At 44.8% G+C, this 57,671-nt stretch carries 40 protein-coding genes (2 of these 40 running past the window's edge); 23 read left to right on the forward strand and 17 right to left on the reverse strand.

All coding sequences use genetic code 11. From position 1 onward, the window contains the following. The 3 genes from BLS28_RS31585 to BLS28_RS15175 all read right to left on the reverse strand — a co-directional run. Positions 1 to 112 carry the 5' portion of a lipocalin family protein gene (locus BLS28_RS31585; protein WP_176844478.1) on the reverse strand. The gene continues 59 nt to the left of window position 1, outside the view, so the window shows 112 of its 171 coding nt (coding positions 1-112); the start codon lies at positions 110 to 112; its stop codon lies beyond the left edge, outside the window. Beyond that, a complete protein-coding gene (locus BLS28_RS30550) occupies positions 46 to 273 on the reverse strand; it encodes a lipocalin/fatty-acid binding family protein (RefSeq protein ID WP_143020775.1) in 228 nt (75 codons plus the stop codon). Before BLS28_RS30550 ends, BLS28_RS31585 begins: the two co-directional genes overlap by 67 nt. 89 nt (positions 274 to 362) lie before the next feature. Beyond that, positions 363 to 722, reverse strand: coding sequence for a response regulator (locus BLS28_RS15175; RefSeq protein WP_176844479.1), 360 nt, complete (start codon positions 720 to 722; stop codon positions 363 to 365). Between the two features lie 374 nt (positions 723 to 1,096). Here BLS28_RS15175 and BLS28_RS15180 point away from each other — a divergent pair, with 374 nt between their 5' ends. The 4 genes from BLS28_RS15180 (at position 1,097) to BLS28_RS15195 (ending at position 6,911) form a co-directional block, all read left to right on the forward strand. Further along, positions 1,097 to 1,681 carry a hypothetical protein gene (locus BLS28_RS15180; protein ID WP_143020776.1) on the forward strand — a complete coding sequence of 195 codons (585 nt, stop codon included), beginning with the start codon at positions 1,097 to 1,099 and terminating at the stop codon, positions 1,679 to 1,681. A 437-nt stretch (positions 1,682 to 2,118) separates the two neighbouring features. After that, entirely contained in the window at positions 2,119 to 3,039 is a 921-nt protein-coding gene (locus BLS28_RS15185) for a hypothetical protein (RefSeq protein ID WP_091168767.1), read from the forward strand. Between the two features lie 17 nt (positions 3,040 to 3,056). After that, a complete protein-coding gene (locus BLS28_RS15190) occupies positions 3,057 to 3,947 on the forward strand; it encodes a hypothetical protein (protein ID WP_143020777.1) in 891 nt (296 codons plus the stop codon). 42 nt (positions 3,948 to 3,989) lie between these two features. Next, positions 3,990 to 6,911, forward strand: coding sequence for an ATP-binding protein (locus tag BLS28_RS15195; protein ID WP_091168773.1), 2,922 nt, complete (start codon positions 3,990 to 3,992; stop codon positions 6,909 to 6,911). A 365-nt stretch (positions 6,912 to 7,276) separates the two neighbouring features. On the opposite strand, the gene BLS28_RS15200 is transcribed toward BLS28_RS15195, so the two are convergent. The 4 genes from BLS28_RS15200 to BLS28_RS15215 all read right to left on the reverse strand — a co-directional run bounded on the left by BLS28_RS15200 (position 7,277) and on the right by BLS28_RS15215 (position 13,852). Beyond that, positions 7,277 to 7,828: a dihydrofolate reductase family protein gene (locus BLS28_RS15200; RefSeq protein ID WP_091168775.1), complete on the reverse strand. Its 552-nt coding sequence runs from the start codon at positions 7,826 to 7,828 to the stop codon at positions 7,277 to 7,279. A gap of 74 nt (positions 7,829 to 7,902) precedes the next feature. After that, the gene (locus tag BLS28_RS15205) at positions 7,903 to 8,772 is read right to left on the reverse strand and encodes a helix-turn-helix transcriptional regulator (RefSeq protein WP_218134430.1); all 870 of its coding nucleotides are present in this window, start codon (positions 8,770 to 8,772) and stop codon (positions 7,903 to 7,905) included. An 87-nt stretch (positions 8,773 to 8,859) separates the two neighbouring features. Next, positions 8,860 to 9,126 carry an NHL repeat-containing protein gene (locus BLS28_RS15210; protein ID WP_091168778.1) on the reverse strand — a complete coding sequence of 89 codons (267 nt, stop codon included), beginning with the start codon at positions 9,124 to 9,126 and terminating at the stop codon, positions 8,860 to 8,862. 490 nt (positions 9,127 to 9,616) lie between these two features. Further along, complete coding sequence (locus BLS28_RS15215) at positions 9,617 to 13,852, reverse strand: hybrid sensor histidine kinase/response regulator (RefSeq protein WP_091168781.1); 4,236 nt, start codon at positions 13,850 to 13,852, stop codon at positions 9,617 to 9,619. 1,056 nt (positions 13,853 to 14,908) lie between these two features. Here BLS28_RS15215 and BLS28_RS15220 point away from each other — a divergent pair. From BLS28_RS15220 to BLS28_RS15230, 3 genes are all read left to right on the forward strand, one after another. Next, the gene (locus BLS28_RS15220) at positions 14,909 to 18,775 is read left to right on the forward strand and encodes an MBG domain-containing protein (RefSeq protein WP_091168784.1); all 3,867 of its coding nucleotides are present in this window, start codon (positions 14,909 to 14,911) and stop codon (positions 18,773 to 18,775) included. A gap of 291 nt (positions 18,776 to 19,066) precedes the next feature. Beyond that, positions 19,067 to 28,069 carry an FG-GAP-like repeat-containing protein gene (locus tag BLS28_RS15225; RefSeq protein WP_091168787.1) on the forward strand — a complete coding sequence of 3,001 codons (9,003 nt, stop codon included), beginning with the start codon at positions 19,067 to 19,069 and terminating at the stop codon, positions 28,067 to 28,069. Further along, positions 28,066 to 28,755: a hypothetical protein gene (locus BLS28_RS15230; protein WP_091168791.1), complete on the forward strand. Its 690-nt coding sequence runs from the start codon at positions 28,066 to 28,068 to the stop codon at positions 28,753 to 28,755. The genes BLS28_RS15225 and BLS28_RS15230 overlap by 4 nt, the downstream gene beginning before the upstream one ends. A gap of 172 nt (positions 28,756 to 28,927) precedes the next feature. Here the strand turns inward: BLS28_RS15230 and BLS28_RS15235 are convergent, their stop codons facing one another. The 8 genes from BLS28_RS15235 to BLS28_RS15275 form a co-directional block, all read right to left on the reverse strand. Continuing rightward, on the reverse strand, positions 28,928 to 30,922 hold the full coding sequence (locus BLS28_RS15235; protein ID WP_256337448.1) for a glucosidase family protein: 1,995 nt from the start codon (positions 30,920 to 30,922) through the stop codon (positions 28,928 to 28,930). An 88-nt stretch (positions 30,923 to 31,010) separates the two neighbouring features. Further along, the gene (locus BLS28_RS15240; protein ID WP_143020778.1) at positions 31,011 to 32,408 is read right to left on the reverse strand and encodes a glucosidase family protein; all 1,398 of its coding nucleotides are present in this window, start codon (positions 32,406 to 32,408) and stop codon (positions 31,011 to 31,013) included. Positions 32,409 to 32,525: 117 nt separating this feature from the next. After that, on the reverse strand, positions 32,526 to 34,124 hold the full coding sequence (locus BLS28_RS15245) for a solute:sodium symporter family transporter (RefSeq protein ID WP_091168801.1): 1,599 nt from the start codon (positions 34,122 to 34,124) through the stop codon (positions 32,526 to 32,528). 21 nt (positions 34,125 to 34,145) lie between these two features. Then, a complete protein-coding gene (locus BLS28_RS15250; protein WP_091168804.1) occupies positions 34,146 to 35,156 on the reverse strand; it encodes a winged helix-turn-helix domain-containing protein in 1,011 nt (336 codons plus the stop codon). 143 nt (positions 35,157 to 35,299) lie between these two features. Further along, positions 35,300 to 36,922 (reverse strand): RagB/SusD family nutrient uptake outer membrane protein, encoded by a 1,623-nt coding sequence (locus BLS28_RS15255; protein ID WP_176844480.1) that lies wholly within the window; start codon positions 36,920 to 36,922, stop codon positions 35,300 to 35,302. Positions 36,923 to 36,939: 17 nt separating this feature from the next. Next, positions 36,940 to 40,050, reverse strand: coding sequence for a SusC/RagA family TonB-linked outer membrane protein (locus BLS28_RS15260; RefSeq protein WP_091168811.1), 3,111 nt, complete (start codon positions 40,048 to 40,050; stop codon positions 36,940 to 36,942). 1,063 nt (positions 40,051 to 41,113) lie between these two features. Continuing rightward, positions 41,114 to 44,500: an ABC transporter permease gene (locus tag BLS28_RS15270; protein ID WP_091168816.1), complete on the reverse strand. Its 3,387-nt coding sequence runs from the start codon at positions 44,498 to 44,500 to the stop codon at positions 41,114 to 41,116. Between the two features lie 602 nt (positions 44,501 to 45,102). Continuing rightward, entirely contained in the window at positions 45,103 to 45,474 is a 372-nt protein-coding gene (locus tag BLS28_RS15275) for a winged helix-turn-helix transcriptional regulator (RefSeq protein WP_091168818.1), read from the reverse strand. An 88-nt stretch (positions 45,475 to 45,562) separates the two neighbouring features. On the opposite strand from BLS28_RS15275, the gene BLS28_RS15280 reads away from it, so the two are divergent. The 3 genes from BLS28_RS15280 to BLS28_RS15290 all read left to right on the forward strand — a co-directional run bounded on the left by BLS28_RS15280 (position 45,563) and on the right by BLS28_RS15290 (position 48,217). Next, the gene (locus BLS28_RS15280; RefSeq protein WP_091168822.1) at positions 45,563 to 46,528 is read left to right on the forward strand and encodes an NmrA/HSCARG family protein; all 966 of its coding nucleotides are present in this window, start codon (positions 45,563 to 45,565) and stop codon (positions 46,526 to 46,528) included. Between the two features lie 259 nt (positions 46,529 to 46,787). Continuing rightward, positions 46,788 to 47,666, forward strand: a complete 879-nt coding sequence (locus BLS28_RS15285) for a diacylglycerol/lipid kinase family protein (protein WP_091168826.1) — start codon at positions 46,788 to 46,790, stop codon at positions 47,664 to 47,666. After that, on the forward strand, positions 47,660 to 48,217 hold the full coding sequence (locus BLS28_RS15290) for a protein-tyrosine phosphatase family protein (RefSeq protein ID WP_091168828.1): 558 nt from the start codon (positions 47,660 to 47,662) through the stop codon (positions 48,215 to 48,217). The genes BLS28_RS15285 and BLS28_RS15290 overlap by 7 nt, the downstream gene beginning before the upstream one ends. On the opposite strand, the gene BLS28_RS15295 is transcribed toward BLS28_RS15290, so the two are convergent. Further along, the gene (locus BLS28_RS15295) at positions 48,218 to 48,661 is read right to left on the reverse strand and encodes a VOC family protein (RefSeq protein ID WP_091168831.1); all 444 of its coding nucleotides are present in this window, start codon (positions 48,659 to 48,661) and stop codon (positions 48,218 to 48,220) included. A 62-nt stretch (positions 48,662 to 48,723) separates the two neighbouring features. On the opposite strand from BLS28_RS15295, the gene BLS28_RS15300 reads away from it, so the two are divergent. The 10 genes from BLS28_RS15300 (at position 48,724) to BLS28_RS15350 (ending at position 52,327) form a co-directional block, all read left to right on the forward strand. Beyond that, complete coding sequence (locus BLS28_RS15300; protein ID WP_091168834.1) at positions 48,724 to 48,885, forward strand: DUF3606 domain-containing protein; 162 nt, start codon at positions 48,724 to 48,726, stop codon at positions 48,883 to 48,885. A gap of 24 nt (positions 48,886 to 48,909) precedes the next feature. After that, the gene (locus BLS28_RS15305) at positions 48,910 to 49,125 is read left to right on the forward strand and encodes a hypothetical protein (protein ID WP_143020779.1); all 216 of its coding nucleotides are present in this window, start codon (positions 48,910 to 48,912) and stop codon (positions 49,123 to 49,125) included. Next, complete coding sequence (locus tag BLS28_RS15310; RefSeq protein ID WP_091168840.1) at positions 49,088 to 49,279, forward strand: hypothetical protein; 192 nt, start codon at positions 49,088 to 49,090, stop codon at positions 49,277 to 49,279. Before BLS28_RS15305 ends, BLS28_RS15310 begins: the two co-directional genes overlap by 38 nt. After that, entirely contained in the window at positions 49,279 to 50,049 is a 771-nt protein-coding gene (xth, locus tag BLS28_RS15315; RefSeq protein ID WP_091168843.1) for an exodeoxyribonuclease III, read from the forward strand. The genes BLS28_RS15310 and xth overlap by 1 nt, the downstream gene beginning before the upstream one ends. Before the next feature lie 19 nt (positions 50,050 to 50,068). Then, entirely contained in the window at positions 50,069 to 50,503 is a 435-nt protein-coding gene (locus BLS28_RS15320) for a DUF1810 domain-containing protein (protein ID WP_091168847.1), read from the forward strand. Beyond that, positions 50,500 to 50,721, forward strand: a complete 222-nt coding sequence (locus BLS28_RS15325) for a hypothetical protein (RefSeq protein WP_091168850.1) — start codon at positions 50,500 to 50,502, stop codon at positions 50,719 to 50,721. Before BLS28_RS15320 ends, BLS28_RS15325 begins: the two co-directional genes overlap by 4 nt. Continuing rightward, positions 50,718 to 51,080 (forward strand): hypothetical protein, encoded by a 363-nt coding sequence (locus tag BLS28_RS15330; protein ID WP_091168852.1) that lies wholly within the window; start codon positions 50,718 to 50,720, stop codon positions 51,078 to 51,080. The genes BLS28_RS15325 and BLS28_RS15330 overlap by 4 nt, the downstream gene beginning before the upstream one ends. Next, positions 51,077 to 51,583 carry a hypothetical protein gene (locus BLS28_RS15335; RefSeq protein ID WP_091168855.1) on the forward strand — a complete coding sequence of 169 codons (507 nt, stop codon included), beginning with the start codon at positions 51,077 to 51,079 and terminating at the stop codon, positions 51,581 to 51,583. Before BLS28_RS15330 ends, BLS28_RS15335 begins: the two co-directional genes overlap by 4 nt. A gap of 200 nt (positions 51,584 to 51,783) precedes the next feature. Next, positions 51,784 to 52,032, forward strand: a complete 249-nt coding sequence (locus tag BLS28_RS15345) for a KTSC domain-containing protein (protein WP_091168858.1) — start codon at positions 51,784 to 51,786, stop codon at positions 52,030 to 52,032. Positions 52,033 to 52,072: 40 nt separating this feature from the next. Next, complete coding sequence (locus tag BLS28_RS15350) at positions 52,073 to 52,327, forward strand: hypothetical protein (RefSeq protein ID WP_091168861.1); 255 nt, start codon at positions 52,073 to 52,075, stop codon at positions 52,325 to 52,327. A 129-nt stretch (positions 52,328 to 52,456) separates the two neighbouring features. Here BLS28_RS15350 and BLS28_RS15355 read toward each other — a convergent pair whose 3' ends face one another. Further along, positions 52,457 to 52,882, reverse strand: coding sequence for a hypothetical protein (locus BLS28_RS15355; protein WP_091168865.1), 426 nt, complete (start codon positions 52,880 to 52,882; stop codon positions 52,457 to 52,459). A 252-nt stretch (positions 52,883 to 53,134) separates the two neighbouring features. On the opposite strand from BLS28_RS15355, the gene BLS28_RS15360 reads away from it, so the two are divergent. From BLS28_RS15360 to BLS28_RS15370, 3 genes are all read left to right on the forward strand, one after another. Continuing rightward, the gene (locus BLS28_RS15360; RefSeq protein ID WP_091168868.1) at positions 53,135 to 53,623 is read left to right on the forward strand and encodes a hypothetical protein; all 489 of its coding nucleotides are present in this window, start codon (positions 53,135 to 53,137) and stop codon (positions 53,621 to 53,623) included. 154 nt (positions 53,624 to 53,777) lie between these two features. After that, the gene (locus BLS28_RS15365) at positions 53,778 to 54,053 is read left to right on the forward strand and encodes a hypothetical protein (protein ID WP_091168872.1); all 276 of its coding nucleotides are present in this window, start codon (positions 53,778 to 53,780) and stop codon (positions 54,051 to 54,053) included. 490 nt (positions 54,054 to 54,543) lie between these two features. After that, positions 54,544 to 57,671: the 5' portion of an ABC transporter permease gene (locus tag BLS28_RS15370; RefSeq protein WP_091168875.1), read on the forward strand. 499 nt of this gene lie beyond the right edge of the window; the window shows 3,128 of its 3,627 coding nt (coding positions 1-3,128); it begins with the start codon at positions 54,544 to 54,546; the stop codon falls past the right edge of the window.

A 57,671-nucleotide genomic window follows, 5' to 3' on the forward strand; every position in this document is an offset into this window, starting at 1 on the left:
GGAAGCGCTGTTTTATTTCCTCCGGTATAGCGCTCCCGCGGGAGCTTAACCAGAGGTAACGCATGATGCTGCCCGATGCCAGCGCGTTTCGGCAATCCCCGTCAATATCCAAAACGTTGTAATCCGGCAGATAGGCGGGAAATAGGGGACCCTTGGTTCGCTACGGGTTTCCCGGCCTGTAAAGGTCATGGTGCCCGTAGCTTCAACCGTTTTGTTTTTGACCGGGTCAAAGGTGCGGGTCATTACTTTGATCGTGATCGTGTATTCTTCCACACGACCTGTAACCAGCGACGGTTTAATCCGTCGTTTTTTTCATGCAGGTGATTTGTCTATAGCGACAATTTATTCTGAACAGCTTTCATTCAGGCGGCGTATCGCCTGACCTGGTCGACCAGGTTGCCTATCTCAAAAGGTTTCGGCAAGTAATCATCCGCGCCACAGTTTTTTTCATGCCGGGTATGATAGCCGTGCGAAGCGGAGACAATGATAACCGGCAGATTTCGCGTAGCTGTCCTGCGTTTCAGTTCGCCGCAGATATCTCTGCCGTCCGAATCACCGAGCATTACGTCGAGCAGTAAAAGGTCAGGATGGATGCGCTCCACCGTTTCTACAACGTCACGCCCCTTGTCCAGCTCAAATATCTCGTAACCCTCTTCCCTTAAAATAAATGCCATAATTTCCCGGATGTCCTGATCATCATCCACAATTAGAATCCTTTTCACACTATCCATTTCACAATCCGTACTGGAACTATCTAACGTGTGCATAAATGACTTTATTACGGTGGAAAAATATTACTTCAATAATATAATAAACTGAATTGCAAGCAAATTGTTTTACTTTTTCCCATCACGAAAATACCGCGCAGCTGGATGATGCGCTCGGTTTGCTTCCGCGAGATCGAATTGTTAAAAATGTTCAGCACCGCTGCCGGTGAGTAAATAATGGCTTTCTGGTTTTCCAAGAACGGTAAAAATAACCAAAATAATTCGCGGGAAGTACCCTCGAGAGCCCGCGCTGAACGCTGTATCTTTCTTTCTGAAAAGGGTGCCGCTGACATCGCTACTTCGGCCCTGCCCGCCGGTCAGGTTCACTATTGTTCACCAAATCGACACGCCGCGCAGTAAGACCCCTCCTTCCGGTTACCCGGCGCGCAAGCCCGATTGGCACATACCGCCACCGGTCAATTTACCCGCACAACCGCAAGGCGGGGACTGGCTTTTTGCAAGGAAATAACATTGTTTTTTGCTTCGGTAACATCGGCATTCCAAACCATTTTTTATTTTTTAACCGAAAAGGGCTTGAATCCGGATTTACCGGAATAAGCTTCGACAAATATGCCTGGTCCACGAGACCGGTATTTTTGGGCCGGGAAGAATTGGCCTTCGGCGACAAAAGCCGGCACGGCAGTCATAGCTTGATTTACCTTGGCCGAGGTGTAAACGGTATCTGGACGTTCGGTATGAATTACAGTCTTGGTGCTGTCGGTGGCTGCTACGCCTTATCCGTTTACGGCAAACGATTCAAAAGCCGCGGAGATGCGCCGATTGATGCAATTGTGGAATTAAAAAACATGTTGATTAAAAAGATTGGAAGCACCGATGCCGTCAGCGATAAGGAAGCGGTGATATTGGCAACCGTGCGGGCATTGAAAAAGCACAGCTTCAGCTGGTACAATTAAGCCTGTTCTAAGGCTTTTCGTTTTTTCCAGGCTGAAAGAATGACTGTTGAGTTTTGATTGTGTCAACACAGGCACAGCCGGCGGTTTGTTAAATCGTGCTGGAAGCGTAATTATAGGACGCTGAAATAGACTATTTGTTGACCCTGGTGTATGTATAGAAGAAGGAACATAGCTGCTTTTTGCAGGACAAAATACTTGTATGGATCCAGACGCAACCTAACTGTCCGTTAAATAATATAGCTGATCTTAATGGTAGGTGGACGCTACTCAAGCGTATTGTTGTCGAAAACAGCAGTAAAAATTCGAATGCAATTGCAACAAATTCGAAAGTGTTCCTTTCGCCTTTGACGTTTATTTGTGCCGGGCATTAACTGGTGATCCTCAATGGTGATCTGATCGCCTTAGCCCATTTAACGCTATTAAAAAGACTCACTACCATGAAAAAAATTATTAAAACATTAGTTTATGCACTTGCAGGATGCACAATCCTTTCATTAAGCAATTGCCAGAAAAAAAATATCAACCCAAAGCCCGTTTCTCCGGTTGACAGTAACCACGTTCAGGTCATGTACCCGCTCAGTCAGTCGAAGAACGATGGGACTAATACTTATGTTTATAAGTATGCATATGATAAGGATAACAACCTGGTAAAATATGCGCGGACCGATAATGTGGTGACCTGCAATGTTGGCACAAGTCAGGTTGACCTAAATGTTAACGAGTATAATTCATTTAAGGAGCTGGTTCATGTAAGCACTACAAGTTTTCTTTATAATCTGGTCGGATTGCCCGATAAGCCTGTTAATATTTATAAAACCGCACCAACTCAGGTTACTTACACCTATATTGACAAGGATGTCGCGAGCGGGGTTTCGAAAACCAAGCCCGGTGGCCTATGGCAATTTGAAAACAATAAAGACGGCTTGCCGTTGAAGTCGATTACTGCGGATGGGGGGGGCTTCAACTATAATTACAGGTACGACAATAAGGGCAACCTGGCAACGGCCGAATTTGTACGCCTGTCGGGTGTCCGGGTTGGTGAAATGTACCAGCGTGTAACTTTTACGGGGTTCGACGATAAGCCTTCACCTTTTTCGGCGATCAGGTACTATTGGGTAGCGTCCTATCCCCAGGGGTATACTCCTGAATTTGCGTTGGCTTATTGTAAAAACAACCCTAAACAGATCGTTACAGAAATATATGACCAGCTTAAAAACGCCCTTGTTAAATATCAGCAGGATGATCTGACCTACGTTTATAACGATAAAGGCTATCCCACGCAGATCACGATAAATACCAGTTATTTTACCGGGTTAAATACCCATTACGTCACAACCTATAACTATTCGTATCAATAACATCGACAACTATTTGAATGATGATCACAGCAAAAGTATTAAGCGCTCCAAACGCAGACGGCGGTGCCACGCCCGGAGCTTCTGGTAGACCTCACCTAAATGCTATCCAAAAAGTAAGCTTAACTTACCTCTTTTCGGTACCTTTTTTAACCTTTCTATTAGGTTTCGGTGTAGGCCATGTAAAATGGCAATGGTATGTGCCGGCCTGGCTGATCAATATCCTGATAATGGCGCTGGCCATGCGTCAACTGCTTAGATCCCATCCTTCTGGTAGCCGGTTAGCTATTGTTACCGCGCTATTGCTCATCTGTCCCTGGATCATTTTCCCTCTTTTTGCCGGAATGGGGAGACCGCCGCAAACCATTCAGGGCTGGCTGGACCTGGAGGGAGAGCAGCATACCAGGTTTAACCTGCTGATCCTGGGCGGGATACTGGCCTACCTCGGCACCGCAGCGCTTTATCAATTACTGCAACATAAGGAAAAAATTTTTGCAGCACTGGGCCTCGCTTTAATGACATTGGCGATACCTCTTTTTTTGATCAATATGGCCTATTGGGGGAGTTTTCTTTCCGCGTCTTTTCAAAGTTTCAAAACTTCAAACCGGCCTGACTGGTATCTTGCTTTTCGCGAACTATTCTTCGTGATCAGCACAGCGGAGGTTTCGCTGATTTATCTGGCGACTGCCATGTTTGCAATGGCCTTGGGCAGGACGGGGTACCTTAAGCTTCGGGCCGTACGTGCTCATGTGATCATCAGCCTCTGTGCAGGCCTGCTCAATTTAGTACCCCCTTCCGCGCCGGATTTTTTTTCCACGATGAGCTATCTGGTTTCCATACCGGCTATCCCTTTTATCATGTTTTATTTCATGGGAATTAAACTGCTGCATACCCGTCCGGAGTGTCCCTGAGCCGCTTCTTTGGCAATTACTTCAAAAATCATAAATTTACCTATGCCCGGATTACGGTTTTATGTTCTGTTGACCTGTCTGTTCCTGCTTAATGCGGGCCATCCGCAGGGTATGAACCGGCTTCCTGTACTGCTCACCGACAGTTTAAAAGCCCATAAGGAAGGCTTTGCACTCCATACTTTTTCCTGGCGCTTCCACACGATGGATGGAAGAGACTATAGCGACCCTGCTATCCCGGACAGCACATGGGCGGTTACAACAACAGCCTTTGGCCGCACCGGGCAACCCAATGGCTGGCATGGAAGCGGCTGGTTCAGGTTATGGTTAAAAGCAGATGACAACCTGATCGATAAGGTGCTGGCATTCCGGATCAGCCAAACCGGGGCCGCAGAGATCTATCTGGATGGGAAAAAGATCGGCGAAGCCGGTAAAATCGGCAAAACAAAAAGGGAAACTCATTCTGCCCGTGCCCCTTTCAGCGTATATCCCTTTATCCTATCGGATCATCGGCAGCACCTGCTCGCGGTCAGATATGTTAATGAGCAGCCGCCGTTCCCGGAATATATCGCATTCCGGCTATGGGCAGGTACCTATGAGCAATTGGCCAGCCGGGCACTTGATAGCTTGAAGATGAACAGCTTTTTACTGGCCAGCATTGGCGCGCAACTGGCGTTCGTATTGCTGCACCTGGCGCTATTTGCCTTTTATCCAAAACAGCGGCTGAATCTTTATTACAGCCTTTTTCTATTTGCTACTTCAGCGGTGCTTTACCTTCGCTATCTAACCGTTGGTACGAGCGATCCCTACCTGCAGCGGATAACCGCCGATCTTTTTGAAACAGGGATCATTGTGGCCGCCTTCCTTGCCGGAATTCTTTTATATGGCGTGAGTGATGATCACCTGCCACGCAAGCGTATACTCATTAGTGCCGTGTTAGGTTCGTTAACCTTACTGGATTATTTCCTGCAGTATCGTAATGCTTCCGGAGCGACTATCTTTTGGCTGGAGATCTTTTACTTCCTGCTGGTAATGGCTGATGGTTTATTTGCGCTGGTGAGGGCAATACTCCGCCGAAAGCCGAGGATCTGGCTCATCGGCGCGGGCATGCTCATCTTAACCCTGTTTTATCTGGTGGTGGGCAGCGACATTTTTGGGCTGATGAATGGTAATGATGAGTTAATTGGTAAATGGATGAGCATCGGGCTGCTGGCCATCCCATTAAGCTTTTCGGTGTACCTTGCGCTTAATTTTTCCGATGTTAATCGCAGCCTGAGCGCACGGCTAAAAGAAGTACAGGAACTTTCTGAATTAAGCCTGGCGCAGGAAACGGAAAAGAACAGAATATTGGCCGGACAGGCTGATCAACTGGAAAAAACGGTAGCGGCACGTACGCTGGAGGTGCGCAGCCAGGCTCAAAAATTACGGGAAATGGATGCACTCAAATCCCGGTTCATTGTTAACCTGACCCACGAATTCCGCACGCCTTTATCATTGATCATTGGACCGGCCGGCCTGATAGCGGAAAACGCCGGCACCGACGCTGAACGAAAACAGGGTAGGCTCATCAAAGAGAATGCGCAGCAATTGTTGCTCCTGATCAACCAATTGCTTGATCTAAGCAAACTGGAAGAGGGCAAAATGGAAATCGTAAATGCCGAGGCCGATATCCTGGGAATAGCTACAGCAGTATTGCTTCCGTTTAGCAACGCCGCTATGCAGAAGCAGCTTACGCTTGCACTCAAAAGCCGGTTTAGCAAGTTAAGGGGAGTGGTTGATGAGGGGAAGTTAACCATGATACTGAGGAATGTGTTATCAAACGCTATAAAGTTCAGTTTGCCCGGCGGTGAAATCCTTGTAACGGTTGATTTGGAAAAAGCTCAGCAACCTACTGCGTTGGTCTTTACGGTCGCTGATCAGGGCATGGGTATTTCGGCAGCTAAATTACCATACGTTTTTGATCGGTTTTATCAGGCAGATGCCTCCGATACCCGCTCAAATGAAGGCAGCGGCATTGGCTTGGCGCTTGCCAGGGAATTAGTTGAGTTAATGAACGGTACGATCGCTATCGCCAGTACGGAAAATGTTGGTACGGTGGTCCGCATAAGACTGCCGGTGAACATGACACTGGCCAACATCGGCGACGGAGATTTGTCACTGCAAGCCGAAAAGGGCGCTATACAAACGGAGGAGAAAGATGATCTTACCAACGATGGCCCCTTACTGCTCATTATTGAAGATCATGATCAGCTTAGGGCATTTATAAGCGAAACGCTAAACGTAAAGTTCAGAACATTAACTGCGCGAAATGGCGAGGAAGGGATACAGCTGGCCAAAAAGTATATTCCTGATCTTGTCATCACCGACCTGATGATGCCGGGAATGGACGGCTATGAGGTTTGCGGTAAATTGAAAACGCAGGAACTAACCAGTCATATACCGGTAATGATGGTCACTGCCAAAAATGCATTGGAAAGCCGTAACAAAGGATGGAGCGCAGGTGCAGATGCCTACTTGTCAAAACCTTTTGAACCGGCGGAACTACTTGCGCTGGCAGACGGCCTCATCGGGAACAGGCTGTTGTTACAGGAGCGTTACCGGCGTGAGGAGGCCTGGAAGCCTGCTGCCAGTGCTTTGCCGCCCCAGGAACTGCGCTTCTTAGAGAAAGTACGTAACCTTATACATTCGAATTTAGCTAACGAGTTATTCGGGGTGGATCAGTTATGCGATAGCATTGGACTAAGCAAGGCACAACTGCACCGCAAACTCAAAAATACACTAGGTCATTCACCCGGAGACCTGATCCGCATGATACGCCTCCAGCAAGCACTGCAACTATTGAAATCAGGAGAACTCACCGTGGCAGAGATTGCCTATAGCGTCGGTTTTGGCAGTCCGGCCAGTTTCTCCACCAGTTTTTCCAACTATTTCGGTTATGCGCCAAGAGATGTAAAAAATGATCATTGATGTGGTATAATCAATATTCAGCAGGCAGACGCGTTGGGATCGGCCGAAACCAGCTCCTTGCCCTGGAACCGGTACAGGTTGCTGCCGCCCAAGTTATGATGACTTCCCATACCGCTTACCGAAGATTAGCGGTAAATTGAAAAAAACCATTCTGATCGCCCCCAGCCGGCCAATTTCATTTACATCCTTAACTATTTGGTTCTAATAGCTAAAAGTGGTCAAAACCAAATTGGCCGGCTGGGGTCAATATACAGTGGTTCATCCATTTAGCATCAATAGTAATGGTTCACCTATTGGTAAAGTATAGCAGCGTTTGGGCTATGCCTGCGCAGGTACTAACCGCTGATTATCAATGATTTGATAGGTCAACAAACTGCATTGTCCGCCGTTTTCCGTTTGTAATTTAGTTGAATCAAGCCTGTTTCAAATGTCTTCGATTTCACAAATTCAAGCAGCTGTTCTGGTCTTCCGTCTTTAAAGAGCCTTGTTCCTGTACCTAATAAAACAGGTATGACCGAAATTATAAACTCATCTATTAAATCGTTTTTCAATAGTTCGGTTATTACTTCTGCACCACCATCACAATAAATATTTTTACCGGTTTCTGATTTTAATTGCTGCACTAGTTTGGTTAAGTTTCCTGTGTAGAATGTTGTTTTGCCAACATTTGGTCTTTCTGTTCTTGTGATAACATACACATTTCGTTCTCCATTATCGTAGTGAGAAGCACCAATCTCCTTAACAACATAATCGTAGGTTTTTCTGCCAATAATTAACGTATCAATGGTTTCCGTAAATTCTTTATAGCCGTAATCTTCGCCCTCTTTTTCTACTAACTTCAGAAAACCAAGGTCGTCATTGGGTTTGGCAATATAGCCGTCTAAGCTTGCCGCTATGAATAGTGATATTTTTCGCATTTCTCTTAAATTTTTAAGGTTGCTGTAAAATTAATCACAGCGAGCAGTCTGCACTTTGGAAAAATACGACAAATTTAAAGTTGCAATGGCGATAGTCCGGTGTTGCGTTTGATTTCATTGGTAAGGTGCGAATGGTCATAATAGCCACATTCGAAAGCGATCTCTGAGAAGCTTTGATTTTTATTTGAATTTCTGATTAAACTCAAAGCATATTGAAAGCGGATGATATTTGAATATTCTTTCGGGGATATTCCAATTAGTTTTTTAAATATCCTCTCTAATTGTCTGACAGTCGTGCAGTTTCGTTTTGATAGTTCGTAAATGCTGAGCTGCCCGTTTATTGAATGTATATCATTGATTACTGATTGCAATTGATTGTTTTTGCCTTTTATCCTGTCGTAAAAAAAATTGTCAAGGTAATTAAATGGGCTATCAAGCATTTTGCTAATATTGAACGATTTGGATTTTTCAAATTCAACAGTCTCATTGGCCAATTCATTTTGTGAAGCATAGCTATAAAAATTGGCAAAAGTCGCAGGTTTTAGGCACACGCCTAGTAAATGTGTATCGCTGTCAATCAAGCTATCCTTGAATGAAGTCATTGCGCCTACTATATAAGTTTTACCAAATTCCATTGAAACCGAACCGTTGTCTGTCAAACAAGTATTTCCCAAATTCATTAAAATGCCGGCACAACCATCAGGAAAAACCCGTTCCCATTGTCGTTCGAGTTCATTTCCTTTTAGTTCCCAATAAAAATGAATAAAGGGTTCCAGTTCTTCGTGAGGTTTTATTTTTCTGTATTCAATCGCTTTCGGTGGAGGGGGGAAATGACCGTCAATCTGTAATTGTACACAATACATATCTTGTATTACTTCTAAATCAAGAAGTTTTGCAAAAATACAAATTAATACCTGGAAATGAATTTCATTACGCCAAATCATGCCTTTAAAGCCCAACCTTACAACATGATCGGTTAGATTTCCGATGGAGACACATAGATCACAATTTGAATAATTTGTTTCCTTCCGCTATGTTAAATTGACCCTTTTATTCTCCGGAAAATGGAATGATGACGCAGAGATGCCGTTGCCATTATTTGAAGCAAACAAACCACTTCCGGCAATTGTAGTTACCTCCCCCTTCCTGCTTATCTTACGGATCCTGTTATTGAAGCAATCACCCCCATAAAGAATACCTTGTACATCCGCGGCTAATCCAATTGGCTCGGAAAATGATGCTGTAGCCGGGGCGCCATCAGCAAAAGCCCGATCTCCGCTGCCTGCGAGCGTTGTCACTGTTCCGTTCTTGCTAATTTTACGGATCTATTATTGTTAGCAACTGCGTGGTTTTGACCGCTGGCGCACCTGGATGTGATCGAACCGGGAAGTGGGCGCTTTACTTAACTGGCTTAAAAGGTAGAATGCCCGCCAGCGTGCCAATAAACGCGCTGTTTTTTTGGGATTGGACGTTTACTCACTTTAGGCCCATTTCCTGTTCATCATCTTCCCAACGCATGCGGTCTGTGACAACTTGTCCTTTTAGACGATCTACTCTGGTGATCACTGTGGAATTCACACGAACAACATACATCCACGCACAGCATAACCATTGCCGAACCAGCCCATCGGACGCTTTTGAATTATTTGGTCAAATCAGGTAAATTCTGAGTATACCGATCTGTATCAGACATTCCTTGTACACCTTCAACCTTGTCTCTTCCAAATAACTAAACACCTCATAAGGAAACTGAAGCTGGCGGCGGCCATATCCCGATCCGGGATTGGATTATATATACATCGTATTTTTTTTGAGCGACAACCTTGCCAGCACGGTTAAGAGCACCTCTATTTTAAACGGTTTTGCTATATAGTCGTCCATGCCAGCGTTCAGACAACGCTCCCGGTCTTCTTCAAAGGCGTTCGCAGTCATCGCTACTATAAAAGGCATTTGTGCATAATTCCGGCGAATCGCACCGGCCGCTTCGATACCATCCATATGAGGCATTTGGATATCCATTAAGATTAAATCATATCTTTTCTTTTCCAACATGTTTAATACTTCAACACCGTCAGCTGCCGTATCAGGACTATAGCCCAGCTTTGATAGGATTCTAACGATTAATTTCTGATTAATGACATTATCCTCAGCGATCAGGATATCAAAGGGGTGATCCACTGCAAAAGGTTCACTCAATCGCTTTCTATCAGTTTCGCCAGACAGGATGTTCGGCGAAGACTTTGTTAGAACCCTGTCAAGCACATTAAAGAGCTGGTGCTGTTTAACAGGCTTGCTGACCATACCGGAAAAAAGAGCCATGTTTATTTTGCCAGTCTGACCACCTAAAGGGTTTAACAATATCACCGGGACCTGCGGGTAAAGTTCCCTGATCCTCGACGACAGGATTACTCCATCCATTTCCGGCATACTGTAATCGGTAATCACCACATCAAAGGCTTCGCTTTCACGGAGAATCTGCAATGCCTGCACAGGAGATTGGGTAATCGTACAAGTCAATTTCCAGGCTGTCAGTTGCTGGGCTAATGTTTCCAGCTGGGTTAGGTTGTCGTCGATGATCAAAACTTTTCGCTCCCCGTCAACCTGGAAATTTTTCAGCACTGATGCCGGGGGCAGGCCGGCAGGCACCGTATAAGATACCTCAAAACAGAAAGTAGTTCCCGTGCCTGGAATACTGTTGACATTAATAGTCCCTCCCATCAGGGTGACGAGTCGCTGGCAAATGGCCAGTCCAAGCCCTGACCCGCCGTATTTTCTGGTCGTAGACGAGTCCACCTGCGAAAATGACTTGAATAATTTGTCCACCTTTTCTTCAGCTATGCCGATGCCGGTATCCCTGACTTCGACTTTAAGGGAGTGTGTACCATCGCTTCGGCTGATAGCGCTTATACCGATATAGATTTCACCTTCCGTTGTAAACTTAAAGGCGTTTCCTATTAAATTCGTCAGGATTTGTTTGAGATGAAAACTGTCCCCAACGATACTTTCGGGCACGCTCCTATCAATCCTATAGATCAGATCGATCGGCGAATTCATGGTCTTCTGAAGAAAAAGATCAACCACTTCTTCGACACAAGTTCTTAAATTAAAAACATGGCTTTCCACTTCCATTTGGCCCGCCTCAATTTTTGAAAAATCGAGAACGTCATTGATGACGTTCAATAACGTTTCTCCACTTGCCAGGATCATAGCAGTATATTCCTTTTGCTCTTCATTAAGCGTTGTTTCGGCCAGCAAGGAAGACATACCGATCACACCATTGAGCGGCGTGCGTATTTCATGGCTCATCGTGGAAAGAAATGCAGTCTTCGCCTCGTTAGCCCGCTCAGCCTCCAGTCTTGCTGCTTCCGCTTTCTGCCGGGATTTCAATTCCTCGGCCCTTTGTTCCAGCAACTCTTCAGACTGGGCCTTTAGTTCTTCATTGATGGCCATCAGTTCTTCAGACTGGGCCTGAATTTCCCGGGACTGGGCTTGAACTTCATCCGTCCGGATTTTTACCAGCGACTCCAGTTTGTCATTCTGAAACCTTACTTCCCGCAGACGATACCGGTTAAGGCCGTATGCGCCGAGAAGAATCGCGCTAAAAACTATTAACCGAAACCACCATGTCAGGTAGAACGGAGGGACAATGACGAGTTTGAGGATTAGCGGCCTGGTATTCCATACACCATCATTATTTGCTGCCCTGACTTTGAAAAAATAGGTGCCCGGATCAAGGTTAGTATAGGTAACCTGCCGCTGATCGCCTGCATACACCCATTCCTTGTCAAAACCTTCCAGCTTATAGGCATATCGGTTCAGCGGCGCCACCGTAAAATTCAGTGCAGAATATTTGAACGTGATCACCGCTTGTGCATAAGGCAATACCAGCTCGCTGGTGGTCGATATGCTTTGTTTTAAAGGTGAATTTCGTTCACCAAAGTCTACGGACTTATTGAATATTTCAAGTCCTGTTAACACGACCGCCGGCTTATTATAATTTAGAAACACATCTTCAGGGCGGACAACCACCAAACCGTTGATGCTGCCAAAAGCAATTTCTCCCGTGGGAACCTTAATGCCCGCACCCGGATTGAATTCTTCGCTCTTCAAGCCGTTGTAACGATTAAAATTCCTGAATTTCTGATTAGCGGGATCAAACTGAGAAATGCCTTTCAAAGTACTTAGCCAGATTTTACCTGTGTGATCCTGGCTGATATAATTGACATCATTATTGGCAAGCCCGTCTGTTTCGGTATAATGTTTGAATGATTTCGAATGCCTGTCGAAAAGGTTTAACCCACCCTCCATCGTACCGATCCACATACGGCCCTGATCGTCTTCAAAAAAACAATTGATCGTATTACAGTTCAGTCCGCTATTAGCCATATTATACCTGGAAAATTTCCGGGTCTGCCTGTTGAAGATACTGATACCGCTGGAATAACCGCCAACCCAAATATCACCGGCTTTATCCTGGTAAAGGGCGCCTACCCCATTGTCTCCGAGGCTGTGTTGATCGTGGGCGTCGTTCACGAGTTTAATAAAATTTCCTGTCCCGGGGTCAAACACATTTATACCGCCGCTGGCTGTGCCTGCCCAAATCATGCCTTCGCTGTCTTCCAGCAAAGCGTAAACAGAATTATTGTTCAGGTTATACGACTTGTTTCCCTCGACAAAGCGCTTTATTTTGCCGGATTTGATATCCAAACAATTTAGCCCTGACGTATAGGTCCCTATCCAAACCTTGGTGTTTTGCCTGTTCACCAGGATAGACAAGGTGTAGTTATTGGATAAGCTGGCCACATCTTCTGTGTGATGACTGAAATGCCTGCTGTATCCGGTTTGTTTGTTCAGGTAATCTACCCCCGAATCCGTAGCCAGGTAAAGCCCCTGCTTGTTATCGGCAGCGATTCCACGGATAATATTTGCGGCAGAAGGTGTGTTGCTGCGGGCATATTTATAAGATGGAAAATAGGTCAGGTGGCTATCGTACTTATAAATGCCCAGGGAGGAAGAGGCGACCCATAGTATCCCGCTTTTATCCTCAATAATATCATTTTCTGCATCATCAGGTTCACCTGTCCCCAGTACGAATTCTTCAGCCAATGAATGAAACCTCTTTGTATCCAGGTCGAATATTTGAATTGTCGTGTTGGTGGCAACCCAAAATGCGTGCGCAGAACCCTTTCGCCTGATACTATATATCGGATTTTTGCCTGTTACTGAATTTCTGTCTGCTAACGGATAGTATCTCTCGAAAGATTTGTCTTTCTCATTGAGCCGATTTAAACCGTTATAAGTTGCTATCCATAAATTGCCACGAAAATCAGTATTGATGCGCGTTATTGTATTGTCACTGATACTGTTAGAATTATATTGATGATGCCGGTAAAACGAAAAAGAACCGGCCCTGGAATGGTACAAATTCAAGCCAAAGTCTGTACCAACCCATAAAAGACCGTCTTTACCCTGGAAAAGACAAGTGATCCAATTACTCGACAGCCCGCTTTTGCCGGAAAAACGATCGAACCGGCCTGTTCCAAAATTTAACCTGTTCAGACCATCCTCTGTCCCGACCCATATTTGCTGATCGTTATCTTCCAGAATGCAATTAACATTATCGTTGGAAAGGCTTGATGCATCACGTGGGTCGTGCCGGTAGTTTGTAAATGTATTTAATTTCCGGTCAAATTTGCTCAGGCCGCCAAGACGTGTACCAATCCAGATATTCCCTTCGTGGTCCTCTGCCAGGCAATTGATCCCATTGGCATTAATACTATGGTTATCGCCGGCCCTGTGCCTGTAAACCATAAAGGTGTATCCATCATATTTATTTAGCCCGTTTTGCGTTCCAACCCACAAAAAACCATAGCTGTCCTTTAACAGGCACTGCACACTATTTTGCGACAACCCATCGGAGCTCGTTAATATAGAAAAATTTAAAACCGGCTTTTGAGCTTTTACAGGCCGGGTAATAAACATTAATACAAGGAGGGTAAGATAACGTGCGGTTATTTTGCGCATGCCAGTAAATTGAGCGGACTGTTGTTATACGTGATGCTTTTTAACAAAGGTTCGTCATTAACAGGTTAGTCATGTTTAAGTTAAGTTTCAACTTTTTTTGAGCAAAATATGGAGTAATTTCATCCGTGTTTCCACTCCTGAAAAAACCGTTTGATGCATAAACCGGCAAACAGGCCCAGTTGTAAATATTTGCCGTCGGTGACCCGAACAATACCCTACAGACAAGCGCAGACATATTTTCAATTCCGGAATTAAATAATAAAAAAATAACAATTTAAATCAATGCTGTTTTTTTATACGCTGTTTTTTATCTTATAACGAAAATAAATAAAAAAGGTTACAGGTTCCGGTATGCTCATATGGACAATGATTTGCCTTTGGGAACCATATATACTGGCGGTATATCGCAGTCCATGGACATTAGGATTGAAAAATATAGCAGTAGCCGGCCAGGCACTTACTGTAAAGATTTGGTGCTCCGAGGCTTTTTGTATTGTCCTCTTTGCGCTAAACAATTAACTGGCAGCACATCAAAAGGACGCCATGCATATTACACCTACTACCATTGTAAATCACCTTGCAAGGTTCGATACAATGCCAATGGAATCAATATTGAAGTTGAGAAAGACTTACGTCAGCTTATGCCAAAACCTGGCATGGCCGAATTATTTAAGGAGATAATTTGTGATGTGACTATCGCGATATGCAAACAAAAGTATTAATTGTTATTTAATCTTCCCGCCACCCGGATAGCCTGTATTTAAAGTAAAACGAATTTCGGATCAAACGCGCATTTTGTTGTAGGAGGTCAAATAGTAAGCCGCATTCGGTTCTATCCCATCCCACAATTAAAACTGCCTACAAGAACAATAGATACTATAAATCGCCATTGGTTGGTTCAGCTATTGGGGATGGTAGTCCTGGGTGAAGATTATTATGAATTGTGTATGATCGATATCACTACATATTTTCGAAGTATAACCGGTGTTGATTACAAAAAACTGTAAATTTGATGTATTATCTTATTGAAATGTGTTTAAACCTACTCCCTTTTTAATGCAAAGGCTTTTATATGTTGTGCTGCTCATAACATTTTTTTTCTCCTTCCTTGTGCAAACGGCCGCGCAATCAAACCAAACAGTAACTAACGGCGATTTAACAACACCAGCTGTATTTCCGGGTATAGGGTGCTCCTACATCTGGAAAAACAACAATCCATCTATCGGGTTGTCAGCAACGGGTGCCGGCAATATACAGGCGTTTGAAGCAATAAATACAGGCAATACCCCTGTTACAGCCACTATTACCGCTACGCCGACCGCAGCGGGCATAGCTTATATTCTCAGTAATATCGGCCAGTTAACGTTAATTGACCTTGCCAGCAATCAAATAATAAGCAACTCACCAACAACCTATCATCCATTTGGCGAGGCCATAAGTCCGGATGGAAAAATTATATATATCACAGATCCAGATGATGGCAGTGTCATCAGCGTTAACGCAGCCACTTTTGACGTACTGGGTTACACACCTACGGGCCCTAATTCCTACCCACGGGCCATTGCCGTAAGTCCTGACGGGAGTAAAGTTTATGTGGCCAACGCCTATATATATAACGATTATGGCACTGTTAACATCATCGATACCAAAACTCATAACATCATAACAACCACTAATGTTGGTTCAAATCCATCGGGACTTGTTTTGAGTCCTGACGGCAGCAAACTCTACGTTGCCAATCATAACTCAACTTTCATATCAGTTTTAAATGCTATTACAGGATCAACAATTGGGCAAATTTCGATGACTGTAAGTACAGCAAACCTTGCAATAGCGCACGACGGCAGCGAATTATATGCAACTACCGATGCGTCTTTCACCAATGGCACTGCTATTACTGTTATTAACACAGCAACCAATCAGGTTACCAAAACCATAATTATAGGTTACAGCCCGGCGAGTATAGCTGTATCACCCGATGATAAAAAACTTTACGTAACTAACGAGGATATAAACACAGTATCTGTTATAGATAATCAAACAAAAACAATAGTTGCAAACATCCTACTGCCAGGGGGCTCATACCCTATTAGCATAAATTTAAGCCCCGATGGCACTAAGGCCTACGCTGTGAACCAAAATGGACTTATCAGCGTAATCAATACGGCCAATAACACGGTAATTAATTCAATTCAAACTGTTACAGGCGCACTTTCGTACGGAAAATTTATTTCCGCAGGATCCGGCTGTAGCAGTTCGCCGGTTACTTTCAACATTACTGTAAAACCAACGGCTGCTACCCCGCTTATTAATGCAGGCCCTGTCAGCGGAACAATACTGGCCTGCGCTGGGTCGGCCTCGACCTCCCCACATATACAACAATTTATAGTTAGGGGCAGCAATTTAACCGCCGCAGTTGCCGTTACCGCCCCTGCCGGTTTTGAGGTTTCACTTTCACAAGGCAGCGGGTATAGCAATACCTTAAGCATCAACCCATCAGGCGGCGGCTTAAGCAAAACTATATATGTACGCTCTGCTGAGTCAAGCAATGTTGGTGGTATATCGGGCAATGTGAAATTGAAGTCCGCAGGTACCTCAGATCAGCAGGTAGCGGTTGCAGGTATTGTAAACGCGCTACCAACGGTTAACACTGTACCAAACCAGGTTAAGGCGAACGGAACGCAGTCAGATCCGGTTACATTAACCGGTAGCGGTAATACCTTTACCTGGGTTAATGACCACCCCGAAATTGGCCTGGCGGTAAATGGAGAAGGCGATATTGCTGCTTTTACCACCACTAACAATACGGCAAGCGCTATAGTTGCTAAGATTACCGCCACTCCTTTAAATTCTCCTTATGCGTACATAACCAACTCGGCATCGTCATCAGTATCTGTTATTAATGTGGCAACTCATAAGGTAATAAAAACCATCGTTATGGGAACCGACCCGCAGGATATAACCGTTAGTCACGACGGAAAGAAAGTATATGTATCGGATCCCATTTCAAATACGGTTTCTGTTATTGATGTGGCTACAAACACAGTATCAGCAACAATATCTGTACCTGCGGGATCTTTTAGCATGGCGGTTTCGCCCGATAACAGCAAACTTTATTTAGTAGCTATTAATCCCAATTTGGGAAACAACGATGTGTATGTAATCAACACTGCAACAAACCACATAATTTCAACATTACATGTAGGCGTTAGTATTGGCATGATAGCTTTAAGCCCTAACGGCGACACATTATATGCCACAGATAACGGGCAAAATAATTTACTGGTAATGAACGCATCTAACGGTCAGTTACAAAAAACCATCCCTGTTGGCGCTATGCCAGCCAGTGTGATCGTAAGCAACGATGGTACTACAGCTTATGTATGCAACTCAGGTGCAAATACCATTTCGATAATTAATACCGCAACCAACACGGTTGTAAAAACAGTAACGGTTGGCACAGCCCCTTTTGCCCTGGCACTTTCGCCGGATGGGAGTATACTATATGCTACCGGTTATAGCGACGGATCCCTGACAGCCATCAATACCTCCTCAAATACGCTGCGCTTCCAGGTTAACGCCGGCCAATACCCAATGGGGGTTTCCGTAACTCCCGATGGAGAAAGCGTATATGTTGCCAACTCTAATTCAGGCACCATTACGGTGATCAGCGCCCTAACCGGCGATAAGCTCGAAACCATACCGGTTGGTCTTAACCCATTTTCAATTGGTAGTTTTATTACGCCAGTTAACAGCTGCCCCGGTCAACCTGTTTCATTTACTATAACTGTAAAGCCTACAACAGTAAGTGCAAACATCAAAGTTTCGGGCAATATTGATCCGCTCGCAACCATATATGGCACATCATCAGCGACATCCGGCTTTATTGTATCGGCAACCAATTTAACAAGTGGCATACAGATCACTCCGCCGTCAGGCTTTGAGGTTAGCACCAACGGAGTAAACTTTAGTCAAACAGTAACGGCAGGCACAACAGGCACTCTTGCGGCAACCCCTGTTTATATACGACTTTCGGCAACAACACCCGTAGGTAATTACACCGGCGCCATATTAGTTAGTGCGGATAATACGGCCAGCAAAACTATTGCCACGGCAAATAATAATACGGTAAGCCCTGCTCCGTTAAGCATCACCGCCAATAACGTTCAAAAAACATATGGCGAAACATTATTAAACGTTGCAGTATCTCCCTCATTTACATCAACAGGGTTGCAAAATGGCGAAGTTATTGGCAGTATAACATTAACCTACGGTACCGGTGCCCAATCTTCCGCGGCTGTTGGTATGTATCCGCTTTCGGTAGTGCCCTCAGCTCCGGCGGGCGGCACATTCAACATTGATAATTATACACTTAGTTTTATTAAGGGAAGCATTAATATTAACCAGGCCCCATTAACAATAACAGCTAATAACCAAAAGAAATATTATGGTGATGAAAACCCCGCTTTAACAGTATCCTATAGCGGTTTCGTAAATATGGAAACAGCCTCGGTTTTATCGCCGCAGCCACTGGTTACTACTGACGCCATAGCAAACTCAATCCCTGGCCAATATCCTATATTAGTTTACAATGCGGGTAGCACAAACTACGCGATAACATATGTATCCGGTACACTTACCATTGAGCCTGTGAACCAGCTTTTAATTATACCAAATACCTTTACACCCAATGGAGACGGCATCAATGATGTCTGGAAAATTAAAAATATAGAGGATTACCCAAAATGTGTAGTGACCATATATAACAGATACGGTGAACAACTCCTTGCCTCAAATGGCTACGGTATAGCATGGGACGGCAAATATAAGGGGAAAGACGCCCCTGCAGCAACCTATTATTACCTGATTGATATAAAGAACGGCGGCAAACCCTTATCGGGTTGGGTTACCATTATAAGATAGAGAGTGCCCCCACTCCGTCAATTTTAAAGCAATAAATACGGGGGTATACCTGGGCATGTTTAGCTACCGGCAAACCTCTTGAAAAAACGTTTGGAATATATTGGTCATATGATGTTCCTCCAATATTTAATAACCCCAATTTAACATTCACATATTATATTTATAACCCACAAAATACTCTATATCAAATAAAATCTATATATTCATGAACAATTTGCAGGGCCTGGTTCTCCCCGGATCTGACCTTCGCAATTAAATTTAACCTTTCACAATTTGAAATACCCGGTCTGCATGTCTAACATCTTTTTTGTAAAGCATTTTAAATTTATTTGCGCTATTGTAATCATTTTTAAAAGTAGCAGCTTATTTGCCCAGGCCCCTGTTATATCTTCGTTTATGCCTGTAAGCGGCGCGCCAGGAACAACAGTAACCATAAACGGATCTAATTTTAGTAGTAACCCCACGGATAACATTATTTTTTTTGGAGATACAAGAAGCACTGTAAATTCTGCTACAGCTAATCAACTTTCCATAACTGTGCCTGTTGGAGCCGTGAGCAGCCAGATTTCTGTTACAGCAAAAGGGTTGATGTCATATTCCCGAAACGCATTCCATGTAACTTTTGATGGGGCAGGCGTACTGGCGCCTACCGCTTTCGAAAAAGAAATAGACGCGCCCCTACCGAGCTATAGTGGCATGCTAAGATCAAAAGACATTGACGGAGACGGCAAAACCGACCTGGTATTTTCAAATCCCAGTAACAAGGCGATATCAATTTACCGTAACGTCAACACCCATGTGGGATCGATCTCTGCTTCCACTCTGGCTCCAAAAGCCGATATTAATATCGGCAACGAAGCCATCTATATTGCAGTTGAAGACCTTAATGGAGACGGCAAACCAGATGTTGTAGGTTATAACAGCCAGGAGGCAAATTTAAATGTGCTGAGGAATACCAGTACGCCAGGAAATATTTCTTATGCCGCGGCTGTTAATATTACGGGAGCTAAAGGCATGGTGGCACTTACCACAGCTGATATTAACAGCGACGGCAAACCCGATATCATATTCCTTAACCCCAATGGCAGAGTTTTTTCAATTTTAATTAATAAAAGCACCGCGTCGGATATCGCGTTCGCGCCAAAGGCCGATTTCAGCACAGGTGGCAACCCCAATACTTTTACTATTGCCGATTTTGATGGCGATGGCAAAATAGATGTCGCGATAAGTAACCGGCTCATCAATGATAACTCTCCGGTTATATCCTTATTTCAAAACACCGGAAACAGTACGACAGTATCGTTCGGACCGCAAATAAATTATTCGACAACTACTTCTTCATATACATTGGCTGCCGGCGACATGGATGGCGATGGAAAGGTGGATATAGTGTTTCCAAACTACGGTAATTTGGCGGTATTGCAAAACACTTCGGTACCCGGATCAATGAAATTTAATTTTTGGGATTTTACAGACCCAACAGGTTCTCAACCTACAGGTATTTTAAGTGACGTGGATGGCGATGGCAAACCAGATGTGATTGAAAGTACAGGTTACATTACACATATAGTAAAAAACACCAGCACGCCCGGTTCATTTTCTTTTGCACCTGCCGCCGCTTTTAATACAAATACACCCTCTCTTTTCAGCGATCTTGATGGCGACGGTAAACCCGATCTGATATTGGCGAGTTATACATCAGGCCCAACTCTCGGTATACTCCGCAATAAAATAAACGAGCCAGCAGTTAATCTCATTTCGCCGGAAATTGGCCTCTCCGGCACACCGGTAAATATAACCGGCCTAAATTTAACCAAAGCGTTGGCAGTTACTATTGGAGGAGTAAACGCGGCGTCGTTTACGGTCAACTCACCTACCAGCATCACGGCGATAGTAGGCTCAGGAGCTACCGGTCCTGTAGTTGTGATAACAAAATATGGCACAGGCAAAGGTGCCGATTTTGTGTACAGCGTACCGGCACCAGTGATAAACTCGTTTACCCCTTTATCTGGCCCTGTAGGTACAACTGTTACCATATCGGGCAAAAACTTTAATGCTATTGCCGCTAACAATATTGTATTTTTTGGTGTGGCCAAGGCTACTGTTACCTCAGCAACAGCCACACAACTGGTGGTAAAGGTGCCGGTCGGTGCAAATCATCAGCCAATCACAGTTGCTACAAACGGTTTGATGGCAGCCTCATCTAAAATATTTGATGTAACATTTACCGCGTCAGGCCCCTTTGCGCCCAACTCATTTAATAAAAGAATAGATATACCTGTGCCTGACTACCCGTCAGACGTTTTAATAGGTGATATCGACGGCGACGGTAAAACTGATATTATTGCTTTTAACAGCAGTACATTTTCTTTTTTCAGAAATACAAGTTCAGTTGGTAATACATCATTTAGTACTAATAAGGACGTTACACCGTCAGGGAATATTGACAGGGCCATTATTTCTGATATCGATGCCGATGGAAAGCCCGACCTGATCTATGTAAGCGTAACCGGTAAAAAGGTGGTAATTTTAAAAAACACCAGCATACCCGGAACATTTTCCTTTGCAACTCCTATAACTATCGCCGACGGCGCGGCTCCAAACGGCGTCACAGCTGCCGATTTTGATAATGACGGCAAAACAGACATTGCTGTTTCGCATGCTGCAAACAATACATTTTCAGTTTTACGCAACACAACAGCAAACGGTAATATTGCTTTTGCCCCCGCCGTAGTTATTACATCTCTTAAGCCCGACTACCTGGGTGGCGTTTTCCCTGGTGATTTGGACGGCGACGGTAAAATCGACATAATAGCAATATCCGAAATCTCTCAAAATCAATTCAATTTAACTTTCAAAAACACAAGTACTATAGGTCATATTTCTTTCACTCCTGTAAATGCCTACCAAAACGGCTATCATCCAACAAACGTAATTATTGCAGATATTGATGGGGATGATAAACCTGATATGACAGTGCCTGCCGGTTATAGCACTTATTTGGTTTATAAGAACACAACATCATCAGGAGGGAAAATTGATTTTGCCAATGCTGTGGGTTATGAGGCTGGATTATATCCTAAGGGCTTGTCTATAGGTGACCTCAATGGCGACGGTAAACCAGACCTGGTTGCGCCCGATGGGAAATTCCCTGGTTCTATTGGTGTATTTAAAAACCTATCTACAGTTGGCACCATCCAACTTGCAGCAAAAGTTGATTACACTAAAGGCTCTTCTAATTCCAATATCTCCGGAACAGGATTTGGAGGCTCTGCAGTTGCAGATTTTGATGGCGATGGTCGTTTGGACATGGTCGTATCTACCTTTTATGGCAACACTATTTCTGTGTCAACAAATACCATCAATGCACCTGCAATAAGTTCGTTTACGCCGGCGTCTGCTACAAGGGGCAGCACCATTACTATTACAGGTACTAATTTAAATGGCACAACGAAAGTTACCTTTGGCGGTGTTGATGCATCATCATTCACCATTAAATCGGCGACAAGCATAACAGCAATAGTGGGCGATGGCGCAACTGGCGACGTTGCAATAACAACCCCAGTCGCTACAGGCAAGTTGTCAGGTTTTACATTTCTCCCAGGCCCAACGCTTAAATCATTTAGCCCGCTTACCGCCGGGCCGGGTAAAACAGTGACTTTAACCGGCACTCATTTCGCAGGTGCCACGGCGGTAACTTTTGGCGGCATAAATGCCAGGTCATTTACGGTTATTTCAGATGAAAAGATAACCGCCGTGGTAAATAATACAGCTGCATCGGGTATTATTTCCGTAACGGTACCTGGCGGAAAGGCCTCCTTAGATGGCTATGTTTTTACGCTTAATCCTATTGTTAGCGCCTTTTCACCCGCCTATGGCGCAATCGATACTTCGGTTGTTATAGCAGGTAATAATTTCAATGCCGGAGTTGCAGGAAATATTGTTTATTTCGGTGCAACGAAAGCTGTAGTTACCGCGGCTACAACACAGCAACTATCTGTTAAAGTACCGGTTGGCGCTACCTACCAGTCCATATCGGTTTTAAATACATCGTCCGGTTTAACGGGCTTTTCGGTAATCCCATTTGTTGGTACCTTTAAAACCAAGTATAGTATAGCCGCAGCCGATTTTGACCCTAAGGTCGATTTCGCGCTATCAAATGGCGCTAAGGCATCGGCCATAAGTGATATTGACGGCGATAAAAAACCGGATGTTATTGTTGTTAATTCGCTCGCCAATACAGTTTCAATTTTCAGAAATACAGCTGTGAACGGCAGTATTACATCAAACTCGTTAGCTTCCAAATTTGAACTGACCACTAAAAATACCCCGCAGGCTATAACAGTTACAGATATTGACGGCGACGGTTTAAAAGATATAGCAGTAACCGCCCTGGGAGATAACAGCGTATCGGTTTTTCTCAATAAATCAGCAGGCGGCAATATTTCTTTTGCGGCTCCGGTAATTTTAGCTTCGGGTGCAAGCCCATACGGCATAGCGGCAGATGACCTGGACGGCGATGGTAAAACAGATCTGATTGCTACAAATCCAGCGGCCAACACCGTTTCAGTTTTTAAAAACCTAAGTACACCTGGTAAGATATTATTTGCTTTAAAAGTAGATATCGCGACCGGGAATACCCCACATGGAATAGCCACTGCTGATATTAATGGCGACGGCCTCCCAGAGATATTAACAGCCAACTTTAGTGATGCTACATTTTCGGTTTTGCAAAACCAATCAATCGCAGGTATTATTGATGCAGCGTCATTTGCCGGTCACACAGAAACAACCGCCATTAATGGCGCCGAATCAATAGCGGTAGGTGATATTGATCAGAATGGCACGCCTGATGTTGTTATTGCAGGCACTCAAAGCAACGCCGTTTCGGTGTTCAGGAACTCGTTGCAAGATCAACGGCCCACCTTCCTCGAACAACTTATTTTAAATACAGATGAGGGGCCAGCGTCTGTAGCCATTGCTGATTTGGATGGAGATAGCAGGCCGGATATCATTACTGCCAATTCAACATCCAATACCTTATCTGTTTTCCGCAACATCATGCCTTTAGGGGGCGTGCCTGCGGCTATTTTCGCGCCAAAAATTATCATTGCGGCTCCCAATAACCCATCGTTTGTGAGCATCGGCGATTTGGATGGCGATGGCAAACCGGATATTATATCTGTAAAAACTCAAAACAATACGCTATCGATATTACGTAGCCATCCTGCCCAATCAACGGTTGTGCCGCCACCTGTAATTTCGTCAATCACTCCCGGCAAGGGCGCAATTGGCACATCTGTTACCGTTAAGGGCAATAATTTTAATACATCTGCCGATGCCAATACAGTATTTTTAGGGGCTACGCAGGCAAAAGTCAACACAGCAACCGCCACGCAATTAAATATCACTGTGCCGGTAAGCGCAACTTACCAGCCTTTATCTGTGTTAAATACGGCTAACCATTTAACCGGTTATTCTAAAACTCCTTTTATTACCACGTTCGAGTCAAAAAAGAGTGTATCGGAAGCTGATTTAAGCTCGGCTGTAAATTTCCCAACCAATGCTTCACCTTATGGTGTGAGTGTTGGCGATATCGACGGTGATGGTAAGCCTGACCTTGTTATCAGTAATCCTGACAGGCATTCTATTTCGATATTTCGTAATACCTCGGTGAATGGTACAATAACAACATCGTCATTTGCCGCGAAAGTTGATTTCACTATTAACGGGGAGCCGCAAAAGGTTATTGTAACTGATATTGATGGCGACGGAAAACCAGATGTAATTGTTAGCGGTTATTACGCTCCTAAAAGCTTTGTTTCAATTTTACGAAATACTGCTGTTAAAGGCGCTATCAACGCTTCATCATTTGCTGCGGGTGTAGACTTCACGGTTCCCGATGCTTCAAAAATGCAGGTAACCGATATAGATGTAGATGGTAAACCAGATATTGCATTAGGAGACCTGACCATCCTGCTTAATCATTGTAAACAGGGCGGGATCAACGCCGACTCCTTTCCTGAACAGGCACTTTATTCATTGGGTTCGGCCAGCTATGCGTATGCATTTTATGATATCAATAACGATGGAAAACCAGATGTAATATTCAACGATAATTACAGCCATATTGCTATTGCCTTGAACAAATCGGTTCCCGGTAATCTTTCATTGGGCTCCCCTATCAAGCTAAAAAACTCGCTAAGTGGCGTCTCCTTACAGATAGCCGATATCGACGGCGATGGTAAAGCAGATATCATGGCCATCGATTATGACCTCAACGCGGTGTATTTTCACCGCAATATTTCTGTGGGCAATAATATTAATGAAAATTCATTTGAAGATTATATTAAGTTTCCGGCAAACCAGAAAGCCTTTAATGCCGGTGGAAGCTCCGAATATCTGCAGGTTGCTGATATAGATGGCGATGGCAAACCCGATCTGCTCAACATAAGCAGCGGGTTAAAGGTATTTTCTCTTTTCCATAACATATCGACAGCAAATACACCATCTTATACTTATTTCGATACTAAATTTGATGTCAAAGCCGGCAACAACGTTAGCGGCATTGCCGCAGTCGATATTGATGGTGATGGCAAACCCGACATTGTAACTGTAAACCGGGACGATGATACATTTTCAATATTCAGAAATAATCCAACTCCCGCTGTTGTTTTAACGCCTCCAGTTGTCACGTCGGTTTCGCCAGCATCAGGTCCGGCGGGTACAATTGTAACCATAAAAGGTAAAAATTTTAACGGTGCGGCCGCTGGGAATATCGTAGCCTTCGGATCAGCAACTGCTGTAGTAAAATCAGCCACAGCAGAAAGCATTTCGGTGAGTGTTCCTGTCAGCGCTACATATGAATCGCCATCGGTTTTAAATACAGCCAATGGCCTTACCGGTTATTGGTCAGATAAATTTATCAGCACCTACCCACCCAAAAAGGATGACATAACGGAGCAGGATTTTGAATTGCCTGTAAGTGTTTATGGATACATGGCCGAGTATGTGCGCGTAGGCGACCTTGATGGTGACGGCAAACCCGACCTGATAATTCACGATGGCTATCAAACGATTTCTGTACTTAGAAACCAGTCGGCTATCGGCCCAATTAATCCCGCCGCGTTTGGAGCTGTTGGTACTCTATCCAGTTACCGGTTTACCGTGGGTACCGATCCTCAAATCATAAAAGTGGCTGATATAGATGGTGATGGTAAACCCGATCTGTTAGTAAGCTATTACAGTTTTTATGGCGTTGGCATATCTGTATTGTTAAACCGTTCAACGCCAGGCAATATAAATTTCGCCCCAAAAGTTGATATTGCTTATTATTCCACTCCGTTTGGCGCAAATACTTATGTGGTAGAAACCGGAGATGTTGACAGCGATGGCAGACCCGAAATTTTAATCGCAAATTCATCTTTAAATGGTATTTCGGTATTGCCAAACACCAGTAAGAAAGGCACAGTATCATTTGTTTCGCGATTTGATTTTGAGGCTGGCACACAGCCATCTGGTTTAAATCTTACTGATATTGATGGTGATGGTAAACCCGACCTTGTAATTAGCAATAAAATGGATAACACAGTTTCTGTGTTGCGTAACATCACGGCTCCCGGTATTATCAATGCGGCTTCGTTTGAAAAACATGTTGATTATGCAACCGTTGCTTCGCCTACCAGCGTCATTACCGGTGATTTGAACGCTGATGGCAAAGCAGATATCATAGTTGTATCGAGCGAGCCTGTGCCTGGGATATCCATACTGCAAAATAAAAGTACTACCGGCGTTATTAATGCCGGCTCGGTGGGCGCCAAGGTTGATATAACCTCATTATTATCTGCAAGGGGCATTGCCATAGCTGATATTGACGGCGATGCTAAACCCGACCTGGTTACAGGGCATACAGTGATCCGTAATATAAAGGGCAATGGCAATATTTCCCGCGCCTCCTTTGCAGCCAATGAAGTACCTGTAATGAAGATAAATAAGTTTTTTAAGGCATTTAGTGTTGAAGATATTGACGGTGATGGCATCCCGGACATCGTAGGGGTCGACGGTGGAGATCTCTCCATAGTCCGTAACAATCCTCTGGCCATAGGGCAGCCATATATATCATCCTTTAGTCCAGAATATGCCATAAAAGGCACTACCGTTACACTTACCGGTAAAAACTTTGACAAGGTATCTTCCGTTACGTTTGGCGGTACACCGGCAGCTTCATTTAAAATTGCTTCGCCAACTACCATTACAGCTGTTGTGGCAACAGGTGCATCTGGTAATGTGGCAGTAACCGCCCCTGCCGGCTCATCAATGAGGCCTGGATTTAACTTTGTACCGGCGCCAATCATAACAGCCAATGGGCCAACCAAAATTTTTGCTGGCACCGGCGTTCAGTTAACCGTAAATCAGAGCTCTGGCAATTATTACCAATGGTTGCGCGATGGAGTTAAAATCGACGGCGCCACATCAATTAATTACACCGCTACGCAAAGTGGATCATATATGGTTATTGTAACAGTAAATAATATCAGCCAAACATCTGCTGCAATCAGTATTACAGACTCGCCCGACTTGCCTGCCGACAACTTTAAATTGGCCATAACCAGTGTTTCATGTAAAGGCTCAACAAACGGGGCAATTAATATTACGGCCCTTCAAAACCTAAATTATATCGCTACCATTACAGGTAACGGTGTAAATAACCAATATACTTTCAGGCATGATGTAACGATCAGTAACCTAACAGCCGGCACCTATTCTGTTTGTATTTCAATAGCCGGCCAGTCCAATTACAAACAGTGCTTTACAGCTGTAGTGAACCAACCGCAAGATCTTTCGGTGTACTCGACCATAAATAATGAAAACAAAACAGTTACGCTTGCCATGACCGGCGGCGAGGAGTATCATATTTTACTTAACGGAACCAGCTACTCAACAAAAAACAGGAATATAACGTTGGCGCTAACAGATGGTAATAACGATTTAACGGTTACCACCGATAAACTGTGTCAGGGCGTACTACAAAGAATAATTAATTTTTCGGATAAGATCATACCATATCCTAACCCATTCCAAAATACTTTGCACCTGAATATTGGCAATGCGATATTCAAAAATGTTTCGGTGGAAATTTATGACATCGGTAACGGCAGAAAAGTATATGCTAAGCAATTTGGCGATCAATCGGGTAAGATTAGTTTAAACCTTACCGACCTTAGTTCCGGGCTTTATGGGCTGCGTTTAAATATGGGTAATTCGGTAAAAATTTTTAAGATAGAAAAAAAATGAAAAAGGATTTTTCAATATTAGCCCTGCTGCTGATTTTGTGTGCCTGCGGAGGGAAGAAAAACAATGAAATCGTTCCATCTCCATCGGTGGTTAAGCTTAATGCTCCTGCGCAAAATACAATTTGTTTAACCGGTGCTGTTGTTTCACCGACCCTAAGTTCGGTCACATTTCAATGGAACGCCTCGGCAAATACCAATAGTTATGACTTGGTGATCCAAAATCTTGTAACATTGGCTGTTACTACCAACAACACAACTGAAACCCAGCTTACCCTTAACCTGCTAAGAGGTGCTCCATTTTCATGGCATGTGGTTTCAAAATCAACTTCAACCAGCGCGACAGCCGAAAGTGATCAGTGGAAATTTTACAATTCAGGGCCAGGTATTGTAACCTACGCGCCCTTTCCGGCAGAGATCATTTCCCCTGCATACGGCACTACAATAACCTCAAATTCGGGAAAAATTGATTTAACCTGGAAGGGAAGCTCACCGGGAAACCTCGACCTTACTTACGATGTGTATTTAGGTACAAGTTCCAATCCGGCCTTGCTTAAAAAAGACATAACAGCTATTTCTCTCAATGATGTAGCTGTTACCGCCGGCACCACTTATTATTGGAAGATTACTACAAAAGATGCTGCCGGAAACAAATCTGAGTCGGTTGTTTACACTTTTAAGGTAAAATAAGAAGTTGTTTAAAAATGATTAAATAAAACTGTTATCCCTCCCTCCACGCTGTTGCGAAGCACGAAGCATCGAAGGCTTTTGTGCGCTTTTAACAGCATATGAGGCTCCAAAACAGTTAAACTTATCCTATTAAATAGCTGAGCCATTACAGCGACTAATTATGAACCTACACTTATACTGATATCTTTATATTATCTCCATTTTTAACCACATACCGGTAATTATGGCCGTTACGTTTAATGGTAATCAACAGGTGGCCTGCATCCTTTTTTTCCACTGCCAGATCGAAAACCGTCCCAAACGCGTGAATATTATCCAGTCCCATATGATCCCAGGCCTGTGGTAAGCGGGGAGTGCAATAAACGCTGTTGAAACCCACAGGCCTCATGCCGAACAGACCTTCGGTAAAAATGCGGCAATATAATCCACTCTCTGCCGAAAGATGGCGTTGGTTACCTTCGGGATAGGCTTCTACAGCATATGGAACATGCTCGCCCAAAAGCCGCCGCTGCGAATAGTATTTCAGGAACCTTACCGCCTGTTCGGTTTCACCAGCCTGTAATACCCCACGGAGTGCGTATAAGGTTGAGCGGTCCCAAAACGTATCGTTCCCGGCTTGCGTGGCCAGGCCGTCGGCAGTCCATAGCTCGTGCGAAAACAGGGCATTTATTGTACCCTTGCTACGGCCATAGATACCCATGGTTAGCGGAACACAGATCCAGGAGCGCAATATGGTGTTGGTTTCATAATACTTATAGGTATGATAGCCGGCTATATCGGCCCCAAAATATTTTTCGATAGCATTTTTAAGTGCTGCTGCCCGTTGTGCATATTGTGTTGTTTCTTTTTTTGGCAGATGTAGTTGCCGGGCTAAAAAACTCGCGGAGACCAGGGCATCGTAATACAAGCCATTGGTAGATAAATTGGCTTTGCCTGATGGAAACCTGCCTTCCAATTCATCACTTTGCGATTCTACCACCCCTTGTTGATTAATGTGCCTGCGGTTATACTCCAGACACCATGATATTAACGGCCAAAGTTTTTTTGCCGAATCGATATTTCCTAAAGTAAGTGCATAGCGGGATGCTCCATAAGCTATCATAGCCTGGTCGCCCCTATCACCGGCACCTTTCCAAACAGTATCTCCCTCAGCCACGATAGAGCTTGGCAAGGGCTTATAATCTGGGTTCATATAACCGGCAAACAAGCGATACGCATTCATAGCCGACAGGTTCCCTATCCTATCGCCCGAAAAAGCAAAATAAGGATTAACATATTCGGCCTGATCATTAGCCCAGATAGCTGCGTAATACGATAAACCGCCAGGCCCATGCATATAACCGCTCTTTGTTTTAAAAATGCTTTCTGTAGCCCTGATCTTGGCAAATGCAAACATGGCGTTCAAAACACTATCGGGTGTTTTCAATTGTAAAGGGCTCAGGATCTCTTCAATACGGTGTTGCCGCGCCTGCTCTTCAAGATCGGCCCTTACAGGCATTAGTGATCCAGGGTGATCAGTAGCCTGGTAGTCGATAACAAATGTGTATGATTGGCCGGGCTGCAATGTTTTGCTACCGTCATTTACCGATTGCATAATAACTGTGTGCGGCGCGCCTTTACTTTTAAGGGTATCTGTAGTTACTTCGCGCTTTAAGTGCTCCATCACTACCGAAACTGGTTTATTGCCGACGTTGGTAAACTTATAAGTTTCAAGAGCTATCGGTTTATCTGTTGATGGGAACAGGCTATGCTCAATATTAACCTGCCTTAACCTGTCTGCGCGATAAGCAATGCGCATAAAGCCGTGCTGGTTAATACTTTTTACCGGTAAACTTATTCCGCCTTTTGCAGCATCGGGCCATAGTAACTCGTCATCTACGTATATCCGGGGCTGGGCATTATCATCAAATGTATACGCGATGTGGCTCCGGGTATCATCGGGGAGCATCCGGAATGTTGGGAAAACCACTGTGCGTGAAAGATGGCATAAACCCGCCGCATCTACGTTATAAGCAATCCACAACGATACTTTTTCGCCCGACATTTCGATATGATCGGCATGTGGAAGACGACCGTTTATATTCCAGGTAATACTTCCATCGGGTTGTAAAGCCCATCTGTTATCCTGTTGTGGTAAAACCAATTGCTGCGCTGAAACTAAACGCAATTGTAAAAGAAAAATGAGTATGATTAGGCTATGTTTTCGCAAGCAAAAATTCATTAAGTAGTATTAGATAGGAATGTAACTGATTTTATTATTTCACGTTGATATTAAGCTGCTGACCGGGTTTAACTGTAACTTCGGCAAAAGATATGTGTTTACCCCAACTATCGGTTGCATGTTTAACAGGTAACTGTTTTCCGTTGGCATACGCCAGTTTGTAATCGCCGTAAAACATTGCTTTCCAACTGACCTGCAATTTACCGGCATTGTTTAGCGAAGACTGCTTTGTACCCTGATGAACAACATTGATCACTGTACCTAGCAACGGTAAATTACTGATACCTGCGTTGCCGTTACCGGTTGTCTTATAAATGGTACTGATGCTTTGCGAACGGGCATCTGGCCTTATCCCCATCAAGCCCTGCACAATGCCTTCAATTACACCAAATGAAACTTCGGGATATTCCCGTCTTTCGGTATTTTTATCAGATAGGTACAACAAGTAATCACGAGCTTTGTCGCAGGAGTTATTATTATAAAATATTAACGGCAGGTAGGATGTATTTTCAACATTCCAGGTTTTGGAGGCCAGGTGAGACAGCGTTTTTTTGATACGCGTAGTATCTTTCAAAGCATCAAACCATAGCAAAAAAGTCTCGCCCTCATCCCTGCCAAATTTGCCATCCTTGCCGTAATAGGTAAAATACAAGTTATCCTTTGTGTTCCACCAATCAGTTTCCAGTCGCTGCCTGTATTTTTCGGCGTTCAAGGCATAGGCTTTGGCTTCGGCCGATTTACCTTTGCCGGCCAATATGGCCGAGTACGTTGATAATCCCTGGTAAAGGGCAGCTAACAGGTCGACACCGGTTTTTAAATTAGGTACACCTTCCGAATAGGAAGGTAATCCCCGGCAACGATGGAAAGAATCACTTTCATTAAAAGGCACAGGCGCATTAGGGTGCGCAGGCCTGTTTAACATAGAATCTGCCGACAGCACCCAGGTGTCGATATAATCTTTAGCTGTTTTTTCCTGAAAATTGACAAATACCGCATCGTTAATATAATACTTATTACCCGTCCACAAATACATTCGCCAGCTGGCATACAGCACATCAAAATTAGCCGGGAGATTATACCAAAACTCACGGTCGTTCCGGTAATCTTCGGGTGCGGGCTTGCCTGCTTTATTCATCTCCCAGTATGAACACCAGTTTTTTGATGCAGACATATTGCGGGCGAACAGGGTAAGCATGTTTTGGTTTTCGCGCTTTAGGCCAAGTATCTCGCCGCCTATGCTTTGATGAGATACATCCCGCATACAAAAGGCATCACGTGGGGGCAGCGCTGATTCGTACCAAGGCCCTACCGGGTCGGCAGGATGTCCTTTATAATGCAGCGCCATATCTTTGGCCCAGGCAAATGCCTGTTCTATTCTTTTATCAGACGAGGAAAATTTCACGTCCTGGGCAAAGGCAGACAAATTGCTCAAAATGCATAGTATTCCCGTAGCCGTTAAAAGCCTGTGAATTAATAAAGGTTTAAAATTCATAATTGGTCTATTCTGGTCTATTTTATAAAAATAGATAATTTTATTTATTGTCCAAACTTATTTTGCAAGTACGAGCGGAGAAAACAAAATAAACATCAACACCATCAGCAGCAATAATATACAACTGTAAATATGCCGGCTCTTCCACGGCTTGATATCAACCAGGGTATTGATCTGCAGCCCGTAAGGTTGTGCCATAGGATAAAACTTACCGATAAGCAGCATCAGCCCACAGGTTATCACAAATAATGTGGCGAGGATATGCAAAAAGTGGATATGCAGATCAAACACTGTTTGTGTAAGCGCATAGGTTGTAATAAAAAAGGCCAACCCGATGCTGGCTGCTTTGGCGGGCACTCTCTTGGTAACCAACCCGATAAACATAATGGTAAAAATGGGCACGTTAAAAAAGCCGTTCACCATTTGCACATAAGTGTAAAAGCCGTTTTTTACGAATATGATAAAAGGTGCAATGAACATAGCCAGCAGGCAGATCATGATCTCAAATAATCGCGCTGCGCGGACCATATGCCTCTCGTTAGATATCCTGCCGTTCTTTTCAGCCCATGGTTTATATATGTTTAATATAAACAGTGTACTTGAGCTATTGAGGCCGGCATTAAAAGTAGTGAGGGCTGCGCCAAAAATAATAGCAGCAATATAACCTGCGATAAAAGGTGGAGATACAAGGCTATCCAGTTTAGGGAATACTTCGGCCGTGTTATCCAAATGCGTAAAAATATGCACTGCTATCAGGCCGGGCAGGTTTAGTAATAACGGCGAGATCAGTTTACCCAAACAGGCTACTGCTATACCCTTCTGGCTGCTTTTTAAATCGCGCGAAGCCAAAAGCTGTTGAACTATGTATTGCTCGGTTCCCCAGTAATACAGGTTTACTAACAGCATGCCGGTAAATAAGGTACTGAAAGGGATTGGATCGGCAGCGGTACCGATGCTGTTTAAATGTTCACGATGGTTATTCAGCAAAATATGCAGCCCTTGCATTATACTCCCCTGCCCCAAATACCGCAAGCCAAAAAAAGGCAGCAGAAGGCCTCCGGCAAATATGCCGAAGCCGAGCAAGGTATCTGAAGTTGATATAGCTTTCAATCCTCCTAATAATGAATACAGGCACCCTATTGTTCCCATTATCCAGATCAGGATCCAGATGGTTGTCCAGTAATCTGTTTTCCACACATCGCCAAAATGGAACAGGCCGTTAAAGGCAACGGCGCCGCTGTACAAAACCGATGGCAGCAGGTTGATAATATAACTTACCAGGAATATGCATGAAACCAGTTTGCCGATACCGGGGCCGTAACGGGCAGTAAGGTAATCAGGAGTGGTTGAAATGCCCAGCTTAAGGTACATGGGCATTAAAAACTCCGATACCAGCAGCATAGCCAGTACCGATGTCATGCCCCAGGCCATGACGGACATATTGTGGGTGTAAGCCAGCTCGTTTTCGCCTATAATAGTTGCGGTATTGATATTGGTAAACAGCAGACCTCCGCCAACCAGTAAAAACCCCAGGCTCCTATCGGCAAAAAAGAAACCATTAAGGGTTTTGATTTTATTTTTTCTTGATTTATACCAGGATAACAGGCCGACTATGCCCGTAAAAAAAAGAAAACTGGTTAGTATGATCCAATTCACCCTGTCCTGGTTTTGTTAAATTTATAGTGTGCTCCGTTCAAATAAAATGGTTGGCACCGTTAGGCTGATCTTTTCTTTATTAACGATAGCGCGGCCGGCTAAGGTGCCCATGCTGGCAAAATCGGCAGAAAAGGTAGTAACCCCTATGATCTCTTTAGCCGGCTCGTCGTTACTTGATAGTACACCTACATCTTTACCCGGCACAAGCTGCATACTTTTACAATCACGCATAATTTGCCATAAGGCAAAGTTGTCCAGCGTAAAATAAACTTTCCCCTTTTCAACCGAACCATGGGCGTACTCCTTAATGATGCGGCCTTTAATATTAAAATCCTTCAGGAATTTTTTAAACGATGGCACGATCTCTTTCGGATCAAGAGATGCCGGCGAATGATAAAATATGATCTCATCAAACTTCCTGATCTTAGGAGCAAGCTCGGCCAGGATGCGGTATGATGATTGGCCAAACTCCTGGGTGATGTGGTTGAAATCGCCATCGATAGGTTCATACCTGTCAAACATCAGGAATTTATTTGGAGGAATGGCTTCCAGTAGTTCTTTTGTTTTTGGATGAGGGATAGGCGCTATTACATACATACCATACTTTCCCTTGATCTGGTTAAGGATGGTTCCGAAGATCTCGATATCACCATGATGAAAATATGGGTTCAACCCGATATTAGGACCAAGCTCATGACGAAAGTTACGGTAAAACTGCTCCTCAAAACTATCCAGGTTATACATTAGCAAAGCTACATTCAGTGTCTGTTCGGCATTACTGTTGGCCACAAAATAGCCATGCCTGTTTTTCGATTCAACAATGCCCCTGCTAATCAGTTCCCGGTACGCCTTGATAATCGTTTCCCTCGAAAACCCTAACTCCTTGATCAGCTTGTTTACTGATGGCAGCATCTCATCCTGGCCAATCACCTTCTCGTTAATAGCGTTGATGATGCCTTGTACAAACCTATCATGCTTAGAGTATGAAGGGATATCCGTAAGCTTTTTGATCTCCTGAAAAATTTTATCCATTGTACCAGTACATTTTAGCCAAAGTAAGAAAAAAGCCGACAAGCCTGTTGTTCTTTTTCTTCATTGCCAACCGGCATCCAATTCCGGTCGGGTAAACACATGTTTGGCAGCCCCCGGGGGGCTGCCAAACATGTGTTTTTTTATTAATAGCCGGGGTTTTGTTTCAGGTTTTTATTCAGATCTATCTCTGTTTGAGGTATAGGGAATAAATAATTTTTAGCGGCATCAAATACACGCGGCGTCCCTACTTTAACGGTGGTACCCGGTGTGAGTGTCAGCGCGCCGTTGGTTGGGTTCACGCTACCTTGCAAACTGCCGGTAACCTGCCCGTTCATTACCTGCTGACCAATTTGCCAGCGCTGAATATCAAACCACCTCAAACCCTCAACAGCCAGCTCAACCCGGCGTTCGCGGCGCAACAGTGTGCGCAAGCTTGCCTGATCGTTGTATTTTGCCTGATCAACCGCCGGCATGCTCACGTCAGGGCGTTTCCGTACCGAATTGATGTCATCAAATACCGTAGCGTCAATTTTATTGCTTTCGATCTTAGCTTCGGCATCCATCAGTTTTACTTCGGCAAAGCGGATCAGGATCACGTTCATACCAACCTGGTCCATGTTTGGAAAGTCGGCAATTACTGGAGTATATTTTCTTAAACCATAAGCCGATGGACTACAATTGTTGTCGCCCCAATGATCGATAGTTTTCGGACTGCCCGACAGCGGATCATAGTACTGCCCGTAAGGCAACCTGCTGCTATATTGCGTACCTGGATAAAAAACGGTTGCAGTAAGCCTTGGATCCCTGTTTTTATAAGGCTGCGCTGCATCATATCCTGATGTTGGATCATCAATAGTTTTACCATTACTTGTTTCATAAGCATCTACCAGGCTCTGGGTCGGAGCTATGGAATTATAGCCCCCTAATGAGTTAATGGTCATGTTCCTGGCCCATCCAAAATTGTTGTCACTTGCTTTAAACTGAACATCCAATATTACTTCCTGGTTATCGGCAAAAGGCTGACGGAACAGGTTTACATAGCTCGGATAAATGCTGTAGGTAAACGGCGGCGACATAAGCGCCTGACAATCCGCAATGCACTCGGTATACATTTTATTAAAAAGCTCAATCCTCGCTTTCAAAGCGATGGCCGCACCACGGGTTACGCGGCCAATATCCGCCCCCGAATAACTAACAGGCAGATCGGGGGCAATGGCAGTAAGCTCTTTTAAAATATAGGCTACAACATCAGCCTTAGGTGTCTGTGCTGCTTTATTAGCGTCATCTGGCGAAACATTGTGCTCAACCAATGGAACTGCGCCGTATAACTGGCTAAGCGTAAAATATTCGTATGCCCTTAAAAAACGGGCTTCGGCAATAAATCTGGCCTTTAATGTGGCATCCATATTGGTGCCTCCAACATTGTCCAAAAACCAGTTGCAGGTTTGAATACATTTATAATTCCATTTCGAGTACCCGGTATTGGTTGGCGTTGCTATTCCCGCCGAAAGTGACAACCAGTTTTCCCACGGAAACTGATCAAAGGTGTTATCTGAATTGTTATCTGCAAAAACTCCATAATAGCCGTTGTTACTGCCTCCCCATTTTGAATAGCAGCCGTTTAAGGCGGCAAGGGCATCGTTGGATGATTTCCACAGTACGTTATTGGTGTAGGAGTCTAATGGCGCTCTGTCCAGGAAACCCTTTCTGCATCCTGATGCGGCCACCGAACCTAATATAATTGCGGTTATGATTAATTTTTTCATCGACATTTTTTTAATAATTAAAAGGATACCTCAAGACCAAGGGTATTAGTTTTTAACTGCGGATAAGAGCCGTACGCGTTGTTACCGGCACTGGTTTCAGGATCAACCCATTTATAAAAGCTGGTGAATGTGAGGATGTTCTGCCCGCTGTAATAAACCCTCACTCCCTTTACCCCTATGCGCTGCAGTGGTTTGCCCGGAATGTTATAGCTTACCAATAAATTTTTGAGCCTTAAATAAGACGCGTTCCTAACCCAAAAAGATGATACAAAGCTCTGCGGATTATTCTGAGAATAGGTTGACCATAGCCTTGGGAAAGTAGCCGAGGTATTTTCCGGAGTCCAGGCATCGAGCAATGCTGTAGTTGGATTACCGATATTAGGCTGTTGCAATGAACCTAACTCGAAGCCCTGAACATAGTTTTTAACACCCAAAGCTCCCTGGAAAAAGGCACTTACATTAAAACCTTTCCAGCCTGCGCCAAGTGTAAAACCAAATGTTGTTTTTGGGAAAGGCGTACCCAGGTACACACGGTCGTTACCATCAATAACACCATCAGGTGTGCCATTAGGGCCGCTGATATCCTTATACACCAAATCGCCAGGGCCAATAACGCCTCCGCTTTGCTTAGCATGCTGGGCTACCTGTTGCTGTGTTTGAAAAATGCCTTCTACCTGATAACCGTAAAATGCTTTGATAGGTTCGCCAACAACCAGGCCACTCGAGATAGATCCGGTACCTGCCAGATCGGTTATTTTATTGGTAATGAAGGATGCGTTTATTGCAATGTTATAAGATGCACTGCCGATCTTGTCACGGTAAGCAGCAGCAAACTCCCAACCTTTGTTACGTACAGAGCCCGCGTTTTGATAAGGTGTGGTAAAACCATAAACACTGCTGGCTGGCAGCTGCAATAAGATGTCGTTGGTATTTTTAACAAAATAATCTGCTGTGAAGTTCAATTTGCTGTTCAGCAGTTCCATATCAAAGCCAACGTCGGTAGTAGTTGATTTTTCCCAGGTGATTAGCTTGTTAGCTCCGTTATTAAGCGCGATACCTGGTGCCAGCGTTTGGTTAAATGAATAATTTTGTCCGCTTGAAATAGTTGAAATAGCGGGATAAGGACTAATTATACTAAGCGCGCCCATACTGGCCAGCGTTTGACTGCCGTTGTTAGGATTTACCAAAGTTTGGTTACCCAGTTTACCCCATGAAGCCCTTAGCTTAAGCATCGGAATGGTACCGGATAAAGATTCGAAAAACGATTCTTTCGAGATATTCCAGCCAGCCGAGAACGAAGGAAATACGCCCCATTGCTGCCCCCTGGCAAAACGGGATGAACCATCATCGCGAATATTGGCTTCGAGTAAATACCTGTCATCGTACGAATACCTCACACGACCAAAGTAAGATAGCAATGCCAGTTGACTGGCAGTACCGGCATTTTGCTGGCCAAGGGATGGTGCAGCGTCAATTTGCGATAACGAACTATTTAAAAAGTTTTGTCTGTAAGCATACAGGTACTGGTAATTGGTAAGCTCTTGCGAGGCGCCCGCTAACACATTGATGCTATGTTTGCCAAAAGTCCTGTCGTATTCCAGCAAACCCTGCAAGTTGTAGTAACTGTTAACCACGTTGGCATTGGCCAGTGAGCTTTGACTTATGGTAGTAAGTACCGATGAAGGATTTTGGGGATCGTAGTAAACATCGGCCGGTTTAAACTCCTGCGCGGGATTTGTATTATGCCGGTATGCGAATGAAGGCTTGAAATGCAAACCTTTAACTGGTTCCCAATCTGCACCAACATTACCGGTAAAAAGCGTATTTTGATTGTTGTTATACCCCGGCGAATTAAGCCAGGCAATAGGGTTACCAAACGAGAGGTAGTTATATACCCCGTTTTTATATTGGTTTACCACGGTGCTGCTCATCGCGGCTGTTGTACCTATAATACCACCAATATCACCGCCGCCTAAGCCATCAGGAGCTTCTGTTGGTGCATATAAAAATGATAGATTGGCACTAACACTAAAGTTTTTTGTTAAGGCCGAGTTGATATTCATACGGGTAGAATATCGTTTGAAGTTTGATTTCGCGATAATACCATCCTGCTGAAAATAACCGAGTGAAAAGGCATACTGCGTTTTCTCATCTCCACCACTGATATTCACCGCATGGTTTTGCTGAAAACCACTTCCCTTGTATAAAAAGCCCTGCCAATCGGTATTTGGATGCGTATCCGGGTCGGTTTGATTTTTAAACTTGGTAATGTCGTCGGCTGTCCAGTAAGGCGTTTGCCCTTCGTTGGCCAGAGCCTGGTTATACAGGGCAGCGGCTTGCCATGAAGGTAAAAAATCGGGCAGGTTTGATGGTTTCTGTTTACCAAAGTAGCCATTATAGTTTACCTGCATTTTGCCGCTTTTACCCCGTTTGGTCGTGATCAGTATCACACCATTGGCAGCCCTCGATCCGTAAATAGAGGCCGATGCCGCATCCTTCAGTACCGAAACAGATTGTACATCGTTGGGGTTCACGTCTGATAAACTACCGATAATCCCATCTACCACTACCATCGGATCACTATTGTTTAACGTTCCGATACCACGGATGTTAATATTACCCGAAGTGCCTGGCTGCCCGCCCGTTGTAGTGACGGTAACGCCGGCCATGGTGCCCTGCAAAGCGTCATTAAGATTTGTAACCGGCCTGTCCTGCAGCTCCTTTGAGCCGATTGAAGCTACCGAACCCGTGAGGTTTGCTTTTTTCTGCGTACCATAGGCTACGACAACAACTTCATTCAGAACTTTTGTTTTTTTATCCGGAACCATGATTACGTTCCCATCCCAGTTAGCAGTAACCTTTACCGATTGTTTTTCATAACCGATAAAAGAAAACAATAGCATGGAGTTTTCTGATACGCTAATCTTATAAACCCCATCAGCATCAGTAACTACACCTTTAGCGGTGCCGACAAGACTAACGCTTACCGAAGGCATTGGCAAACCCTGCTCGTCCTTAACCCGCCCCGAAATTGATTTAAGCTGCTGGGAAAAAACCTGTTGAATACTGCATAACATGACACAGCAAAACATAACAAGCCCCAGTTTTTTAGGTACTTTTCTTTTCATAATTGAGTTTTGATTTAATTGGTCTATTCTGGTCTATTATGTTATAAAAGTAGAAACTTTTTAAATACCGTCAAATTTTTTTTTAATAATTCGATGATGTAAGTCGCCGCAATGGTGATCATTAGGTCGCCCGCCCTTTTATTACGCAAAATGACAAGCTAACTGAGTTGCGCACGATGCTATTATCGAATGATATTGATTCAACCGACTATAAGCTGATGAAAATGGAGTGTGATAGGAAGATTTTAGGGCTTAAAGCAGGGTTGAAAACTTTGAGGAAAAATAACACCGAACAGCTGGATAATGCCGAAATTATAGACAGAGCACTGTTACGGTTAAACATGCTGTTTAAACTGAATAGAAAGGCTGAAATTCACAAAAAAAGGCTAACTATTGATTCGCCCCCCGGAAAAATGGAAGATTTTAGAAAAAGTTGTACGAACCGGTCAAATAAACTCGGCGGCGTTTTTGTTTTACCTAATTAACAAAAAGTTAAGAAGAAAAAAAGCCGGGATAAAAACTTCGAAAAGCTTTCATCCCGGCTCGGTACTCAAACCCGTCGTCCACACGAACCAATTTATAGATGACCTCAAAAGGTTTGCGGCTTTATTTGATGATTAAGGCCGATTTCGACATACCTAACCGGTTTTGAGTCGAACCCGAAAATATCGTACAATGATTATCTCTCTTAGAAACGCTGCAAAGAGATAATAGTTGTTTAATATTTTTTAAACAGGTTCGAGCCCAATAGTGCACTTCTCAAATCAGCCTATGGGTGATTTGAAGCTATTGGTAGCTTTTTGAACTTAACCTTAACGCGGCACGTTCAAAATTTAAGATTCTAAAGTTCTCCTGATAATCGTAGCAAGCGCTTTAAAATGACCTTACTTAGCTGCACCTGAAGTATCACCGCTCAGCTGTCGACGAATCAGAGGAATGAGTATTTTGCCTAAATCGGTAATTGTCGCATATCAAGGAAAAAACGGTGGCGAAGCCCTGTTAAAACTTTACTGAATAAATAAAGGGTTGCCGGTGCAACCCCTTATTTGTTTTCCGCTACCACTCATTCATTTCGCAGGCTGTCGACAGGGTTGGCCAACGCAGCCCTAATAGATTGAAAGCTGATCGTAATCAACGCAATCGAAATCGCCGCGAACGCGGCTGCCGCGACCAGATACCACTGGATAGTAGTACGATAAGCAAAACCCTGCAACCATTTTTGCATCGCCCACCAGGCCAGCGGCGTTGCAATAAATAATGCTATCACAACTAATTTCAAAAAATCTACAGACAACATACCTGTTATCTTCGATACGCTGGCACCCAGAACCTTACGGATACCTATTTCTTTGGTGCGTTGTTCCGCAGCGTAAGCTGCAAGGCCGAAAAGTCCCAGGCACGCTATTAAAATAGCCAGCGTACTGAAACACAAGAAAATTGTTCCCGCACGCTGCTCCGCACGATAAGTTGAATCAAAATCGGCATCCATGAACGAGTAGGTAAACTGCTCGTTTGGTGAAAAGTGCTTCCATCTCTTTTCAATTAAAGCAAGCACGTTTGAAATCTCCCTGCCGCGCAACCTCACATTGATAGCGCCATTATCGGGAGCATAATATAATGCTAAAGGCATAACTTCCTCGTGTAGTGAGGCATAATGAAAATCTTTAACAACGCCAACTATATGATAAGGCTGGATTCCATATGAATCCCGGTACAACGTTTTATTCAAAGGATCTTTTGCGCCATACTTGCGTACAAATGCTTCATTTACGATCATGCCCGCACTATCTGTAGGCATATCTTTTGAAAAATTACGACCCGAGGCGAGCGTCAACCTCATGGTATGTATGTAGTCTTCATCTACCGGCCAAAATTCAGTCAGAATAACCTGTTTGATATCAATAAGCCGGGACGGGAAAAGACCGGTTCTCAACCGCAGGTCGCCGGTAGGCTGAAAAGCGCTCATACTCACATTTTCAACCTCAGGAATCTGCTTCAATTCATTTTTGAATAAAGCAGCGCTGTTGCCCAGTACATCGCTGTTCTTAATAACTAGGACGTGGCTGCGATCAAAACCGAGGCTTTTGTTACGGATGAATTGGAGCTGATTAAAGATAACCAAAGTACTAATGATCAGGAAAATAGATATAGAAAACTGGAATACCACTAAAAAACTTCTCAGAAAACTGCCCTTAAAACCATTAGCAATCTTGCCCTTCAACACATCGATAGGTTGGAAAGCGGAAAGAAAAAAGGCAGGATATGCACCCGCTAAAAATCCAACCACCAGGGCAATCAATAGTAATGTGGGAACCAGCCATACTAATTGTCCCCAATGCAGTGCCAGTTGTTTTGCCGCCAGTTGATTAAACATTGGCAACAGCAACCAGGCTATTAATGCACCCATAAAAGCAGAAGCCACTGTCACTAGCATAGACTCAGTAAGGAATTGCACGATAATAAATTTTCGTGACGACCCCAGCACTTTTCTTACGCCTACTTCTTTAGTCCGGTTAGCCGACCGGGCGGTACTTAAATTCATAAAATTTACGCAAGCTATGAGCAGGATAAATATGGCGATCACCGAAAATATATAAACATATTGAATATTGCTGCCCGCTTCCAGCTGATATTTTGCTTGATCGCGGAGGTGAATATCCGTTATGGGCATCAATACAGTTCTGAAATAATTGTCACCGCTGCTCCAGGCAGCCGGATTAAACGAATTTTTGATTTCGACAGCAGCGATCTCTTTTTCCAGCCGGTGTACATTAGCACGAGGTTTGAGCAATAAATAATTATGCATGCCGCCATAACCCCAGCCGTGTTGAGCACTTTCCGCACGCGAACTGTATGACAGGAAAAAATCATAGTGAAAATGCGACTGCTCAGGAATATCTTTAATAACACCGGTGATTTTGTAGGCGCTGGTATCGTTGATGGTCAGCGTCTGCCCTACAACTGTTGTACGATTAAAATATTTTCTCGCCGTGCTTTCAGTTATTACGGCGCTGTGGGGGGCATCTAGCGCATTGGCGGGGCTCCCTTCAATCATCGGCAGGGTGAAAACCTTAAAAAGTGAAGATTCAGTAAACACAATCTTCTTTTCCTGTATATTCTCATTCCCTTTACGAATGTAAAATTTCGAGGGCGATAGAAACAGCCCGCCAACATCAATCATGCGGGTCATTTGCTCAATTTCAGGAAACATGCCCTTAATGGTCGCAGGCAGGGGTTCTTCAGAAGTGGCGTACTGGTTCGCATTACCATTTAATTTAACATCAAGCCCTATTCGGTATATACGGTCTGCGTGTTCGTTGTATTTATCATACCCGAGTTCATGAGTTACGTAAAAAACGATCAGTAAAAAGGTGGCCAGGCCCGCCGAAAGTCCGAAGATATTAAGAAGGGTGAAACCTATGTTTTTTTGCAGGCTGCGATAAGCGGTTTTCAAATAATTTCGGATCATGCTCTTGCGTTTGGGGCGTTGAGCTACCCGTACCCAGGTGCTTTCCCGAGGCAAGATTACTGGCTTATCAGCCGCCGGAAGTGTCAACTTATCATTTGACACTTCTTTTTTTAGCTTACGCTTATGTTCGGCCGGAGTTTGACCAGTTAATTCCTTAAAAAACCGGTTGAAAGTCGATTTAGAATTAAATCCCGAATCATATGCAATACCCAGCAAATTATAACGCTCGTAATCCGGATGGTGTAATTTCCTGATTACAGCCTGTATCCGCAACTCGTTGATAAAATCATTGAAGTTCTTTTTAAAAGACTGATTAATAATACGCGACAATTCGTGCGGATGAATATCCAGCTTCTCTGCCAAAGTAGTTAATGATAGTTCAGCATCTTCATATAATCGATCGGCCGCTACCACTTTTTTTAGCCACCTGCCCCTATCCCGTAAATTCTGGGGCACGGAAGTCGGCAAGGATTGTTCAGGTCTTGTATCCGATGCTGAAATGTTGCTAAATCCAATCCAGATCAGTACCACAAGGATCCCAAGGACAATCAGGTCATTGAGCCAATATACAGCAGTCAGTAACAGGAGCACTTTGAGTATGCTGTCCAATCGCCGGTATCTCATGAGCTGCCTGTCCATCAACACGGCTTGTTGACTCCGTTGCGCATCTCGGATTAACTGATGTGACAGGCACAAGTAGCCGGCCATACTCAGCAGTACGATCCAGCCTGGAACTACCGGTAATAAAACCAGCGGGCCGAAATGCCACAGGTTACCGCGCTGAAATGTTCGCCCCGGATGGATTAATTGCAAAAAGTAAAAATAAAGTAAAGGTCCCCAGGCCAGCATTACAGATAACGGCAAGCCCGCAGCATGCAATAGCGTTACACTCAAAACCAAACTCAAATACCGGTTGGCACTGCTGTTAATCCGTTTGCCGGACCATAAAAGCATAGCCACGGTAAACCCGGTAAAAATCATTCCGAGGAGAAAAAGCTCTAAGCTTTGAATATGAAAGATGTTTGAATGCAATAAAGTCCTGGTTTCAACTTTCGTTCCAAAACAATAAAAAATTAAAAATCAAACAATTAAATACAAACCCATTAAGTTTCTGTATCAGTTCCGAACAATAACTCGTTCGTTTTTGAGCAAAAAAAAAACAACGACATAACTACGCTTCCAACCAGAGATAGCTACCCAAAAATCAGATAACTATACTAATGCCATCAACCGCCCAATGCCCTGTATTTAGCGCCGGTTAAATATGGCTGCAAAAAAACCGGTGATCAGTTTTGTGATACTTAAAAAAGTGAATAATGGCGATAGCAGGAACATAGGGTTTTCGTCGTTGCGCAAACTTGCATAAAAAAGTTGTCAATAAAATTGACAACTTCCCTAAAATTGTACTCAAACGCGTCGACCACACGAACCATTTTATAGATGACCTTAAACGGTTTGTGGCTTTATTTAATGATTTAGGCAGAATTCGGAATATTTGATCGCTGCCATGCTGCAAAGGTAGCCGATGCCAAACCGGCCTCTGTCAGCTCAGTTCCATTTTACAGATGCCGGATCAGGGTGACCTATAGATCTACAAATTCGCCTCTTTGTTCGGCAACCTGATTACCCCACTGCAGGATGGCATTAAGCAAAGGAATGCAGGACCTTCCAAATTCGGTTAAGCCATAGATCACTTTGATCGGCGGCTTTTCGCCGTAGACCTTTCGATAAATCAAATCGTCTTCTTCCATTTGCCTGAGCTGCAGGCTCAGTGTTCTTTCGGTTACGCCGGGCATTTCCTTGCCGAGCTCGCTGTACCGTTTAGCCGCATCTTTTAGATGGTATAGGATGACCGCTTTCCATTTCCCGCCGATCAAATCCATCGCCAGGCTTACGGTACAAGGATATCGTTTGTCACGGAGCTGGATAAAATCGCTTTTACATTCTGTTCGCATGGGTTCGTCAGGCTATCCAAATGGATAGTTATTGCAAAAGTAATAAACGATAAATAGTTTTGCAACTATCATTTTTATAGTTTAACTTATGGAATCGGAATTCAATCAAACAGCGCTCAAACCGCTGATCACCATCACAGGAATTTTAGGCAAGCAGGGTTACAGCGCCGCGCAAACGCTTTTGAAAAGTGGCCGGTACCGGGTGCGCGGTATTACCCGCCGTACGGATTCACCGAATGCGATCAGCCTGAAAGAACAGGGTGCGGAATTAGTTAACCTGCCACTGGATGTCGGTCATCAGAAAGCTTATACCGAAGCATTTCGCGGCTCGCACGGGGTTTTCATGATGACGCCTGGTATCGCGCCGCCGGATACCCACGAATTTGAGTTGGGTAAGCAACTGGCGGATGCGGCGGTGGAAGCCGGGGTACAGCACGTGATCTTCAGCAGCCTGGAAAACGTTGATGAGATCACCCGGGGAAAGAAGTTCGCACCACATTTTACAGATAAAGCCAGGGTCGAAGCCTATATCCGGACACTGCCTATTACCAGTTCCTTTATTTATATGGCTTTTTTCTACACGAACCTATTGGAGTTTTATACGCCGCTGGTCAGGGAGGATGGTACGCTGGTCTTTCCCATCTATCTGCCGGAAGACTTCCGTGCGCCTTTTGTTGATCCCTTAACAGCTACCGGGCCCGCTGTACTGGAGCTATTTTCTGACCAGCAGCAATATGCCGGGCAGTCGTTGCCTGTGATCGGCGACATCATTTCGCCGCGGGAGATGGTAGCTACTTTTATCCGGGTAACCGGCAAAAAGGCCGTTTACAGTTCAGCTTATTCGCGCGAAGACTTTCTCCGGCATTTCCCGGCGTTTGCTTCCAACGAGCTGTTGGTGCAGGAAACTATCGGAATGGTGAATTACGCCGTAGAAGATGGTTATTTCCGCGAAGGCCGCGATCTGGAATGGAGCCGCCGGATCGATCCCGGTACCCTAACCTGGGAGCGTTTTTTGCGCAAGACCGGATGGCAGGGCGAAAAGATCAGCTTTTAAACTGATCTGCTTTCCGGCCCGCGACGATGATCACCGGCTTTTTTATAGGCGATATCTTATCCCTGGCAAAGGGACACGTTATTGAGAATAGCTCCAAATAAAAACAGAGACAATTTTAATGGGTAATATTCTTTCCGGCTGCTGCTATCACCGCAACAGTAGCGGACGCATGGAGTAGGATATGGACTAAAAGAAATCATCAAATTTGTGCGCCGGCAATCTTTTCCTGGCGTTTTTTGTTAAGGAACAAACACAGCGCATGAAAGCACCGCATTTATTTTTTATCGTTAACCCCTCGGCCGGGAAAGACGAACCTATCGTAGAACAGATCGGTGAAGTATTCCGGCACAGCAAGACAGCGATCACGGTTCACGTATTGGAGGAAGAAGAAGAACCTGCCGAACTCATCCGCTCGGTGCTGAATGAAACCGATCTCGTAGCCGTTTATGGTGGTGATGGCAGTGTGACGCAAGCCGCTGCAGGTTTGATCGGAACCAGCACCCCCCTGGCCATTATTCCCGGCGGAACGGCCAATGTTTTTGCCAAAGAACTGGGTATCCCGCAAGATACCATGGAAGCTTTAAAGCTGATCCGCGACCAAAAGTATCGCTTGCAAGCGGTAGATACAGGACTGGTTAACGGCCGCCCTTTTCTTTTACGGGTCAACCTGGGCATCATGGCAGAAATGATCACCGAAACCGACCCGGGTTTGAAGGACAAGATCGGCCAACTGGCTTATGGTATTGCCGCGGTGAAAAGCGCTGTAAATACCGAACCGGTTACTTACCATTTAACGATAGACGGCAAAACGGCCGAAGCAACCGGCGTAGCCCTGACTGTTACCAATTCCGGCAGCATCGGTATCGGCGGCTTGCAAATGTACCCGGGGATCAGTGTCAATGACGGCTTACTGGATATTATACTGCTCAAAGATGCAGGATTGCTATCGCTGCTCAAAGCCGCGGGGTCCAGTCTACTGGATCAAACAACCGACGCCGTTGATCATTGGGCCGGTAAGGACATTACGATCAGGTTGCCTGAAAAACAAGTATATCTCTGTGACGATTGTGGAACAGAAGCTAAAAAACTTACGCTAAAGGTTGTTCCGGGCTCCTTAACGATTGCTGTGCCATGTTAACGAAAATCAAAAGTATCATTATCCTGCTGGTTATTTTCTGGCAGAAGATGTGGGATAATATTTACCGTTTCTTTAATGGCGTTCCAACCCTGAAGCGCAGCCGGATCACCGCCAATCTTTTTTTAGGGAGCCAGTACAGCCTGATCGGCCTGCAAAAACTCAAAGCACTGGGCATCACTGCTATTGTCAATATGCGGGAACATCCGGCTTTCGCCGAGTCGAAATACGAAGGATTCCATTACCTGCATTTGCCTACGAAAGACAATACCCCGCCGCCGCTGGAAACATTGATCAAAGGCGCGGAATTTGTCACTCACGAGATCAAAGCCGGCGGCAAGGTTTATATTCACTGCCGTCAGGGCCTCGGTAGGGGACCTACCATGACCATTGCCTACCTGATCAGTACCGGCCTGACTTATGACGCTGCTTTTGCACTGGTCAAAAAGGTGCGCTCTTTTATTAACCCACGGTCATCGCAGATTGCTCAGTTAAAAGCATTGGAACAATACTATCAGGAACATCCCCAACCGGCCAGCATAACCCCTAAATAATTAAAGCGGTTGGGCCAAACCCACCAGCAGTCCTTCGGCCCCCCGGATATAACAAAGCCGGTAGGCATTTTCATATTTTACGATCTCGCCAACCAACGTTGCGCCCTGTTTTTGCAAACGCTCCACCAGTTCATCAATATTCGTCACGGCAAACATCGCCCGCAAATAACCCAACGCATTGACCGGCGCATTGCGGTGATCCTCCATGACTTCGGGATCCAAAAAACGTGATAGTTCTAAACGGCTATGTCCGTCCGGCGTCACCATCATCGCAATCTCTACCCGCTGGTTAGGAAGGCCTGTGATCCGGCCAGCCCATTCACCTTCGATTACCATCCGCCCTTCCAGCTTCAAACCGATTTCGCTAAAAAAAGCAATCGCTTTATCGAGGGATTCCACCACGATCCCCATGTTGTCCATTCTCAATAATTCGCTTGTTGCCATAAACCTGTTGGAATAAAATTTGTTAACTATTAACTAATTATTCATAACAAATATATCGACCTATGAGTACAAGAGGAAGTAAAGTGGAAAGGAATTCCGTTTCGGATCAGCCCCACGAGATCAAATATGAAGCACAAAAGGAAGGTACCAGTGCTAAAGCCATCAAAGAGGCCAAGAAATCGGCAGGCAACCAACGTGCCGCTATAGAAAAGAAAGTGAAATGAGCCGGGCATTTGTCAAAGAGGGCGATGCCGATAGCAGCGAACATGGCTTCGCTGCTTTTCTTTTTAAAACGCGAGAATGGCGGCCCGGTATATGAACTGCATACCCGCTATAGCGAGAAATACCGGAAAGAAGTGCATGAAATGAGCGACGGTTTAGGTTATATGCTCAATGATGATAACCAATGGCAAATCATATTAGAAAATGAACACACCAGAAAAAAACAAGGAACAAACCGATGAGATCGGTGATGATTTGGAAAGCGGCAATGAAGTAAACCAGGCGATCGAACAGCAAGGCGATGACGCTCCCGCCGCAATTCCGCGTGATACCGATGCGGCTAAGCATGAGCCGAGAAAGCAGGATGATAACCAGGAATTGCAGGGCGCACCGTAATGAAGATCGCGACGTATAATATCAACGGCATCAACGGCCGCCTGGAGCATTTGCTGCGTTGGCTCCGGGAAGCTCAGCCGGATATTGTCTGTTTGCAGGAGCTCAAACGTGAACAGCATAGTTTCCCCGAAAGCGCTTTAAAAGATGCGGGCTACAACGCGATCTGGCAGGGCCAGAAAAGCTGGAATGGCGTAGCCATTCTTGCCAAAAACGAGATACGTGAACTGCACCGCGATCTGCCTGGCGACGACGATGAGTTTACCCATAGCCGCTATATCGAAGCGTTCGTCGATGACGTGGTCATCGGCTGTATCTATTTGCCGAACGGCAATCCCTGGCCGGGCCCTAAATTCGACTACAAATTACGCTGGTTCAGACGTCTGGCTGATCACGCAAAAGGATTGGTCAACCGCGAATTGCCGGTACTACTGGTCGGCGATTACAATGTGATGCCTACCGAACTGGATACCTATAAACCCGCAAAATATCTGGAGAACGCGCTGTTCCGGCCCGAAAGCCGCGAAGCTTTTAAGAAATTGGTGGATCAGGGCTGGACCGACGCCATCCGCGATCTATATCCCCACGAACGTATCTATACCTTTTGGGATTACCTGCGCAATGCTTACGGCCGGAATGCCGGGCTACGGCTGGATCATTTTCTGTTAAATAAACATATCGCGCCGCGTTTAAGGACCGCACAGGTAGACAAACATGTACGCGGCTGGGAACACAGCAGCGACCACGCGCCGGTGTGGATCGAACTGGCATGATATTTAAACCAATTAAACCATGGACACCAAACAGCATTTAAAGCGTTTCCTGGACGCACAGCGCAATGATTACGAAACAGCGCTGGCCGAGATCAAAAGCGGCCGCAAGCGCAGCCACTGGATGTGGTATATCTTTCCGCAGCTCGCCGGCTTAGGCATGACCGAAATCTCGAAACATTACGCTATTCAAAACATTCAGGAAGCTACCGACTTTTTATTTGACGAAACCCTGGGCCCGCGACTCCTTAAGATCTGCAAAGCCCTGCTGGAACTGCCCACCAATGACGCTTTTGAAGTTTTCGGGGACCCCGACCACCTCAAGCTCAGATCAAGTATGACCTTATTTGACGCCGTGCCGGCTACTTTTCCGGTATTCGGGCAGGTATTAGATAAATTTTATCAGGGCGAACGTGATCAGCGCACATTGGATATTTTAAAGCAGCAGAAAATATGAAACCCGGCCCGCAGCTTTTAGCCCTGCTTGATAAACAATATACATCGTCTAAGTTGACAGAAATGGTTTTTCAACGCTATGACCTGGCCTTTAAAACCGATGAAACGGGCCAGCCTGTTTTGTTATTCATCGGCAAAAAAGACGGCCAGGGTAAGATCAAAGGCGAACGCTTCGCCAGGCAGGCGAAAGGCCACTGGGACAATAAGGGCAAAATATGAAAAAGAAAAGCTACAAGATCACGTTCAGTATGCAGGAAGGCTACGCACCCGGTGCAAAAATTCACCGCATCAGCACTGCCGAACGCATCATTAAAGATTGGCTCACAGAACGCCTGCGGAAAGAAGAGCCCATCGTAACGGGGCTTTTACAACAAGGCACCTTGTTTTTTCCGGCGAACGACGCCATCAGCGCATCGCCCACCGCTATCTTTACCGGTGAGCTTTCTGAACCAAAAGATATGAAGCGCAGCAACAAAGAGGTGAAAAATACGCTCAGGTCGTTAGCTGCTTTGTTGAAGGACCGGTTGAAACAAGAATCGGTTTTTATCGTTTACCGAGAAAAGAACTGGTGTGTATGAACAACGAATTGGAAAAGCAGGAATTACTGATCGGTGACGATGGTGTGTTTCCCGGAAACAGGCTGCCGGCGCTGTTGTATAAAGGCGCTTTGGACATCCCATTTTTGTTTCCGGCCACGCATGTCAGCAAGCTGTTTGCGGCAAACGGATGGAGCAATAGCTGGGATGCGGGCATTTTTACCTATCACCATTACCACAGCGTCACCCATGAAGTGCTTGGCATTTATTCGGGCAAAGCCCGCGTTCAATTAGGTAATGATGCCGGTCCCGTCATCCTCTTAGAGAAAGGCGACGTACTGATCATTCCGGCCGGTGTAGCCCACAAAAATCTCGATGAAGAAAATGATGTTGGCGTGGTCGGCGCTTACCCGGACGGTAAAGATTACGATATGAATTACGGCAAACCCGGTGAAAGGCCAGGAACCGATAAGCATATCGCAGCCGTACCCTCGCCCAAAACAGATCCGCTGACGGGCGAAGTGATCAAACAATGGAAAAATTAAAGAAGGAGGAAATATGCCCTGGTATAACGGCGACTACCCGCCATCTAGCCGAAATACCTGCGGGAAAAAGCGGTAGAGATCGCTAACGAGATCATTAAAGAAAGCGGCGACGAAGGCATCGCTATCGCCACCGGGTTGAAACGGGCACGGCAATATTTCGAAGAGCACCCGGAAGAAATACCTGAAAACGAAAAGTAATCATGCCCTCTGCAGTCATCAAATCTTACAGCTATGATGCCGCCAGCGAAACACTGGAAATCGTCTGTCACTCCGGCAAGGTCTATCATTACCTCTGCGTGCCTGAAAAAGTATTTAAGGAGATGCGCTCCACCATGGTCAAGGGTATCTGGTTCAACCGGCATATCAAAGGAAAATATCCGTTCGAGGAAACCACCCCAGGTTTAAACCAAACGAATTTATTTGAAGATCAACTAAAAAAACGGCTGTAAGACAGGCCTGTGTTAACGCTGATACCCGCTCCGCGGTTGGTTGCCATTATTTGGCGAGCTTTTAGCATTGAAGCCGATACAAACCAATCACGACTATTCCAGGTTCGCGCCTGCCGTCACGAATGAACAGGCTTTGCCGGCTGAACTGTTCAGGGAAATGGTAACGCCGCAGGCAGAAAAAATGCCCGGCGGGCCCCGCCGTGGAATGGCCATTTTTACCAACGGGAACAACGGCTTCGCCTTGATCAAGCAGGTCCTGAAAGCGGCGTTTCTCCTGAAAGAACTTACGCCTTAAAGTAGAGAACGGCTCCGAAATTAACTGTGGCGGGCGGCAATCAACGCCAGGGTACTTCTCCTTTGACTATATTCGTTCAGCTTCAGTTATTTAACACTATTTAAACGGTCTGTTGTAAGCCATTCCCTTTTATGTTGCGGTTTTGCCTTTGGCATCTATTAACTGAAAGCCCGCCTTGACGGCCTTCGTTTTTATTATATAGCGTACTTCCAGGGAATCCCTAGAATTAATGGCCAGTTTAATTTTATCCGGGCTTAAAAAAGTAGCTGTAAAAGGATATTTTTCTCCTATGGTGATCCTTCCGGTGATGTAATTGGCCTGTTGATCACGGATCTTAAAATAGCCGGTATAACAATGTAGTTTCCTGGTTACGCTTATCTTGCCGCCGGGAAAAAAGGCGATCTGAAAATTTTTTAACGAGTCCGCAACCGGATCTTTCTCCGTCCAATAGCCATAAATGGTATTGGCAGGTTCTATTCGTTTGGTATAGGTTTTGAAATCAAAACCTGAACAAATACCGAGAACGATAAAGCTGCTTAATACGATAGTTTTCATAGCAATCCATTTTTTTATCACTTATCTAAAATTAGGTGAGAATGAAAAGATGGTCAACAGATTTAACGTTTTTTAACAACCATATCTTGCCCATCGGCGTTCACCTATGTACAGCAACGCTATACTTTGTATGTTTTTCTCATTTAATAAAACGTTTTACCAACTAATTTTGGAAAAATTTGCTGAACACATCGCTCCCGAAAGGCAGTCGCATTTCGCCTCCCTTTAATAAAATGGCTAACTTAGCGGGCGATGACCGACATTGAACGTTTTAACCTCTATTGGCTTAACCATGCCATGACTGCCCCGGTAGCGTCGGCAGAACAATATTATTACGATGCCCATACCAAAAAATTCTTTACGGAAAGGTCCGGTGTTTTATTTGATATGGTCGACCTCCCGCTGACTGCTCCGGCCTCCGAACGCCTTGTAGAACGGTTAGCAGGCATCGACGCTGAAACATCTGAAATCGTTGAAATTCCAAGATTGAATATTCGGGACAAGGTTTCCGTACAATTGTTATTTCTGTCGAAATTTCCAGGGATTATCCATGAGGAGAAGCTGAGGTTAGCCGCCGAACAACAACAGGATGCCCAGGGCTTTGTCCTGGATAAACTTGATGCCATGGACCCGGTCCTGTTTCCTTTGTCAGGCTACTGGGAAGACTTTAAGTTAAAGACGATCCAATATTACCTGGAAAAATTCACCGGCATCATCGGCATAACTTTAAAAATGTTTTAAATTAGGTGATAATCTGAAAAACTGAGTTAAACCGGAACTTTTTTAATCAATCATGAGGCTTATACTGTCCATCTTATTTTTGACGATACTCTAGATAAAAGCATCTTCTCAGGAGCTGCCATCTGATAGTCTTGCAAATATTGCGCGAAATGCGATGTCCACCTATGCTTATATTCAAATTGAAGGTAAATTACTTTCGAAAAAACTAAAAGTGGATGTTGATTTTGGGGATACTCCGGAGCAGTTAAAGGCCGGAAAGGAATATTCCGAAAAGCTGACAGGGAAAAAGTCCTATGCTGCTATTTTAAATTTTATGGTTCAAAACAAATTCGAACTCGTCCAAACGCTCGGATACACGGAGGCCTATTCGGGAACAGGCGGCACAACAGGTATTGTTTTTATCATGAAGAAAAGTACAGCGCCCCGATAGCCGTTCGTAATGCTCAACCTGCGTAAAAGTAATCCTGAGGCTATTTGTCAATGCTTTCACTTCCCCTTATGTTCAGCGAAAAGCGAGGCAGTACCGTTCTTCGTATTTCGCCCTTTGTTTTTCCCCTCACCAGCCTACTTTTTTCTTGCCTTCCAAAGCATCGCAAATTTTGCCGCTTCTATCTCGTAAGCCTTTTATAAAAGGCTACGGCATAATAAAGCATTCTGCTTTACCCTTGGGAACTTAAGCCGTTGAAGCCGTCCCTGCGCCGACCAAAAAAGGGCCACTTTCTGGTTATTTTGCTGCGCTCAATTAGAAAAGATGCATAACGCTGGTTGAACTGGTGAACACCGATGATCTATTTAAAGAGCTGAACACTTACGTAATAGTTCAATCCCAATTGAATTCAGAAGTTGCCGGAATCGAACACCAATCGTCCGTTTTCGTTACAACCTGCTTTTGCTACCTTGTCATAAATAATTAATTTTCAATGATATTCACCCATGGAATGCGTATTGTTGCAAACTTTTTATTGGAAAACTTTACAATAAAGATCGGCATTACTGAGGTAGCTTACCTGGGAGCGATCTATAGCAGCCTGGGTATGGCTGCACTTCTGGTTGTTGATAAAAGAAGCCCGAGGAAGAATGGCTGGCCATTAGCATTGGCCCTGGTCTTGATGCAATTTTCCCTTGTGCGCATCGTGGCTATAAAAGGCAGGTTCCCTGTTGATCTGCCAGACAGCCTCCTGGGTTTAGGCCCCCTGATCTACTTTCAAGTATTGAAGAAATGCCGGCCACTTGAAAAGCTTACATCAATGCACACATGGCATTTCCTTCCCTTGCTCATCACTTTAGGCATTCCGTTATGCTATCCCGCGAAAGCGACATGGCTAAGCGCGTTCTCCCCGGTTTCAGTCCTGCTTTACCTGTTAGCGGCTCATCGGGAAATAGTGGCCATGTACCATAGCCGAACCTTTATCGAGGGTGACCGTAACAGGAACGAAATGGAATGGCTTCGCCGGCCTTTAATAGTGTTAGGCGCAGTCTGGCTGCTCTTGTTAATTTTAGGGACCGGACACTATGTAATAATCAAAAATCCGGTACTATCCGCTATTGAACACTTCTTGTACCTGCTGTCAGCCATGTTGTTGATCTGGCTCGCCTTCCGGACTTTTATTCGGACACAAGGAAATTTGGATGTACCAGGAACCTCAGCTATAAAGCTTAACTTGAATGCTGATCTGAGACGTAAGGGTGGCCAATTGAAAGCAGCTTTGAAGCTGGAACACTACTACCGGGACCCGGAACTGGACCTCCGGTCGCTGGCTGAAAAAATGGATGTTCATCCTAATGAACTTTCCAGGATCATTAACGCGGTATTCAAAAAGAGTTTCAATGAGTTGATCAATGAATACCGGATCAATGACGTTATGCGAAAAATGCAGGACAGAAATTATGACCACCTGACCTTGCTCGGCATTGCTTATGAATCTGGTTTTAACTCTAAATCCACTTTCAACCGGGCATTCCGGGAAATGACAGGACAAAGTCCCGCAGAATATAAAAACGAATTAAAAAATAAGCGCCCAACTTATAACCTGGGACGAACAGGACACTTCGCTGTCCGACCTTCGGGTCATAAAACAGCCACGATTCAGGCTGAACTGGAATTAAAGCGAAAACTCATGTTGAAAAATAATTTAAAAATCGCCTGGCGTAATTTAAAGCGAAACAAGATCTACACGACGATCAACATTACCGGATTATCCGTTGGTATTGCAGCCTGCCTGCTGATATTCCTGGTCATTAAATATGAAACGAGCTTTGACGATTACCACCAAAAGCGTGACCGGATCAACCGGGTGGTCACGATCAGCAACGGGCCTGGCGGGGTGCATGCCGGCGTTGGCACACCGTTGCCGATAACCGAAGCTTTGAAACTCGATTTCCCGCAACTGGAGCAGGTGGCCAATATCATGCAAAATTCTAATTCGCACTACACCGTGGATGACCTGCAACATACCGGCGTTGCCCGAAAGTTCAGGGAGCCGCTGGCTTATTACGCCGATCCGGAATTCTTCGGCGTGTTCGATTTCAAGTGGCTGGCGGGTGATCGAAACACCGCGCTTTCGGCGCCAAATACCATTGTGCTGTCCCGCCAGGAGGCGAATAAATTTTTCGGCGATTGGCGGACTGCCATGGGCAAAACGGTGAAGTTCGAAAATGCGCGCGACCTGCAAGTCACCGGGATATTTGATGATACACCGGTCAACACTGACATCCCGATGAAATTAGCCGTTTCATGGGCGACATTAACGGTGGCTGGGGGAGAACTTTATGATAGCCAGCAAGACTGGGTCAGTACCTTTGGGGCGAAGAACTGTTATGTGGTTTTGCCACCCGGTTTAACGGCCGAACGGTTTAATCAAGACCTGCTTGCTTTTGCAAAGCGCCACTTGCCCGCAACGCCGCAAAAAGGTGAAAGCTACCAATTGCAGCCATTAAGCGATATACACTACAATACCGACACGACCGTTTACAGCGGACATCCTTTCAGCAGGCAGCTGATCAATGTGATCGGCCTGATCGGATGCTTTCTGTTGCTGATCGGCTGTGTTAATTTTATCAATCTGGCTACCGCGCAGGCGGTCAACCGTTCAAAAGAAGTGGGGGTGCGAAAGGTAATGGGCAGCAGCCGGCTGCAACTCGTTCTGCAATATATGAGTGAGACTTTGATCATTACCACCCTGGCGGTATCGTTGGCCGTCGTGATGGCGGTACTGGCTGTGCCGATGTTCAATAACTTGCTGGATACTGAATTACGCCGTTCTTTTCTAAATGATCCTGCTATCATCATGTTTTTGTTGGGCGTCATTGCCGCCGTTACGCTGGTCGCCGGGCTTTATCCGGCCTTTGTACTTTCCGGTTTCAATCCCGTCGCAGCAATGCGTAACCAGGTGACCGCCGGCAGGGCCAGCGGTATGTCGCTCCGCAGGGTATTGGTACTTGCACAATTTTGCATCGCTCAGTTTTTGGTGATCGGAACACTGGTCCTGCTGCGTCAAATGGACTATTTTCAAAACAAACCGCTGGGGTTCAATAAAGACGCAGTGATCACTGTCCCGGTTCCTGCAGACAGTTTGAGCCGATTGAAATTAAACAGCCTGAAGAATGAGCTGCTCACGCAATCCGGCATCAAAAATGTCAGCCTGAGTTTGTTCGGGCCATCTGATAAGAGCGGTTGGGCTACGGATATCAAGTACGACAACGCTGCCAAACCGGCAAATTTCGCGGTTAACTTAAAATGGGCAGACCGGGAGTATTTCAAATTATACGAAATGCAATTTGTTGCCGGCGGGCCATATCCGCAAGGCGATGTGGTAAAAGGCTACGTGGTCAATGAAGCGCTGGTTCGGCAACTCGGCATCTCCGATCCGAAACTGGTCATTGGCAAATATATTATGCTTTGGGACCGCAAGGATCTCTACGCCCCGATCACCGGCGTTGTTAAAGACTACCATATCAAATCTTTGCAAAATGCCATCCCACCGGTTTTGATGGGCGCTTCTTTGAATCAGTACGCAAAACTTAACGTCAAGATCGATCTGCAGCATGT

The organism is Mucilaginibacter gossypii (assembly GCF_900100945.1).
GTDB lineage: Bacteria > Bacteroidota > Bacteroidia > Sphingobacteriales > Sphingobacteriaceae > Mucilaginibacter > Mucilaginibacter gossypii.

What these genes read in the sequence shown, in the direction of transcription:
- BLS28_RS15185 (WP_091168767.1), top strand. Translation starts at nt 2,119, where the DNA reads ATGAAAAAAATTATTAAAACATTAGTTTATGCACTTGCAGGATGCACA.
- BLS28_RS15190 (WP_143020777.1), top strand. Translation starts at nt 3,057, where the DNA reads ATGATGATCACAGCAAAAGTATTAAGCGCTCCAAACGCAGACGGCGGT.
- BLS28_RS15195 (WP_091168773.1), top strand. Translation starts at nt 3,990, where the DNA reads ATGCCCGGATTACGGTTTTATGTTCTGTTGACCTGTCTGTTCCTGCTT.
- BLS28_RS15200 (WP_091168775.1), bottom strand. Translation starts at nt 7,828, where the DNA reads ATGCGAAAAATATCACTATTCATAGCGGCAAGCTTAGACGGCTATATT.
- BLS28_RS15205 (WP_218134430.1), bottom strand. Translation starts at nt 8,772, where the DNA reads ATGATTTGGCGTAATGAAATTCATTTCCAGGTATTAATTTGTATTTTT.
- BLS28_RS15215 (WP_091168781.1), bottom strand. Translation starts at nt 13,852, where the DNA reads ATGCGCAAAATAACCGCACGTTATCTTACCCTCCTTGTATTAATGTTT.
- BLS28_RS15220 (WP_091168784.1), top strand. Translation starts at nt 14,909, where the DNA reads ATGCAAAGGCTTTTATATGTTGTGCTGCTCATAACATTTTTTTTCTCC.
- BLS28_RS15225 (WP_091168787.1), top strand. Translation starts at nt 19,067, where the DNA reads ATGTCTAACATCTTTTTTGTAAAGCATTTTAAATTTATTTGCGCTATT.
- BLS28_RS15230 (WP_091168791.1), top strand. Translation starts at nt 28,066, where the DNA reads ATGAAAAAGGATTTTTCAATATTAGCCCTGCTGCTGATTTTGTGTGCC.
- BLS28_RS15250 (WP_091168804.1), bottom strand. Translation starts at nt 35,156, where the DNA reads ATGGATAAAATTTTTCAGGAGATCAAAAAGCTTACGGATATCCCTTCA.
- BLS28_RS15255 (WP_176844480.1), bottom strand. Translation starts at nt 36,922, where the DNA reads ATGAAAAAATTAATCATAACCGCAATTATATTAGGTTCGGTGGCCGCA.
- BLS28_RS15260 (WP_091168811.1), bottom strand. Translation starts at nt 40,050, where the DNA reads ATGAAAAGAAAAGTACCTAAAAAACTGGGGCTTGTTATGTTTTGCTGT.
- BLS28_RS15270 (WP_091168816.1), bottom strand. Translation starts at nt 44,500, where the DNA reads ATGATTTTTACCGGGTTTACCGTGGCTATGCTTTTATGGTCCGGCAAA.
- BLS28_RS15275 (WP_091168818.1), bottom strand. Translation starts at nt 45,474, where the DNA reads ATGCGAACAGAATGTAAAAGCGATTTTATCCAGCTCCGTGACAAACGA.
- BLS28_RS15280 (WP_091168822.1), top strand. Translation starts at nt 45,563, where the DNA reads ATGGAATCGGAATTCAATCAAACAGCGCTCAAACCGCTGATCACCATC.
- BLS28_RS15285 (WP_091168826.1), top strand. Translation starts at nt 46,788, where the DNA reads ATGAAAGCACCGCATTTATTTTTTATCGTTAACCCCTCGGCCGGGAAA.
- BLS28_RS15290 (WP_091168828.1), top strand. Translation starts at nt 47,660, where the DNA reads ATGTTAACGAAAATCAAAAGTATCATTATCCTGCTGGTTATTTTCTGG.
- BLS28_RS15295 (WP_091168831.1), bottom strand. Translation starts at nt 48,661, where the DNA reads ATGGCAACAAGCGAATTATTGAGAATGGACAACATGGGGATCGTGGTG.
- BLS28_RS15300 (WP_091168834.1), top strand. Translation starts at nt 48,724, where the DNA reads ATGAGTACAAGAGGAAGTAAAGTGGAAAGGAATTCCGTTTCGGATCAG.
- BLS28_RS15305 (WP_143020779.1), top strand. Translation starts at nt 48,910, where the DNA reads ATGCCGATAGCAGCGAACATGGCTTCGCTGCTTTTCTTTTTAAAACGC.
- BLS28_RS15310 (WP_091168840.1), top strand. Translation starts at nt 49,088, where the DNA reads ATGAACACACCAGAAAAAAACAAGGAACAAACCGATGAGATCGGTGAT.
- xth (WP_091168843.1), top strand. Translation starts at nt 49,279, where the DNA reads ATGAAGATCGCGACGTATAATATCAACGGCATCAACGGCCGCCTGGAG.
- BLS28_RS15320 (WP_091168847.1), top strand. Translation starts at nt 50,069, where the DNA reads ATGGACACCAAACAGCATTTAAAGCGTTTCCTGGACGCACAGCGCAAT.
- BLS28_RS15325 (WP_091168850.1), top strand. Translation starts at nt 50,500, where the DNA reads ATGAAACCCGGCCCGCAGCTTTTAGCCCTGCTTGATAAACAATATACA.
- BLS28_RS15330 (WP_091168852.1), top strand. Translation starts at nt 50,718, where the DNA reads ATGAAAAAGAAAAGCTACAAGATCACGTTCAGTATGCAGGAAGGCTAC.
- BLS28_RS15335 (WP_091168855.1), top strand. Translation starts at nt 51,077, where the DNA reads ATGAACAACGAATTGGAAAAGCAGGAATTACTGATCGGTGACGATGGT.
- BLS28_RS15345 (WP_091168858.1), top strand. Translation starts at nt 51,784, where the DNA reads ATGCCCTCTGCAGTCATCAAATCTTACAGCTATGATGCCGCCAGCGAA.
- BLS28_RS15355 (WP_091168865.1), bottom strand. Translation starts at nt 52,882, where the DNA reads ATGAAAACTATCGTATTAAGCAGCTTTATCGTTCTCGGTATTTGTTCA.
- BLS28_RS15360 (WP_091168868.1), top strand. Translation starts at nt 53,135, where the DNA reads ATGACCGACATTGAACGTTTTAACCTCTATTGGCTTAACCATGCCATG.
- BLS28_RS15365 (WP_091168872.1), top strand. Translation starts at nt 53,778, where the DNA reads ATGTCCACCTATGCTTATATTCAAATTGAAGGTAAATTACTTTCGAAA.